At 74.1% G+C, this 41,773-nt stretch carries 35 protein-coding genes, 1 rRNA gene and 1 pseudogene; 10 read left to right on the top strand and 27 right to left on the bottom strand.

The window, feature by feature from the left end:
• Positions 1 to 125 precede the first annotated feature (125 nt).
• The 4 genes from der to ACFZCD_RS28050 all read right to left on the bottom strand — a co-directional run bounded on the left by der (position 126) and on the right by ACFZCD_RS28050 (position 4,305).
• On the bottom strand, positions 126 to 1,583 hold the full coding sequence (der, locus tag ACFZCD_RS28035) for a ribosome biogenesis GTPase Der (RefSeq protein ID WP_391835558.1): 1,458 nt from the start codon (positions 1,581 to 1,583) through the stop codon (positions 126 to 128).
• Between the two features lie 58 nt (positions 1,584 to 1,641).
• A complete protein-coding gene (locus tag ACFZCD_RS28040) occupies positions 1,642 to 2,229 on the bottom strand; it encodes a lysophospholipid acyltransferase family protein (RefSeq protein ID WP_391835669.1) in 588 nt (195 codons plus the stop codon).
• Positions 2,230 to 2,356: 127 nt separating this feature from the next.
• Positions 2,357 to 3,085 carry a (d)CMP kinase gene (gene cmk / locus ACFZCD_RS28045; protein WP_391835560.1) on the bottom strand — a complete coding sequence of 243 codons (729 nt, stop codon included), beginning with the start codon at positions 3,083 to 3,085 and terminating at the stop codon, positions 2,357 to 2,359.
• Between the two features lie 134 nt (positions 3,086 to 3,219).
• Complete coding sequence (locus ACFZCD_RS28050) at positions 3,220 to 4,305, bottom strand: prephenate dehydrogenase (protein ID WP_391835562.1); 1,086 nt, start codon at positions 4,303 to 4,305, stop codon at positions 3,220 to 3,222.
• A gap of 130 nt (positions 4,306 to 4,435) precedes the next feature.
• Here ACFZCD_RS28050 and ACFZCD_RS28055 point away from each other — a divergent pair, with 130 nt between their 5' ends.
• Together ACFZCD_RS28055 and ACFZCD_RS28060 are read left to right on the top strand one after the other, a co-directional pair.
• On the top strand, positions 4,436 to 4,798 hold the full coding sequence (locus ACFZCD_RS28055) for a DUF952 domain-containing protein (protein WP_391835564.1): 363 nt from the start codon (positions 4,436 to 4,438) through the stop codon (positions 4,796 to 4,798).
• Complete coding sequence (locus ACFZCD_RS28060; RefSeq protein ID WP_391835566.1) at positions 4,795 to 5,487, top strand: DNA polymerase beta superfamily protein; 693 nt, start codon at positions 4,795 to 4,797, stop codon at positions 5,485 to 5,487. Before ACFZCD_RS28055 ends, ACFZCD_RS28060 begins: the two co-directional genes overlap by 4 nt.
• A 54-nt stretch (positions 5,488 to 5,541) precedes the next feature.
• On the opposite strand, the gene ACFZCD_RS28065 is transcribed toward ACFZCD_RS28060, so the two are convergent.
• From ACFZCD_RS28065 to ACFZCD_RS28105, 9 genes are all read right to left on the bottom strand, one after another.
• Complete coding sequence (locus ACFZCD_RS28065; protein WP_391835568.1) at positions 5,542 to 6,762, bottom strand: pseudouridine synthase; 1,221 nt, start codon at positions 6,760 to 6,762, stop codon at positions 5,542 to 5,544.
• The gene (scpB, locus tag ACFZCD_RS28070; protein WP_391835570.1) at positions 6,762 to 7,421 is read right to left on the bottom strand and encodes an SMC-Scp complex subunit ScpB; all 660 of its coding nucleotides are present in this window, start codon (positions 7,419 to 7,421) and stop codon (positions 6,762 to 6,764) included. Before scpB ends, ACFZCD_RS28065 begins: the two co-directional genes overlap by 1 nt.
• Positions 7,418 to 8,455 carry a segregation/condensation protein A gene (locus ACFZCD_RS28075; RefSeq protein WP_391835572.1) on the bottom strand — a complete coding sequence of 346 codons (1,038 nt, stop codon included), beginning with the start codon at positions 8,453 to 8,455 and terminating at the stop codon, positions 7,418 to 7,420. The genes scpB and ACFZCD_RS28075 overlap by 4 nt, the downstream gene beginning before the upstream one ends.
• A 91-nt stretch (positions 8,456 to 8,546) precedes the next feature.
• Positions 8,547 to 9,119 (bottom strand): hypothetical protein, encoded by a 573-nt coding sequence (locus ACFZCD_RS28080; RefSeq protein WP_391835574.1) that lies wholly within the window; start codon positions 9,117 to 9,119, stop codon positions 8,547 to 8,549.
• Positions 9,104 to 10,231, bottom strand: coding sequence for a ParA family protein (locus ACFZCD_RS28085; RefSeq protein ID WP_391835576.1), 1,128 nt, complete (start codon positions 10,229 to 10,231; stop codon positions 9,104 to 9,106). Before ACFZCD_RS28085 ends, ACFZCD_RS28080 begins: the two co-directional genes overlap by 16 nt.
• A 354-nt stretch (positions 10,232 to 10,585) precedes the next feature.
• Entirely contained in the window at positions 10,586 to 11,701 is a 1,116-nt protein-coding gene (ald, locus tag ACFZCD_RS28090; RefSeq protein ID WP_391835671.1) for an alanine dehydrogenase, read from the bottom strand.
• Between the two features lie 238 nt (positions 11,702 to 11,939).
• Positions 11,940 to 14,105 carry a tetratricopeptide repeat protein gene (locus ACFZCD_RS28095; protein ID WP_391835578.1) on the bottom strand — a complete coding sequence of 722 codons (2,166 nt, stop codon included), beginning with the start codon at positions 14,103 to 14,105 and terminating at the stop codon, positions 11,940 to 11,942.
• Between the two features lie 296 nt (positions 14,106 to 14,401).
• Entirely contained in the window at positions 14,402 to 15,028 is a 627-nt protein-coding gene (locus ACFZCD_RS28100) for an NUDIX domain-containing protein (RefSeq protein WP_391835580.1), read from the bottom strand.
• A gap of 76 nt (positions 15,029 to 15,104) precedes the next feature.
• Positions 15,105 to 16,754 (bottom strand): CTP synthase, encoded by a 1,650-nt coding sequence (locus ACFZCD_RS28105; protein ID WP_391835582.1) that lies wholly within the window; start codon positions 16,752 to 16,754, stop codon positions 15,105 to 15,107.
• A gap of 453 nt (positions 16,755 to 17,207) precedes the next feature.
• Between ACFZCD_RS28105 and ACFZCD_RS28110 the strand changes: the two genes are divergently transcribed.
• Positions 17,208 to 19,010 (top strand): glycoside hydrolase family 15 protein, encoded by a 1,803-nt coding sequence (locus ACFZCD_RS28110; RefSeq protein WP_391835584.1) that lies wholly within the window; start codon positions 17,208 to 17,210, stop codon positions 19,008 to 19,010.
• Between the two features lie 262 nt (positions 19,011 to 19,272).
• On the opposite strand, the gene ACFZCD_RS28115 is transcribed toward ACFZCD_RS28110, so the two are convergent.
• Entirely contained in the window at positions 19,273 to 20,565 is a 1,293-nt protein-coding gene (locus ACFZCD_RS28115) for an MFS transporter (protein WP_391835586.1), read from the bottom strand.
• Positions 20,566 to 20,758: 193 nt separating this feature from the next.
• Between ACFZCD_RS28115 and ACFZCD_RS28120 the strand changes: the two genes are divergently transcribed.
• Positions 20,759 to 22,363 (top strand): PucR family transcriptional regulator, encoded by a 1,605-nt coding sequence (locus tag ACFZCD_RS28120; RefSeq protein ID WP_391835588.1) that lies wholly within the window; start codon positions 20,759 to 20,761, stop codon positions 22,361 to 22,363.
• A 32-nt stretch (positions 22,364 to 22,395) separates the two neighbouring features.
• A complete protein-coding gene (locus ACFZCD_RS28125; protein WP_391835590.1) occupies positions 22,396 to 23,253 on the top strand; it encodes a pentapeptide repeat-containing protein in 858 nt (285 codons plus the stop codon).
• Between the two features lie 40 nt (positions 23,254 to 23,293).
• Here the strand turns inward: ACFZCD_RS28125 and ACFZCD_RS28130 are convergent, their stop codons facing one another.
• The 3 genes from ACFZCD_RS28130 to recN all read right to left on the bottom strand — a co-directional run bounded on the left by ACFZCD_RS28130 (position 23,294) and on the right by recN (position 27,171).
• Positions 23,294 to 24,406: a glycosyltransferase family 4 protein gene (locus ACFZCD_RS28130; RefSeq protein ID WP_391835592.1), complete on the bottom strand. Its 1,113-nt coding sequence runs from the start codon at positions 24,404 to 24,406 to the stop codon at positions 23,294 to 23,296.
• A 141-nt stretch (positions 24,407 to 24,547) separates the two neighbouring features.
• Positions 24,548 to 25,309 carry a hypothetical protein gene (locus tag ACFZCD_RS28135; RefSeq protein WP_391835594.1) on the bottom strand — a complete coding sequence of 254 codons (762 nt, stop codon included), beginning with the start codon at positions 25,307 to 25,309 and terminating at the stop codon, positions 24,548 to 24,550.
• Between the two features lie 110 nt (positions 25,310 to 25,419).
• Entirely contained in the window at positions 25,420 to 27,171 is a 1,752-nt protein-coding gene (gene recN / locus ACFZCD_RS28140; RefSeq protein ID WP_391835596.1) for a DNA repair protein RecN, read from the bottom strand.
• A 156-nt stretch (positions 27,172 to 27,327) separates the two neighbouring features.
• Here recN and ACFZCD_RS28145 point away from each other — a divergent pair, with 156 nt between their 5' ends.
• Complete coding sequence (locus ACFZCD_RS28145; protein ID WP_391835598.1) at positions 27,328 to 28,794, top strand: S41 family peptidase; 1,467 nt, start codon at positions 27,328 to 27,330, stop codon at positions 28,792 to 28,794.
• A 159-nt stretch (positions 28,795 to 28,953) separates the two neighbouring features.
• On the opposite strand, the gene ACFZCD_RS28150 is transcribed toward ACFZCD_RS28145, so the two are convergent.
• The 3 genes from ACFZCD_RS28150 to ACFZCD_RS28160 are packed head-to-tail and all read right to left on the bottom strand — an operon-like array spanning position 28,954 to position 31,098.
• On the bottom strand, positions 28,954 to 29,925 hold the full coding sequence (locus ACFZCD_RS28150) for an NAD kinase (protein ID WP_391835600.1): 972 nt from the start codon (positions 29,923 to 29,925) through the stop codon (positions 28,954 to 28,956).
• Positions 29,922 to 30,737 (bottom strand): TlyA family RNA methyltransferase, encoded by an 816-nt coding sequence (locus ACFZCD_RS28155; protein WP_391835673.1) that lies wholly within the window; start codon positions 30,735 to 30,737, stop codon positions 29,922 to 29,924. Before ACFZCD_RS28155 ends, ACFZCD_RS28150 begins: the two co-directional genes overlap by 4 nt.
• Before the next feature lie 13 nt (positions 30,738 to 30,750).
• Positions 30,751 to 31,098, bottom strand: coding sequence for a hypothetical protein (locus ACFZCD_RS28160; protein ID WP_391835602.1), 348 nt, complete (start codon positions 31,096 to 31,098; stop codon positions 30,751 to 30,753).
• 68 nt (positions 31,099 to 31,166) lie between these two features.
• On the opposite strand from ACFZCD_RS28160, the gene ACFZCD_RS28165 reads away from it, so the two are divergent.
• On the top strand, positions 31,167 to 31,514 hold the full coding sequence (locus ACFZCD_RS28165; protein WP_391835604.1) for an SCP2 sterol-binding domain-containing protein: 348 nt from the start codon (positions 31,167 to 31,169) through the stop codon (positions 31,512 to 31,514).
• Here the strand turns inward: ACFZCD_RS28165 and ACFZCD_RS28170 are convergent.
• The 3 genes from ACFZCD_RS28170 to ACFZCD_RS28180 form a co-directional block, all read right to left on the bottom strand.
• Positions 31,503 to 32,327: an ABC transporter ATP-binding protein gene (locus ACFZCD_RS28170; protein ID WP_391835606.1), complete on the bottom strand. Its 825-nt coding sequence runs from the start codon at positions 32,325 to 32,327 to the stop codon at positions 31,503 to 31,505. The genes ACFZCD_RS28165 and ACFZCD_RS28170 overlap by 12 nt on opposite strands.
• A 95-nt stretch (positions 32,328 to 32,422) precedes the next feature.
• Positions 32,423 to 33,463, bottom strand: a complete 1,041-nt coding sequence (locus tag ACFZCD_RS28175) for a FecCD family ABC transporter permease (RefSeq protein ID WP_391835608.1) — start codon at positions 33,461 to 33,463, stop codon at positions 32,423 to 32,425.
• The gene (locus ACFZCD_RS28180; protein ID WP_391835609.1) at positions 33,460 to 34,527 is read right to left on the bottom strand and encodes a FecCD family ABC transporter permease; all 1,068 of its coding nucleotides are present in this window, start codon (positions 34,525 to 34,527) and stop codon (positions 33,460 to 33,462) included. The genes ACFZCD_RS28175 and ACFZCD_RS28180 overlap by 4 nt, the downstream gene beginning before the upstream one ends.
• A 67-nt stretch (positions 34,528 to 34,594) precedes the next feature.
• On the opposite strand from ACFZCD_RS28180, the gene ACFZCD_RS28185 reads away from it, so the two are divergent.
• Complete coding sequence (locus ACFZCD_RS28185) at positions 34,595 to 35,635, top strand: ABC transporter substrate-binding protein (protein WP_391835611.1); 1,041 nt, start codon at positions 34,595 to 34,597, stop codon at positions 35,633 to 35,635.
• A 31-nt stretch (positions 35,636 to 35,666) separates the two neighbouring features.
• Positions 35,667 to 36,524, top strand: coding sequence for a siderophore-interacting protein (locus ACFZCD_RS28190; RefSeq protein WP_391835613.1), 858 nt, complete (start codon positions 35,667 to 35,669; stop codon positions 36,522 to 36,524).
• Positions 36,525 to 36,678: 154 nt separating this feature from the next.
• Here the strand turns inward: ACFZCD_RS28190 and ACFZCD_RS28195 are convergent, their stop codons facing one another.
• Positions 36,679 to 37,707, bottom strand: a complete 1,029-nt coding sequence (locus ACFZCD_RS28195) for an HAD-IIA family hydrolase (protein WP_391835615.1) — start codon at positions 37,705 to 37,707, stop codon at positions 36,679 to 36,681.
• Positions 37,708 to 37,782: 75 nt separating this feature from the next.
• Here ACFZCD_RS28195 and ACFZCD_RS28200 point away from each other — a divergent pair, with 75 nt between their 5' ends.
• On the top strand, positions 37,783 to 39,072 hold the full coding sequence (locus tag ACFZCD_RS28200) for a DUF1015 family protein (protein WP_391835617.1): 1,290 nt from the start codon (positions 37,783 to 37,785) through the stop codon (positions 39,070 to 39,072).
• Positions 39,073 to 39,154: 82 nt separating this feature from the next.
• Here ACFZCD_RS28200 and ACFZCD_RS28205 read toward each other — a convergent pair whose 3' ends face one another.
• The 3 genes and pseudogenes from ACFZCD_RS28205 to rrf form a co-directional block, all read right to left on the bottom strand.
• Entirely contained in the window at positions 39,155 to 40,003 is an 849-nt protein-coding gene (locus tag ACFZCD_RS28205) for a hypothetical protein (RefSeq protein ID WP_391835675.1), read from the bottom strand.
• Between the two features lie 528 nt (positions 40,004 to 40,531).
• A pseudogene (locus ACFZCD_RS28210) lies at positions 40,532 to 41,323 on the bottom strand (hypothetical protein); the annotation flags it as partial.
• A gap of 164 nt (positions 41,324 to 41,487) precedes the next feature.
• Positions 41,488 to 41,604: ribosomal RNA gene (rrf, locus tag ACFZCD_RS28215) — 5S ribosomal RNA — on the bottom strand.
• Between the last annotated feature and the right edge of the window lie 169 nt (positions 41,605 to 41,773).

The following is a 41,773-nucleotide window of genomic DNA, read 5'->3' on the forward strand; positions in this document are numbered from 1 at the left end:
CCGGGGGGGGCCGCCGCCCCCCCGCCCCCCCCCCCCCCCCCCCGCGCGGCCGGCGGGGGGGGCCCCCCCCCGCGGGGGGGGGGGGGGGGGGCCCCCCCCCGCCCCCCCCCCACGGCTCGTTTCGCCTACTTCTTCTTGCCGCGCTTCTCCCGCACCCGCACCGAGATGTGGATCGGCGTCCCCTCGAAACCGAACTCCTCGCGCAGACGGCGCTCGACGAACCGCCGGTAGCCGGCCTCGATGAAGCCGGAGGCGAAGAGGACGAAGCGCGGGGGCTTCGTGCCCGCCTGGGTGCCGAAGAGGATGCGGGGCTGCTTGCCGCCGCGGATCGGGTGCGGGTGGGCCGCGACGAGCTCGCCGAGGAAGGCGTTCAGCCGACCGGTCGGCACGCGCGTCTCCCAGCCCTCCAGGGCCGTCTCGATCGCCGGAACGAGCTTCTCCATGTGCCGGCCGGTGCGCGCCGAGACGTTCACCCGCGGGGCCCAGGCGATCTGCTGGAGCTCGGTCTCGATCTCCCGCTCCAGGTAGTAGCGGCGCTCCTCGTCGAGGTTGTCCCACTTGTTGTACGCGATGACGATCGCGCGGCCGGCCTCGACGGCCATGGTGATGATGCGCTGGTCCTGGACCGAGATCGACTCGCTCGCGTCGATCAGGATGACCGCGACCTCCGCCTTCTCGACCGCGGCGGCGGTGCGCAGGGAGGCGTAGTAGTCGGCGCCCTCCTGGAGGTGGACGCGCTTGCGGATGCCCGCGGTGTCCACGAACTTCCAGGTCACCCCGCCGAGCTCGATCAGCTCGTCGACCGGGTCACGCGTGGTGCCGGCCATCTCGTTGACGACGACGCGCTCCTCGCCGGCCACCTTGTTCAGCAGGGAGGACTTGCCGACGTTCGGGCGGCCGATCAGGGCGATGCGGCGCGGCCCGCCGAGGGCGGTGCCGAAGCGCTGGGCCGGGGCCTCGGGCAGGGCCTTGAGGACCTCGTCCAGCATGTCGCCGGTGCCGCGGCCGTGCAGGGCGGAGACCGGCATCGGCTCGCCCAGGCCCAGCGACCACAGCATGGCGGCGTCGGCCTCGGCGGAGGGGCCGTCGACCTTGTTGGCGCACAGCACGACGGGCTTGCCGGCCCGGCGCAGCAGCTTGACGACGGCCTCGTCGGTGTCGGTGGCGCCGACGGTGGCGTCCACGACGAAGACGACCGCGTCGGCCGCCTCGATCGCGTACTCGGCCTGGGCCGCGACGGAGGCGTCGATGCCCAGGACGTCCTGCTCCCAGCCGCCGGTGTCGACGACCTTGAAGCGGCGGCCGGCCCACTCGGCCTCGTAGGTGACGCGGTCGCGGGTGACGCCCGGACGGTCCTCGACGACCGCCTCGCGGCGGCCGATGATGCGGTTCACGAGCGTCGACTTGCCGACGTTCGGGCGGCCGACGACGGCGAGCACCGGCAGCGGGCCGTGACCGGCCTCGCCGAGGGCGCCCTCGATCTCCTCGGCCTCGAAGCCCTCCTGCGCCGCGAGCTCCATGAACTCCGCGTACTCGGCGTCGCCAAGCTCACCGTGCTCGTCGCCGTGGATCTGGTCGTTCATGAAGTCCGTTCCTCGTTCGTATGGTCGGCGGACCCGCGGGCCCGCTACTAAGTCTCGTTCAGCGGCCGGTCAGCCGCTTGGCGTCCGCCAGGTGCGCGCCCAGCCGCTGCTGGATGCGGACGGTCGCCTCGTCCAGCGCCTTCCGCGTGCGCCGGCCGCTGCCGTCACCGGCCTCGAAGGCGTCCCCGAAGACGACGTCGACGCGGCTGCGCAGCGGCGGCAGACCGCGCACGAGGCGGCCCTTGCGCTCGGTGCTGCCGAGCACCGCCACCGGCACGATCGGCGCCCCGGCCCGCACCGCGAAGTAGGCGAGGCCGGCGCGCAGCGAGGCGAAGTCGCCCTCGCCGCGGGTGCCCTCGGGGAAGATCCCCAGCACCCCGCCGTGCTCCAGCACGCCCAGCGCCTCGGTGATCGCGGCGCGGTCGGCGCTCGCCCGGTCCACCTTCAGCTGTCCGATCCCTTCCAGGAACGGGCCGAGGGGGCCTACGAACGCCTCCTTCTTGATCAGGAAGTGCACCGGCCGGGGCGCGGTGCCCATGAGCATCGGGCCGTCGATGTTGTGGGAGTGGTTGACGGCCAGGATGACCGGCCCCGCGGCGGGCACCCGCCAGGCGCCCAGCACGCGCGGCTTCCACAGCCCGTACATCAGGCCTATGCCGATCCGCCGGCCGACGGCGGCACCCCCCGGGGAAGCGGTCACGCCGACCGCTTCCCGTGCTCTTGGTCGCGCTCCGCCTCGGCTCCGCTCCGGCCGAGTGCCCCTCGCTCGTTCCTCACTCGGAACCCTCAACCTGCGCTGCGCCTCGGCTGCGCCGCTCCTCGACGAGGGTCACCACGCACTCGATCACCTGATCCAAGGTGAGCTCCGTGGTGTCCACCTCGACCGCGTCGCCGGCCTTGGCCAGCGGCGAGGTCTTGCGGCCGGAGTCGGCGGCGTCCCGCTTGATCAGGGCGGCCTGGGTGGCGGCCAGGTCGGTGGCCTCCTTGCCCTTCAGCTCGCCGCTGCGGCGGGCGGCACGGGCCTCGGCGGAGGCCGTCAGGAAGATCTTGAGGTCGGCGTCGGGCAGCACGGTCGTGCCGATGTCACGGCCCTCGACGACGATGCCGGCCGGTGCCTCGGCGGCGATCGTCCGCTGCAGCTCGGTCAGGCGCGTGCGCACCTCCGGGACGGCGCTGACGGCGCTGACCGCGGAGGTGACCTCCTGGGTGCGGATGGGGCCCGCGGCGTCGGCGCCGTCGACCGTGATGGTCGGCGCGGACGGGTCGGTGCCCGAGATGATCTCGGGCTTGCCCGCGGCGGCGGCGACCGCGTCGGCGTCGTTGACGTCGATGCCGTTGCTCAGCATCCACCACGTGATCGCGCGGTACTGCGCGCCGGTGTCCAGGTAGCGCAGGCCGAGCTTGGCCGCGACGGCCTTGGACGTGCTGGACTTGCCCGTGCCGGAGGGGCCGTCGATGCCGACGATGACTGCTGCCGGAGCGGTCCGGGCGGCGGTTTCCACGGTGTCAGACACCTTCCTTGAGCACGGGAGGGGAATACGGGCGGCTCTTACCAGCCTCCGACAAGGTTACTGGCTCGCGGGAGCGCCCCGGGCACGCCCGGGGCGGCGGCCGCTCCCGACGGGTCTCCGCCGCGCTACTGCCTCAGCGACCAGCCCTGCTCGCGGAGGGCCGCGGTCAGGGACCCCACCGCGCCCGGTTCGACCATGAGCTGGATCAGGCCCGCCTGCTGGCCCGTCGCGTGCTCGATGCGGACGTCCTCGATGTTCACGCCGGCCCGGCCCGCGTCGGCGAAGATCCGGGCGAGCTCGCCCGGCTGGTCGCCGATGAGGACGGTGACCGTCTCGTACGCGGCCGGGGCCGCCCCGTGCTTGCCCGGCACCCGGCTGCGGCCCGCGTTGCCGCGCCGCAGGACGTCCTCCAGGCCGGCGGCGCCCTCGCCCCGCTTGTCGTCGTCGGCGGCCTCCAGCGCGCGCAGGGCCCGTACCGTCTCGTCCAGGTCGGAGGCGACCGCGGCGAGGATGTCGGCGACGGGTCCGGGGTTGGCGGAGAGGATCTCCACCCACAGCCGCGGGTCGGAGGCGGCGATCCGGGTCACGTCGCGGATGCCCTGCCCGCACAGCCGCACGGCCGTCTCGTCCGCGTCCTGCAGGCGGGCGGCGACCATGCTGGAGAGCAGGTGCGGGGTGTGCGAGACGAGGGCGACGGCCCGGTCGTGGTCGTCGGCGCCCATCACCACGGGGACCGCGCGGCACAGGGCGACGACCTCCAGGGCGAGGTTGAGGACCTCGGTGTCGGTGTCGCGGGTGGGGGTGAGCACCCACGGGCGGCCCTCGAAGAGGTCGGCGGTGGCGGCCATGGGGCCGGAGCGCTCGCGGCCGGCCATGGGATGCGTGCCGAGGTAGCAGGAGAGGTCGGCGCCGAGCGCCTCCAGCTCGCGGCGCGGGCCGCCCTTGACGCTCGCGACGTCGACGTAGCCCCGGCCGAGGCCGTCCCGGATCGCCCCGGCGAGCGTGGCCGCGACGTGTGCCGGCGGCACCGCGACGATCACCAGGTCGACGGGGCCCTCCGGCGCCTGATCGGTGCCGGCGCCCCGTGCCGCGGCCGTCCGCGCCGCGTCCGGGTCGTGGTCCCTGAGGTGGACGTGGACTCCGCGGCCCGCGAGGGCGAGCGCGGCCGAGGTGCCGATCAGTCCGGTGCCGATGACGAGGGCGGTTCTCACTGGGAGTCCTTGCGAGGTGCGTGGAGCGTGACGGAGAGCGGGCCCGGCCAGCCTATCCAGCCGCTCCGCCGGCCGTGCGGGGCGGGCGCCCTGCGGGACTGCCGGGCCCGCGTCCGGTACAACCGTGCACATGATCTACCACGTGGTGCCCCTGGACGACTGGCTGGCCGTGCCCGACCGCCCGTACTCCCCCGCCTCCCTCTCCGAGGACGGCTTCGTCCACTGCTCGCCCGACGAGGAGACGACGCTCGCCGTGGCCACGGCCTTCTACAAGGACGTGCGCGGCCCGCTGATGGTCCTCCTGATCGACGAGCACAAGCTGGACGTCCTGGTCCGCTGGGAGGCCGCCGACCCGGCGCCGCCGCCGGGCGTCGACCCGGGCACGCGCTTCCCGCACGTCTTCGGGCGCATCAACCGCGACGCGGTCGAGGGAATGATGGAGATCCAGCGCGACGAGGACGGCCGCGCCACGGGCCTGGCGGTGTGGTCGTGAACCCGGGCGCGCTGGTCGCCGGGCACACCGTCTACGCGTGCGTGATGGGCTCGCGGGCCTTCGGGCTGGCGACGGAGGCGAGCGACACGGACCGGCGCGGCGTGTACGTGGCGCCGACGCCCCTGTTCTGGGGCTTCGACAAGCCGCCGCCGCACGTGGAGGGGCCGGCCGAGGAGCAGTTCTCCTGGGAGCTGGAGCGGTTCTGCGAGCTCGCGCTCCGCGGCAACCCGAACATTCTGGAGTGCCTGCACTCCCCGCTGGTCGAGCACGCCGACGACACCGGGCGCGAGCTGCTGGCCCTGCGGGAGGCGTTCCTCTCCCGCAGGGTCCACAAGACGTACGCGGGTTACGCGGCGGACCAGCGCAAGAAGTTCGAGGCGGACGTGCGGGCGCACGGCACGCCACGGCGCTGGAAGCCCGTGATGCACGCGCTGCGGCTGCTGATGTGCGGCCGCGACCTGCTGCGCACGGGGTCGCTCGTGCTCGACGTCGGCGACCTGCGCGAGCCGCTGCTGGCCGTGCGGCGGGGCGAGGTGCCCTGGCCCGAGGCCGAGGCCTGGCTGAACCGCCTCGCCGAAGAGGCCGCCGAAGCGGCCCGCACCAGCCCCCTGCCCGCAGAACCGGACCACGCCCGCGTCGAGGACTTCCTCATACGCGTGCGCCGCGCTTCGGCGCTCCGGGCGGGCTGAGGCGCAGGCCGGGTACCGGCCGCGCGGGCGCCGCGCGGCCGGCACTCCCGCCGCTTAGAGGTCGACCTCGCGCATCAGCATGCCGACCTCGGTGTTCGTCAGGCGGCGCAGCCAGCCCGACTTCTGGTCGCCCAGGGCGATCGGGCCGAAGGCCGTGCGGACGAGCTTCTCGACGGGGAAGCCCGCCTCGGCCAGCATGCGCCGCACGATGTGCTTGCGGCCCTCGTGGAGGGTGACCTCGACCAGGTAGTTCTTGCCGGTCTGCTGGATGACGCGGAAGTTGTCCGCGCGGGCGTACCCGTCCTCCAGCTCGATGCCGTTCTTCAGCTGCTTGCCGATGTCGCGCGGCAGCGGCCCGGTGATCGCGGCGAGGTACGTCTTCTGCACGCCGTACCGCGGGTGCGTCAGCCGGTGGGCCAGCTCGCCGTGGTTGGTGAGCAGGATGATGCCCTCGGTCTCCGTGTCGAGGCGGCCGACGTGGAAGAGCCGGGTCTCGCGGTTGGTGACGTAGTCGCCGAGGCACTGGCGGCCGTCGGGGTCCTCCATGGTGGAGACGACGCCGGCCGGCTTGTTGAGGGCGAAGAAGAGGTAGGACTGGGTGGCGACGGTCAGGCCGTCGACCTTGATCTCGTCCTTCTCCGGGTCGACCCGCAGGCCCTGCTCGGTGACGATCTGCCCGTTGACCTCGACGCGGGCCTGCTCGATCAGCTCCTCGCAGGCGCGGCGGGAGCCCATGCCGGCCCGGGCCAGCACCTTCTGCAGGCGCTCGCCCTCCTGCTCGGCGCCGGGGAAGGTCTTGGGGGTCTTCACCTGCGGCTTGTTGTGCCGCTCGCGGTTCCGCTCCTCGATCTTGGCGTCGAGCTCGCGCGGACGGGCCGGCACGGACCGCTGCCCGCGGCCGGGCGCACCGCCGCGGCCGCCGGCCGCGCTGCTACGCCGGGGGCCGCCCTTGGCGCCGCCGCGGGCCGCCTCGCCCCGGCCGCTGGTGGGGCCGGTGGCACGGCCGCTGGTGGCACCGCCACGGGTGCGCTCGGCGTCGGGGCCGACGTCGTAACGGCGCTCCTCCGGGCGCGGACGGCGCGGGCGCTCCTGCTGCCGGTCGTCGCGCGGGGCTCCCGAGCGGCCGCCCTCGGGCCGTCCGCCCGAACGCCCGCCGCCCGAACGCGCACCGCCGGAACGGCCGCCGCCCGCGCGCCCGCCCCCGGACGCCGGACGTCCTCGACCGCCCCGGTCGTCCCGGTTGCCGCTTCCGCTGTTCCTGCCGCTGCTTCGCATCAAAGTTCCGTCTTGTCGTCCGCTTCGGTGTCCGGTGCGTCCGGATCGAACGACGGCACACCTTCCTGAGTGTCGCCCTCGATCGCCTCCGCCTCGGGGAGGAAGGGCGCGAGCTCCGGGAGCTCGTCCAGGCCGCGCAGGCCCATGCGCTCCAGAAAGTAGTTCGTCGTCCTGTACAGGATCGCACCTGTTTCGGGTTCCGTCCCCGCCTCCTCCACCAGACCCCGCTGGAGGAGGGTGCGCATCACGCCGTCGCAGTTCACGCCGCGCACCGCGGAGACCTTCGAACGGCTGACCGGTTGACGGTACGCGACGACGGCCAGCGTCTCCAGTGCGGCCTGCGTGAGCCGCGCCTGCTGGCCGTCGAGGACGAACGCCTCGACGGCGTCCGCGTAGGCCGGGCGGGTGAAGAAGCGCCAGCCCCCGGCGACCTGCCGCAGCTCGAAGCCGCGCCCCTGGGCGGTGTACTCCGCGGCCAGCCCGGCGAGGGCTTCGGCGATCGCGCGGCGGGGGCGCTCCAGGACCCTGGCGAGGTGCTCCTCGGTGGCGGGCTCGTCGACGACCATGAGGACGGCTTCCAGCGCGGGCCCGAGGTCGAGCCGGGCCACGGCGGAGGCCCCGGCCGGCGCCTCTTCGCCCTCGTACGTCTCTGCGCTCACTGTGCACTCTCCTCCGGCTCGGTCTCCGGCGCGCGGTCGAACTCGTCCGTCACCCGCGGGCTCGCCTCGTCCCCGCCCGTCCAGCACACCGTCAGCTCCCCCAGGGCCTCGTCCTGGTCCAGGGCGACCACGCGCTCGCGGTAGAGCTCCAGCAGGGCCAGGAAGCGGGCGACGACGGTCAGGGTGTCGGCGGCGTCGCCGGTCAGCTCCCCGAAGGTCGCCCGGCCCCCCTCGCGCAGCCGGGCCACCACGACCTCGGCCTGCTCGCGGACGCTGACGAGCGGTGCGTGGATGTGGTCGACGTAGACCTGCGGCGCCGGCCTGGGCCGCATGGCCTTGACGGCCAGCTCGGCGAGGCGTGCGGCACCGATACCGAGGACGACCTCGGGCAGCAGCTCCGCGTGGTGCGGCTCCAGGCCGACCGTACGGGGGAAGCGGCGCGCCTCGTCGTCCAGCCGCCCGCTGAAGATCTCCGCGACCCGCTTGTAGGCCCGGTACTGCAGCAGCCGGGCGAACAGCAGGTCACGGGCCTCCAGGAGGGCGAGGTCGGCCTCGTCCTCGACCTCGGCGGCCGGCAGCAGCCGGGCCGCCTTGAGGTCGAGCAGGGTCGCGGCGACGACGAGGAACTCGGTCGTCTGGTCGAGGTCGAAATCGGGGCCCATGGCGCGGATGTGCGCCATGAACTCGTCCGTGACCCGGGAGAGGGCGACCTCGGTGACGTCCAGCTTGTGCTTGGCGATCAGCTGCAGGAGGAGGTCGAAGGGCCCTTCGAAGTTGGCGAGCCGGACGGTGAACCGCGAGTCGTCTCCGGCGTGGGCGGGGGCGGTGGTCTCCGGCGCGGCGGCGCCCGGCCCGGGGGCCGGCTCCGCGACCGGGGCTCCGGCCCCGGAAGGCTCCGCCCCGGGAGCCGGCGACCCGGGCTCCGTGCTCCCGGCGGCCCCGGCCTCGCCCTCCACGGGCGGCTGCGGATGCGCCCGGCCGGCCGGGCCACGGCCGAGGGGACGGCGGGCCGGAGAGGAGGCGGCTGCGGGCATCGGTGATCCAGGTGGGGGCGGAACGGGCCGTACGACGGCGCTCGGGGCGTGGTCACGGCAGGGGCTAGCGAGGCTAGCGCAGCGGAACCGCTCAGCGGCCGCGCAGGCGCCGTACGAGGATGCTCGCGTCGCCCCGCGACTCCAGGTCGGCGAGGACGACCGCGACGGCCTCCCGCACGATCCTGCCGCGGTCGACCGCGAGGCCGTGCTCGCCGCGCAGCACCAGCCGGGCGTGCTCGAGGTCCATGAGCTCCTCGGCGGAGACGTAGACCGTGATCTTCTCGTCGTGGCGCTCCCGGCCGCTGGGCCTGCGGCCCGCTCCGCGCCCGCGGCGGCGGCCCTGGACGGGCGGGGCGGCCTCGCCCTGGCCCGCGGCCCGGCCGGCGCCCGCGGGGCGCTCCTGCGCGGCCCCGGAGCGGCGCTCGGCGGTGCCCTGGTCGGCCGTGGTCCCGGCCGCAGCCGCCCCGCGGCCGCCGTGCTCGCCCCGCTCGCCGGCGGCGCCCGCGCCGCCCTCGGGCGTGGTGTCGGAGTCACCGGCCGGGCCGGGCACCCGCGGGCCGCCCTCCCCGTTCGCCTGCCGGCGGGGGGAGGAGGACTGCAGCCCGGACCCCCCGGTCGTACGGAACAGTTCGTCGGCGCCGGGCAGACTCACTCGGCGTGACACCGGGCGAGCACCTCCCTGGCCAGCTGTCGGTAGGCGGCGGCGCCGACGGAGTTGGACGCGTACGTGGTGATGGGCTCGCCCGCGACCGTGGTCTCGGGGAAGCGGACCGTACGGCCGATGACCGTGTGGTAGACGTGGTCGTCGAAGGCCTCGACCACCCGTGCGAGGACCTCACGGCTGTGCACGGTCCGCGAGTCGTACATGGTGGCGAGGATGCCGTCGAGCTCCAGGTCGGGGTTGAGCCGCTCCTGGACCTTCTCGATCGTCTCGGTGAGCAGCGCCACGCCGCGCAGCGCGAAGAACTCGCACTCCAGCGGGACGATCACCTTGTGAGCGGCCGTCAGGGCGTTGACGGTGAGCAGGCCGAGCGAGGGCTGGCAGTCGATGACGATGTAGTCGTAGTCGGCGAGCAGCGGCTTGAGGGCGCGCTGCAGCGTCGATTCGCGGGCCACCTCGCTGACGAGCTGGACCTCGGCGGCTGACAAATCGATATTGCTGGGCAGCAGGTCCATGTTGGGCACGGCCGTCTTGAGGAGGACCTCGTCGGCCGACATGCCCCGCTCCATCAGGAGGTTGTAGACCGTCAGGTCCAGCTCCATCGGATTGACGCCGAGGCCGACGGAGAGCGCGCCCTGCGGGTCGAAGTCGACGAGCAGCACCCGGCGCCCGTACTCGGCCAGGGCGGCACCCAGATTGATGGTCGAGGTGGTCTTGCCGACCCCGCCCTTCTGGTTGCACATCGCGATGATCTTCGCGGGGCCGTGGTCGGTCAGCGGTCCGGGGATGGGGAAGTACGGCAGGGGACGCCCGGTCGGGCCGATGCGCTCGCGGCGCTGCCGGGCAGCGTCGGGCGCGAGGGTGGCCGCGTACTCGGGGTCGGGCTCGTACTCCGCGTCAGGGTCGTAGAAGTGCCCGTCGGGCACGTCCTCGTAGTCGGCGAGCCGCGCGGGATCGACCCCGCCCCGGTCGCCGGCCATGGCGTTCACGTGATGGCCGTCCATGCTCTGGTGGGCTGTCGGTGTGCTCTGGATGTTCTGGTGTGCCGCGAAGGTGTGGACAGCGACGGAGCCGACAGCTTGGAGCCCCGTGGGACTCTGGCCCTGCGCAGACATTCCTGGGTGACCACCCCCGGGAGCAAATGTCGACTCATTCACAAGTCGTCCTACCTCCTTGGTGACCAGGAAACATCTAGATAGGTCAGCGTTGCACCATGCCGACGGTTGGCGACTCTATGGCGTGTCGGCGGTTCGCAGCAACACAATCCGCCGGAGACGGCACGATGTGTCGGCAATCGAACGGGCTTCTGTCAAGGGTCTGCGGCCCACAACCCGGAAGTTTCGCGGGTGGGTGACCAGGCGTCGAAACCGCTCGCAAAGCGGGCACGAACTGGGCAAAAACATCACCGGCCGGACCTTGCTCAACAAGGCCCGGCCGGGTGTGCGCTCTTGGCGTGTCGTGTTGACGACTCAGCCGAGCAGGGTGCTCAGTTCGACGAACGGCAGGCCGTGCGCCTCGGCGACGGGACCGTAAACCACCTGTCCCTCGTGGGTGTTGAGGCCCTTGGCGAGGGCGGCGTCACGGCTGAGCGCCTCCTGCCAGCCGCGGTTGGCCAGCTCCACGATGTACGGCAGCGTGGCGTTGGTCAGCGCGTAGGTGGAGGTGTTCGGCACCGCGCCCGGCATGTTGGCGACGCAGTAGAACACCGAGTTGTGGACCTGGAAGGTCGGCTCGGCGTGGGTGGTCGGACGGGAGTCCTCGAAGCAGCCGCCCTGGTCGATCGCAATGTCGACAAGTACACTTCCGGGCTTCATCTTGGCGACGAGCTCGTTGGTGACCAGCTTCGGGGCCTTGGCGCCCGGGATGAGGACGGCACCGATGACGAGGTCGGCCTCGACGACGGCCTTCTCCAGCTCGAAGGCGTTGGAGACGATCGTCTGCACCTTGGTGCCGAAGACCTTGTCGGCCTCGCGGAGCTTGTTGATGTCCTTGTCGAGCAGGGTGACGTGGAAGCCCATGCCGACGGCGATCTGCGCGGCGTTCCAGCCGGAGACGCCGCCGCCGATGACGACGGCCTTGCCGGCCGCCGTGCCCGGGACGCCGCCCGGCAGGACGCCGCGGCCGCCGGCCGAGCGCATCAGGTGGTACGCGCCGACCTGCGGGGCCAGCCGGCCCGCGACCTCGGACATCGGGGCGAGCAGCGGCAGGGCGCGGTTGGCGAGCTCGACCGTCTCGTACGCGATCGCCGTGGTGCCGGACTGCAGCAGGGCGTCGGTGCACTCGCGGGAGGCGGCGAGGTGCAGGTAGGTGAAGAGGGTCTGCCCCTTGCGCAGGCGGTGGTACTCCTCCGCGATGGGCTCCTTGACCTTCAGCAGCAGGTCGGCGGTGGACCAGACCTCGTCGGCCGTGTCCAGGATCGCGGCACCGGCCGCGACGTACTCGGCGTCGGTGATGGACGAGCCGACACCGGCGTTCTTCTCGACGAAGACCTGGTGGCCGTTGCGCACGAGCTCATGCACGCCGGCGGGCGTGATGGCCACGCGGAACTCGTTGTTCTTGACCTCGCGGGGGATGCCGACCTTCACGTCGATCACGGTCCTTGAATCAGAGAAATACAGGCTATTCCGGAAATGCGGGGGCACACCAGAGCAGACCGCGGCGATCGCGGCCCAACCAGTCTAATGAAGGATCCTGCGCTGTCTAGCCTTGCAAAGAGCCTATTTTTTGGAAGACCACTACCGCTTTCGCAGGTAACAGTCGGTCTGTGCTCGGTCCACGCTCAGTCCGGACTCAGTCGGGGTTCAGTCCGGGCCCGGCCGGTCCTCAGTCCGTCCGGTTCCAGGGCACCTCGGTCTCGGCGAACGCGGGGCCGGGCGGGGGCCCCGGCGAGGGCAGGGGCACGGGCGGGGCCGCTATGGGGCCGCCGGGCGGTGCCGTCAGCAGCTCCCCGGCCTCGGACCGGTGCCCGGCCGCCCCCGCGGGGTCGCCGAGCCGCTCCAGGGTGTCGGCGAGGCGCAGCAGCATCGCGGCCCGGAGCCGGTCGTCGCCCGCCTGCCGCGCGCACTCCACGGCCTCCCGGCAGGTCCGCACGGCGTCCTGCGGCCGGCCCGCGTGCTCGTGCACGCGGGCGATCTCGCCGAGGGCCCGTGCGTGGCCGGGCAGGTCCCGCAGCCGGCGGCACGCGGCGGCCGCCGCCCGCCAGGCCCGGAGGGCTTCGTTCCACTGCCCGGCGTAGCTGCGTACGGCGCCCAGGCGGCCGTACAGCCGCGCCTCGTCGGCGAGTTCACCGCGCGTCAGGCGCAGCTCCAGGGCGCGCCCGTACCAGTCGACGGCCCGCTCCCAGTCGCCGAGCTCGTGGTACGAGGCGGCGATGGACTCCAGGGAGCGGCTGATCGCGTACGGGTCGGCCGCCCCGCGGGAGGCGTCGAGCGCCTCCCGGTAGCGGCCGAGGGCGGCGGCGGTGCGGCCGGCCCGGGCGTCCAGGTCGCCCAGGTTGAGCAGGGCCGCGGCCTTCTCCAGCGGCATCTCGCAGCGCCGGGCCACGTCCAGGACGAGCTGGTGGAGCCCGTAGAGCTCCGGGCCGGCCTCCTCGGCGCCGAAGTGCGCCGTCAGGGCACGGGTCAGGGCGGACATCAGGCGCCGGGCCAGGGTGTCCAGACGGCCGTCCTGCACGGCCAGCCGCGCGGCCGCCAGCAGGGCCGGGAGCCGGTGGGTCAGCCACTCCCCCGCGGCCTGCGGCGAGGAGAACCGCAGGGGTCTGGGCAGCTCCGCGAGGCGCTTGCGGGTCAGCGGGTCGCCGGTGCGGGTGGCGGCCCGGCACGAGTGCAGCTGGCGGACGGTGCGCTCCAGCATCCGCGCCCGCGCGAGTTCGACCTCGGCCGGCCGCTCCTGAGTCCGCATCAGCTCCTTCAGCATGCCCAGGAGACAGCCGGGCACCAGGTACTGCGGCGGCAGCGAGCCCACGGCGGGCTCGGCCCGCAGCAGGCCGCGGCCCTCGAAGTCCTCCAGGGCGGTCTGCGCGGCGGACACCGAGCAGCCCGCCAGCGCGGAGGTGGTGTGGGCGTCGGCGGCACCCGCCGGGGCCAGGGCGAGGAGCCGCAGGATGCGGGCGGAGGGTGCCGGCAGCGCTTCGTAGGCGAGCCGGAAGGCACGGGCCAGGGGGCGGGCCGCGATGTCGTGGCCGTCGCCGGGCGGCAGCTCCCGCAGCCGGGTGACCGCGTCCACCACGGACAGCTTGGACAGGGCCGCGAGCCAGCCGCCGACCAGGACCAGCGCCGCGGGCTGGCCGCCGCACTCCTCCACCACGGCGGTCGCCGCGGCCGGGTCGCAGGTGATGCGGGTGGGGCCGGCGTAGCGCTCCAGGAGCTCGATGCCGGACGCGGTGTCGAGGCCGCCCAGGGTGCAGGGCCGCACGTCGGGCACGCCGGTCAGCGGGCCGCGCGAGACGGCCACCACCAGGCACTCGGACTTGTCCGGGAGGAAGGGGTCCACCTGCTCGGCGCCCGCCGCGTCGTCGAGCAGCAGCAGCGCCCGGCGGCCCTTGAGGGCGGTGCGCACCGCCTGCGTCAGCTCGTCCTCCCCGGCGCCCGCGGGGACGGGCTCGCCGAGGGCGGTGAGCAGGGCGCGGGCCGTCCGCTCGGTGGGGACGGGCTCGCCGCCGGCCTCGGTGAGCCGGGCGCGCAGCACGCCGTCGGGGTACTGGCCCGCGAGCTGACCGGCGAGCTCCTCGGCCAGGGCGGTCCGGCCGGACCCGGGCCGCCCGGCGATGAGCAGGACCCGGCCGCGCCCGCTCTTGCGGCCGGCGAGGGTGTCGAGGCCCGCGCGGACGATGTCGGCGCGCAGCTCCTCCAGCTCCCGGCGGCGGCCGACGAAGCCGGGCAGCACCGGGGCCGCCGGGCGGGCCGGCACGCCCGCGACCGGGGCGGACAGCCGCCGCCCCGGCGGCGCCGCCGCCATCCCGTCGCCGGTCTCCACCGCCTGCTCCGCCACGGGGCACACTCCCGTCCACCTGCCACGCACGAGCCCGCCGCGGCCGCGGTCGAGCACGCGTCGAGCCTAGTTCACGGCCCGGCGTGCCCCGGTGAGTCCCGGCCGCCGCCGTAGAAGATCACCTATTCGGTTCTCGTGATGGTAGGACGACCGAGTGCGCCGGACCCCGGCAGAAAACCTCCCGCCGCAACGGCTGGGGGCACCTCCCAGCGGTAGCTGGGGGAGCAACCACGGCGGCGAGGGTCCGGCGGAATCCGCGACGGCCGGGGGCCGCCTACGGATCCGCCGGAAGGGCGTCACGCCTCGAAGGGCCGCGCGGGCCATTCCGCGTCCGCCGGGCGGAGGGCGTCCACGCCATCGCCGGCCAGCGCCGCGGCGAGCGAGAGGACGCCGACGACCAGGCAGTTGTTGTGCAGCTCGCCCGCGAGGGCGCCCCGCACCAGCTCCTGGAGCGGCACCCGGGCGAGCTCCATGTCGAGCTCCTCGTGCTCCACCTCGAAGCGGTCGCCCTCGACGTCGGAGATCTCCCGGGCCAGGAAGATCCGCACGGCCTCGTCGCAGCCGCCGGGCGTGGTGTAGACGTCGGTCAGCACCCGCCAGTCCTCGGCCTTGACGTGGGCCTCCTCGTACAGCTCGCGCTGCGCGGCGTGCAGCGGGTTCTCGCCGGGGACGTCGAGGAGGCCGGCGGGGATCTCCCACAGCCGCTGCCGGACCGGGTGGCGGTACTGGTTGATGACCAGGACGCGGCCCTCGGCGTCCAGGGCGAGGACGGCGACCGAGCCGGGGTGCACCTGGTAGTCGCGCGTGACGACCGTTCCGTCGGGCATCACCACCTCGTCCGTGCGGACGCTGGTCTTGTTGCCGACGAACGGGGTCGTGCTCGCGTTGACCTGCCACTCGGCGGCGGTGTCCTTGATGCCCATCTACGTTCCTCCAGAAAAGCGGAAACCGGGGTGAAGGCCTCCGTGCGGAAACCTTCACCCCGGTCAACCGTATCGGTCAGCCCTGCTGACGCTCGACGGCAGCCTTGACCAGGCCCGCGAAGAGCGGGTGCGGGCGGGTCGGGCGGGAGCGCAGCTCCGGGTGGGCCTGGGTGGCCACCAGGTAGGGGTGCACCTCGCGCGGGTACTCCACGTACTCCACGAGCTTGTTGTCCGGGGAGGTGCCCGAGAAGACCAGGCCGGCCTTCTCCAGCTCGGCGCGGTAGGAGTTGTTCACCTCGTAGCGGTGACGGTGGCGCTCCTCCACGTACTGCTCGTTGCCGTAGACCTCACGGACGATGGAGCCCTCGGCGAGCTTGGCCGGGTACATGCCCAGGCGCATCGTGCCGCCCATGTCGCCCTCGCCGGCGACGATGTCCAGCTGCTCGGCCATGGTGGAGACGACCGGGTTGGCGGTGGCGGGGTCGAACTCGGTGGAGTTGGCGCCCTCGATGCCGGCCAGGTTGCGGGCGGCCTCGATGACCACGCACTGCAGGCCCAGGCACAGGCCCAGCAGCGGCACCTTGTTCTCGCGGGCGTAGGTGATCGCGCCCACCTTGCCGTTCACGCCGCGGTCGCCGAAGCCGCCGGGGACGCAGATGGCGTCGACGTCACCGAGCTGGGCGGCGGCGCCGGCCGGGGTCTTGCACTCGTCGGAGGCGACCCACTTGACCTTGACCTTGGCACGGTTGGCGAAGCCGCCGGCGCGGATCGCCTCGGTGACCGAGAGGTAGGCGTCGGGCAGGTCGATGTACTTGCCGACCAGGGCGACGGTGACCTCGTGCGAGGGGTTGTGGACGCGGTCCAGCAGGTCCTCCCACTGGGTCCAGTTCACGTCGCGGAAGGGCAGGTCGAGCTTGCGGACGACGTAGGCGTCCAGGCCCTCGGTGTGCAGCACCTTCGGGATGTCGTAGATCGACGGGGCGTCGATCGCGGCCACGACCGCGGCCTCGTCGACGTCGCACATCAGGGAGATCTTGCGCTTGATGGCGGTGGGGACCTCGCGGTCGGCGCGCAGCACGATCGCGTCGGGCTGGATGCCGATGTTGCGCAGGGCCGCGACCGAGTGCTGGGTGGGCTTGGTCTTCAGCTCGCCCGAGGGACCGATGTAGGGCAGCAGCGAGATGTGCACCACGAAGACGTTGTCGCGGCCGACCTCGTGGCGGACCTGGCGGACGGTCTCCAGGAACGGCAGCGACTCGATGTCGCCGACCGTGCCGCCGACCTCGGTGATGACGACGTCGACGTCGTCGGTGGCCATGCGGCGGATGCGGTGCTTGATCTCGTTGGTGATGTGCGGGATGACCTGCACGGTGTCGCCCAGGTACTCGCCGCGCCGCTCCTTGGCGATCACCGAGGAGTACACCTGGCCGGTGGTGACGTTGGCCGAGCCGTCGAGGTCGACGTCCAGGAAGCGCTCGTAGTGGCCGATGTCCAGGTCGGTCTCGGCGCCGTCGTTGGTGACGAACACTTCACCGTGCTGGAACGGGTTCATGGTGCCCGGGTCTACGTTGAGGTAGGGGTCGAGCTTCTGCATCGTGACCCGCAGACCCCGCGCCTTGAGCAGCGCGCCCAGGCTGGAGGCGGTCAGACCCTTCCCGAGAGAGGAGGCGACACCCCCCGTGACGAAGAGGTGCTTGGTCGTCGTGGGCTTTGCGGCAATGGCCAAAGGGGGGCTCCCGTGGTCGCGAGTGGAGGGTGCGTACCGGCGCCCGCCCGGAGTTTTCGGGGGTGCCGTCGCTGCGGTTGGGGGGTCTTGCGCCCACCGGTCCACGGGGTACCAGGGTATCAGCGCCCCGGCCCGGCCGCTTCCGCCGACGCGTCCCGGCACCCTGTGTGGCCGTGCGTGGCGGCTGCGTCACAGGCCACCCATTCGGCTCAGATTCGTCCTCCAACCGTCGCGCGTCGCACCAACTCGGCGTCGTATCCTGCTCGGACACATGCAGCGAGCCGGCCGGCACGGCATCATCCCGCCCTCCCCCAGCCACCTCCCCCAGCCACCGCAGGGGGTACCGGTACCCGCAGGGAGAAGCAGCTTCCGGAACAGAGCTCGTCTAAAGATCGCTTGACCGCAAGAGGGACCCCGCACGGGGTCATGTGGCGCCGTTCGACTGGAGATGACGTGGCCGGGCGTATCGAGGATTACGCACTCATCGGTGATATGCAGACCGCCGCCCTTGTCTGCCGGGACGGCACGGCCGACTGGCTGTGCCTGCCCCGATTCGATTCGCATGCCGCGTTCGCCGGTCTGCTCGGCACGGAGGAACACGGCTTCTGGCGGGTCGGCCCCGCGCACCCCTCGGGGGCGGCGCCGCCGACCGCGGACCGCCGCCGGTACCGGGGGGACTCCCTCGTGCTCGAGTCCGAGTGGGACACCCCGCGCGGCACCGTCCGCGTCATCGACTTCATGCCGCCGCGCGACGGCGCCCCCCAGCTGATCCGCATCGTGGAGGGCGTCAGCGGGCGGGTGCAGATGCGCTCCGCGCTGCGGATGCGCTTCTCCTACGGCCGGGTCGTGCCCTGGGTGCACAAGGTCGGCGACCGCACGGTGGCCGTGGCCGGCCCGGACTCGGTGTGGCTCGACACCTCCGTCGACACCTTCGGCAAGGACCTCACCACCTACTCCGACTTCACCGTCTCCCCCGGCGAGCGCGTCGCCTTCGCCATCAGCTGGCAGCCCTCGCACCGGGAACCGCCCGCCCTGCCGGACCCGGAGGGCTCGCTGGCGGCCACGGAGGACTTCTGGCGGGAGTGGGTCGAGCACTGCACGTACCACGGGCCCTACCGGGACGCCGTGATCCGCTCGCTGATCACGCTCAAGGCGCTCACCTACGCCCCGACCGGCGGCATCGTGGCCGCCCCCACCACCTCCCTGCCCGAGGAGATCGGCGGCGTCCGCAACTGGGACTACCGCTACACATGGCTGCGCGACGCCGCCATCACCCTCTCCTCGCTGCTGCGCACCGGCTACCGCGAGGAGGCCCGCGCCTGGCGCGAGTGGCTGCTGCGCGCGGTCGCCGGCGACCCCGAGAACCTGCAGATCATGTACGGCATCGCCGGCGAGCGCGAGCTGGGCGAGGCCGAGCTGCCCTGGCTGCCCGGCTACGAGAACTCCTCGCCGGTCCGGGTCGGCAACGGCGCGGCCGACCAGCTCCAGCTGGACGTCTACGGCGAGGTCACCGAGGCCCTGCACCTGGCCCACATGACGGGCCTCGCCCGCAACGACTACGCGTCGGTGCTGCAGCTGCGCCTCATCACCTACCTGGAAGACCACTGGAACGAGCCCGACGAGGGCATCTGGGAGGTGCGCGGCCCGCGCCGCCACTTCGTGCACTCCAAGGTGATGGCCTGGGTGGCCGTCGACCGCACCATCAAGCTCATCGAGTCCGGTGACGTGGACGGGCCCCTGGAGCGGTGGCGCGAGCTGCGCGACGACATCCACCGGGACGTCTGCGAGAAGGGCTACGACAAGGAGCGCAACACCTTCACCCAGTCCTACGGGTCGAAGGAGCTGGACGCCTCCCTGCTGCTGATCCCGCAGATGGGCTTCCTGCCGCCCGACGACAAGCGCGTCATCGGCACGATCGAGGCCATCCAGCGCGAGCTCTCCACGCCGGACGGCTTCGTCCTGCGCTACCCGACGGCGGGCGAGGAGGCCGGGGTGGACGGCCTGGAGGGCGACGAGGGCGCGTTCCTGGCCTGCTCCTTCTGGCTCGCGGACGACCTGGCGATGATCGGCCGGGTCGACGAGGCGCGGCAGCTGTTCGAGAAGCTGCTGGGGCTGCGGAACGACCTGGGGCTGCTGGCGGAGGAGTGGGATCCGCGGCTGCAGCGGCAGGTGGGCAACTTCCCGCAGGCGTTCAGCCACGTGCCGCTGATCGACACGGCGCTCCGTCTGACGGCGTCCAGCGCGTTCGGGGGATAGCGGTACGTACGGGTTCCGGTGGCCTGCGATTCCGCCGGACTCTCGCCGCGGGGGCTGAGCGCCGTCGCGGCGGGATCAGTCTTCCTGCGCCGCGGCGGGCCATTTCCCCGCCGCGGGAACGCGGGCCGAAAGAGGCCGGGCGCCTGCTCTGCCGGGCGGCGCTCCGCCGGAGCCGGAAGGGGCCTTGCCCCTTTCTTCTCCGCCGCGACGGCGAGCAATCACGACGGCGCGGTCCGGCGGTGCCGAGCACGCCGGGGCCCGGCTACCGGCGCCGCAAGGCGAAGTAGAGCGCACAGCCGCTGACCGGCAGTACGAGAACCGCCGCCGCAGCGTTCAGGCCCCCGTACCCGCTGAAAGCGACGAACGCTCCGGAGAGCGCCCCGCCCGCCGCCCCGACGAGGTTCATCAGCGTGTCCGAGGCGCCCTGCACCTCGGGCCGGTGCCGGGCGTCGACCGATTCACTCAGCAGCGTCGAGCCGGCGACCGTCGCGCACGACCACGCGACACCCAGCAGGAACAGACCGGCCGCGACGGCCCACTGCCGGCTGCCCGCCGTGCCCGCGAGCAGCGTCGCGGCGACGAAGAGCACCTGACCGGCCAGGATCACCGGTACCCGCCCGATCCGGTCCGCGGCCTTGCCCACGAGGGGCGAGAGCGCGTACATGCCTGCGATGTGCAGGCTGATGGTGAGGCCGACGACGCTGAGCGAGGCCCCGTGGTGGGCGAGGTGGACGGGCGTCATCGTCATCACCGACACCATCACGGCATGCCCGAGGACCAGCGCGGTCAGCCCGGTCAGCGCGGAGGGTGATGCGGCCACGTGTCGCAGGGCGCCGCTCATTCGGGTAAGGAAGGGGGCCCGCCGGGCCGGCTCCGCGGCGGTCTCCAGGCGGGCGGCCAGCAGCAGCGGATCGGGCCGCAGGCGGGCCCGGATCACGGCCGCGCCGGCGAGGAAGGCGACGGCGGAGAAGACGAAGGTGCCCGCCTCGTCGGGCAGCCCGAGCGGGCGGGCGACGGCCGCTCCGGGCCCGCTGAGGTTGGGCCCGAGGACGGCGCCGGCCGTCGCCGCCCAGACCACGAGGGAGAGCGCGCGGGCCCGGCCCTCCTTCTCGGCGAGGTCGGTGGCGGCGTAGCGCGACTGCAGGTTGGCGGCGGTGCCGGAGCCGAGGAGGAGCATGCCGGCCAGGGCGAGGGGGGCCCAGCGGAGGGCGGCGCCGGCGAGCACGGTCAGCGCTCCCGCGGAGGCGACCAGCCAGCCCGTGCCGAGCCCGGCGCGGCGGCCGCGGGAGCGGGAGAGGGCGGCGAGCGGTACGGACAGCAGGGCGGCGCCGAGGGTGATGAGGGTGGTGGCGAAGCCGGCGGCGGCCTCGGAGCCGGTGAGGTGCTCGATGAGCAGACCGCCGGAGGAGAGCACTGCCCCCATGCCGATGCCGATGACGACCTGGGCGGACATGAGGACCCTGACCGTACGGCGCTGGACGGCGGCGCGGTCGGGCAGGGCGGGGCCCGGGGCACGGGATATGCCGGAGGGGACGGACTCGGGGGCTGCAGTCATGGGGGTCAGGGTAGGGGCGGCGCCGGGCCGTGTATAAGGCGTTTGCCGCGGAGCGCCGGGCCGTGACGGGGGCCTGCCGGGGCAGCCCTCCCGCCGCAACGGCGAGAAGCCCCCACCACGTGACCGGCGGTGCCGAACCGGCCTCAAGGCCGTACCTGACGACCCGGCTGGGCAGCCGGGTAGGTTCCGCCTCATGGAACCGCACATCCCCCAGGGCATTACCGTGGCCCAGGCCCTGGAACTGCCCACTCTGCGCAAGGGCCTTCCCGAAGTGCTCGCCGCAGGCGACCGGCTCGGCCGGTCCGTACGGTGGGTGCACGCGGGCGAGGCGCCGAACATCGCCGCCCTGCTGAAGGGCGGCGAGCTGCTGCTGACGACCGGTCTGGGCCTCGGCAGCCGCCCGGCGGAGCAGCGCGGCTTCGTGCGCGGGCTCGCCGAGCGGGGCATCGCGGCGCTGGTGGTCGAGCTGGGTGCGCGGTTCTCGACGCTGCCCGCGGCGGTGGTGGACACGGCGCGCTCGTACGGGCTGCCGCTCGTGCAGCTGCACCGGGAGGTGCCGTTCGTCGCGGTGACGGAGGAGATCCACACCGAGCTCGTCAACGAGCACTACGCCTTGCTGCGGCGCGCGGAGGAGGTGCACCGGCGCTGCACGGAGGTGCTGCTGGGCGGCGGCGGGGTGCCGGAGGTGCTGCGGCTGTTCGCGGGCTTCGCGGGCAATCCGGTGTTCCTGGAGACCCCGGACGGCCGGCTGCTGTACGCGGCGGGGCCGGAGGACGCGGCGGGAGGGACGGATCCGCTGCAGGTGTGGGAGGGGCTGCGGTCGGCTGGCCTGGCGGGGGCGGTCGTCACGGACATCCCCGGGAACGGCCCGGGGCCCGGTGCCGTACGGGCCCGGCTGGCCGTCCTGCCGGTGGACGCGCCGCTGGCGCCCGTGCACCGAATCGCGGCGGAGCGGGCGGCGGGGCTGCTGGCGATCGTGCTGCTGCAGGCCCGTCAGGAGGAGGAGCTGGCGGCGCGCGGGCGCGGTGACTTCCTGGCCGGCCTCGCCGAGGGCCGGGTGCCGGCGGGCGAGGCGGCGGCGCAGGCGCGGGTGCTGGGTTTCCGGCCGGGTCCCGGTCCGCTGCTGCCGCTGGTGATGCGGCCGGCCACGGATCTGGCTCCGCCGGACGCCCGGGCGGCGCTGGCCTGTGCGGTGCAGGAGGAGCTGGCCGGTGCGGGGGTGCCCGTGCTGCTGGGCGTCCGGCTGCCGGAGGGGCGGGTTCCGCTGCTGGTGGGCCTGCGGGACGCGGCGGAGCGGGCCGCGGTGGCCGACCGGGTGGCGGGGGCGCTGCGGGCGGGCGCGCTGCGGGCGGGGTTCCCGGCGCCGGTCGTGGTGGCCGGGGCGGCGGCGACGTGGGAGACGGCCGGGGCGGAGCTGCGGCACGCGGCCGAGGCGGCGACGGCGGCCCAGGGGCTGCCGGACCGGCCCTGGCACGACGTGCGGCGGCTCGACGTCGACGTCCTGCTGTGGCGGCTGCGTTCCCAGGGGGATCTGGCGGCGTTCGTCGACCGGGTGCTGGGCCCGCTGATCGCGCACGACGCCGCCGCGCGGCCCGCGCTGCTGCCCACGCTCGCCGCGTACCTCTCCCACGCGGGCCGCAAGGCGGAGACCGCGCGCGAGCTCCACCTCAACCGCCAGACGCTCTACGACCGGCTGGCCAGGATCGGACGGCTGCTGGGCGTGGACCTGGAAGACCCGGAGACGGTCCTGGCGCTGGGCCTGGCGCTGCGCGCCCGACGTCACACCGAATGGATTTGACCTGCGCAGATGCCCCGGGCTCTACTCGAACGGTGACGGGGACGAAGAAGAACGAGGCAGCGGCGGGCGCCGCCGTTGCGGACCGCGAGGATCTGCGGGCGGACTGCGGCAGCTGCTTCGCGCTGTGCTGCGTGGCGCTGCCGTTCGTGGCATCGGCGGACTTCGCCGTGAGCAAGGACGCCGGGAAGCCGTGCGGCAATCTGCAGCAGGACTTCCGCTGCGGCATCCACACGAGCCTGCGGAAGAAGGGCTTCTCGGGCTGCACCGTCTACGACTGCCAGGGCGCTGGGCAGAAGGTCTCCCAGATCACCTTCGGCGGCCGCGACTGGCGGCAGGATCCGGGGGCGGCCCGGCAGATGTTCGCGGTCTACCCGGTCGTGCGGCAGCTGCACGAGCTGCTCTGGTACCTGGCCGAGGCCCTCACCCTGCCGGCGGCCCGGCAGCTGCACGCCGAGATCCGCCGCGTGCACGACGACGTCGAGCGGGTGACCCACGAGAGCCCCGAGACGCTTCTCGCGGTGGACGTGCCGGCGCGCCGGCAGGAGGTCGGCGAACTGCTGCTGCGGGCCAGCGAGCTCGTCCGGGCGCAGGTCCCGGGCAAGAAGAAGAACCGGCGCGGTGCCGACCTCATGGGAGCCCGGCTCCGCGGGGCGAACCTGCGGGGCGCCAATCTGCGCGGGGCGTACCTGATCGCCGCCGACCTGAACGGCGCGGACCTGCGCACCGCCGACCTCCTGGGGACCGATCTGCGCGACGCGGACCTGGGCGGCGCCGACCTCACCGGCAGCGTCTTCCTCACCCAGGCCCAGCTCAACGCGGCGCGGGGCGATGCGCGGACGAAGCTGCCGGCGGGGCTGAGCCGGCCGGCGCACTGGGGTCCGGCGGCCTGAGCGGCGCGCCGGCCCGCGGAAGAAGACCGCCCGGCCGCCGCTAACCGCCCGGGGCGAGCTCGTCGTACACGCTCAGGACGTGGGCGACCGTGTCGTCCTCCGTGGGCCAGGTGGCCGCCTGGGCGCGGCCGGCGGCGGTGAGCTCGGCGCGGCGGGCCGGGTCCGCCAGCAGGCGGGTCACCGCTCCGGCGAGGGCGGTGGAATCCCCGTACGGAACGAGCTCGGCCGCGTCGCCGACGAGGTCCGGGACGCCGCCGACCGCCGTCGCGACCAGGGGGACTCCCGCGTGCAGCGCCTCCTGGGCGAGCAGGGAGCGGGCCTCCCAGCGGCTCGGCAGGATCGCGACGTCGGCGGTGGCGAGGAGCTCGGGGACGTCGTCCCGGCGGCCGACCAGGCGGACCGGCAGGCCTTCGTCCTCGATGCGGCGCTGCAGCAGCGGGCGTTCGGGCCCCTCGCCCGCGATGATCAGCAGCGGCTCGGGGTCCAGCTCGCGCCAGGCGCGGGCCGCGTCCAGCAGCGGGCCGTGCCCCTGGCCGGGCTCCAGACGGCCGACGGTGACGAGCAACGGGCGGGCGACCGCGCCCAGTTCGGCGCGGGTCTTGTCCTTCGGCTCGTCGTCCTCGGAGGCCGGGCGCGGGGCGGGCACGGCCGCGGGGGCCAGCCGGGCGTCCCGCGCGCCGCGCATCCGGGCCCGGTCGACCAGCTCCGCCGTCACGCCGAGGACGACGGCGGCGGCGCGGGCCGCGCGCCGCTCCATCAGCCGTACGAACCGGCCGCGGGGGCCTGCCGCGGACCGTGTCGTGTGCCAGGTGACCACCAGGGGGGTGCGGCGGCCGCGCAGCGCCAGGGCGGCGAGGACGGCGGAGCGGAGGCCGTGCGCGTGGACGACGTCGGCGCCGGCGCTCGCCGCGCGGATGCCGGCCACGGCCAGGGCGTCCGGCCCGGACCACAAGGGGGCGAACGCCGCGCCCGCGGCCGTGAATCCGTATCCTTCGCCCGTCCGCTGCGGCGCGCACACCGTCACCCGCACCCCGCGCGCCACCAGCCCCGCCGCCAGCGACCGCACGTGCGCGCCGCTGCCGGCTCCCCCGCTGCCCAGCACTTGCACCGCGTGCAGGGGCGGCCGCCCGTGGGGTGCGGGTGTACTGCTCACGCGGGGAGAACTCCTGATTCGGCGTCGGCATCGGAGAGGCGTACGGCGCAGTGCTGCCGCCCAGGATGCCAGCGTCCACCGGCATCACGGGACCACCGTCTCGCGGGTTGAGCGCCCTACCTCGCCCGCACATCCGCGGATTCACTCACATAGGTGATTTCTCGCGTCCATGGCGAGGGCCACGGCCACGAGCGCGGCAGCGTGCGCGGCGAGGGCGGCCCGTCCGCTCCCCGTCACGGCGGCGAGCCCGAGGCCCGCGCCGAGCGCGTGGGCGCCGGTGTCGCCGAGCATGGTCCGCTCGGCCAGATCGTCCGCGATCAGCGCGGCGGCGGTGCCCAACGGGGCGGCCGCGACGGCCGCGGCCGGGCGGTGTGCCGTGCCGGCCGCGGCCATGACGAGCACGGCCCCGGCGGCCCTTCCCGGCCGCACGTCCAGCAGGTTGACGAGGTGTGCGGAGCCGGCGATCACGACGGCGGCCAGTGCCTTGTCGAACGGCCGCTCCTTGACGACCGCCCCGGCGGCGCAGGCGGCCGCGCCTATGCCGATGAGCTTCACGGCGCCGCTGGTCACTTCGCCGCGGCGCAGCGCTCCCAGATGCGCCCGGAACCCGCGTCGCGGGTCGCCCGCCCCGGCGAAGTCGTCATAGGCGCCGCAGGCCCCTGCCGCGAGCACGGCCAGCGCTCCGGCCGCCCGGACCCGGGGCGGCAGCCCGGGGGCGGCGGCCAGGGCGAGGGCGGCGCCGGCGGCTGCGGCGGGGCCGGCGTGGAGGTCGACGGTGCGGCCGGCGTGATTGGTCCGCTCCCAGACGGCGGTGCGGACGGCCCGCCGCCGCCCCTCGTAAACCCCCCGAGCCACGGCAGCCCCGCAGAGCGCCACCTTCCCCACGACCCTCGGCATGATCATGCTCAGACCCTACGACGCCGCGCGGAGCCACTCGCTGAGGCCCCCGGCAGCTCGGCCCGGCGATGCCGGACCGGCCCGCGCTCGGGGACGCGTCCACCCGCCGGAGGCGCCTACACGCCCCCGCGGGCCGTGGCGAGGAGTTCCTCCGCGTGGGCGCGGGCCAGTTCCGAGTCCTCCTGGCCCGCCAGCATGCGGGAGAGTTCGCGGATGCGGTCCTCGCCCTCCATGGCCTGGACGCCGCTGCGCGTCACCGACCCCTCGTGGGTCTTCTCCACCACCAGGTGCCGGTCCGCGAAGGCCGCCACCTGCGGAAGGTGGGTGACCACCACGACCTGGGCCGTGCGGGCGAGCCGCGCGAGGCGGCGGCCGATCTCGACGGCCGCCTTGCCGCCGACGCCCGCGTCGACCTCGTCGAAGAGGTACGTCGGGACGGGCGCGGTGCCCGCGAAGACGACCTCGACGGCGAGCATGACGCGCGAGAGCTCGCCGCCGGACGCGCCCTTGGCGATGGGCCGGGGCAGCGCCCCGGGATGGGAGGCGAGGAGCAGCTCGACCTCGTCCGCGCCGTGCGGCCCGTACGCGACCGCCCGCCCGCCGACCTCGATGCCGGACTCCGCGTCCGCGACCTCGTTCTGGCGGACCGAGAAGGTGACGCGGGCGTGCGGCATGGCCAGCTCCGCGAGTTCGGCGGTGACCGCGTCGGCGAACCGCTCCGCCGCCTCCGCCCGCGCGTCGCTCACCGCCTGGGCGAGCCCGCCCAGCTCGGCGCGGAGCGCGTCCCGTTCGGCGGTCAGCTCCTCGATCCGCTCGTCGTCGCCGTCGAGCTCGCCGAGCCGCGCGGCCCCGCGCTCGGCCCAGGCGAGCACCTCGGCGATGTCCGGCCCGTACTTGCGCGTGAGCTGCGTGAGCGCGGCGCGCCGCTCCTCGACGGCCGCCAGCCGCAACGGGTCGGCGTCGAGGTCGGAGGCGTATCCGGCGAGCTCCCCGGCGACGTCGGACAGCAGGATGCCGATCTCGCCGATGCGGTCGGCCAGGGCGGCGAGCGCCGGGTCGTGCGCCCGTACGGCCTCGACCGCCCGGTGCGCGCCGGCGACGAGCGTCGCGGCGTCGATGCCCTCGGGGTCCTCGGGGTTGCCCGCGAGCGCGGCGTGCGCGGCGGTGGCGGCCGAGGCGAGGGCCTCGGCGTGCCCGAGCCGCTCCGCCTCGGCGGCGAGCTCGGCGTCCTCCCCGGGCAGCGGCTCGACGGCGGCGACCTCGTCCAGCCCGAAGCGCAGCAGATCGGCTTCCTGGGCGCGCTCGCGGGCCCGGGTCGTCAGCTCGGCGAGCTCGGCGGTGACGGCGCGCAGCCGGCGGTAGGCGTCGGCGTACTTGCCGAGGGGCACGGCCACCGCGTCCCCCGCGTACCGGTCGAGGGCGAGCCGCTGCCGGGCCGGCCGCAGCAGCCCCTGCTGGTCGGTCTGCCCGTGGACGGCCACGAGGTCGTCCGCGAGCTCCCCGAGCAGCCCGACGGGCACGCTGCGCCCGCCCACGTGCGCCCGGGACCGCCCCTCGGCGGAGAGGGTGCGGCTGATGAGCAGCGTGCCGTCGTCCAGCTCGGCGCCCGCCTCCTCCGCCCGCAGCGCCACGGACGACCGGGGGTCGACGGCGATCCGCCCCTCGACCACCGCGGACCGGGCTCCCATCCGCACCAGCGCGGGGTCGGCGCGGCCGCCCAGCAGCAGTCCGAGGCTGGTGACGACCATGGTCTTGCCCGCGCCGGTCTCGCCCGTCACCGCGGTGAAACCGGGCGACAGCTCGACCACCGCGTCATCAATGACGCCCAAGGACCGGATCCGCATCTCCTCCAACACGGATACGACCATACGAGGTTCCGGGGCCCCCTCGCGACGGCCACCCCCACCAACCCCCCTGAGGGAAACCCCACCACCGTTCCGGGTGACCACTCCATGGCTCCGGAAGGCCCCGGAACGGGAGGCTGGCGGCGACCGCAAAACCCCTTCCTGCCCCATGAGGTCGGTATGCCCGTTCGTCCCCGTTCACCCCGCGCCGCCGCATTCCTCCTCGCCGCCGCGGTCGCCGTGACCACCGCGGCCGGCAGCGCGACCGCCCTGGCCGGAACCCCCCGCGCCGCAGCGCCCGCCGCGCTCGACGGCGTGTGGCGCATGGACGGCTACGGCACGGTCGCCGTCGTCGAGGACGGCGGCCGCCGCCTGCACACGTACGAGACCACGGGGGTCAGCTGCCTGCCCGGCGCTCTCACCGCCACCCGCACGGGCCCCTCCGGCCCCTTCCGGCAGGAGGGCGAGGCCGACCTCACCGTGACGCCGCAGGGGCACGACGCGGCCCGGCTGGCGTTCGCCGACAACGTGGGCCACCGCACGCTCCACCGCCTGCCGGCCCTGCCGTCCGGCTGCCGGAACGCGCCCGCCCCCGGCCCGGCCGCGGACCCGCGGAAGGTCTTCGACACCTTCTGGCAGACCTACGCCGAGAACTACCCCTTCTTCGCCGCCCGGCACATCGACTGGAACGCCGTCCGCGACCGCTACCGGCCCCGCGTGACCGCCGCCACCGGCAAGGCCGAGCTGTTCCGCATCCTGTCGGAGATGATCGAGCCGCTGCACGACGGGCACACCGGCCTGGTCGACCCGGCCGACCCCGCCGGCTACTTCGCCGGGCACCGCCAGGACACCGTCCTCCCCGACGCGACGGCACGGGCCCGCATCGACAAGGCCGTCGCCGGCAGCGTCGCCGAGGCGGGCGCCGGGAGCACCGGCGTGCAGCGCTCCTGGGCCGGCGGGCAGATCACGTACGCGGAGCTCCCCGACCGGACGGGCTTCCTCCGCATCACCTCGTTCCTGCACTACGGAAAGGGCAACGACTATGAGGCCGACAAAGCCGCGCTGCGCGCCGCCCTCGACGAGGTCTTCACCGCCGCCCGCACGAGCGGCCCGGACGCCCTCCGCGGCCTCGTCCTGGACCTGCGCCTCAACGGCGGCGGCTCGGACCGCCTCGCCCTGGACGTGACCGAGCGGCTGACCGCCTGCCCCTGCACGGCCTATCTCAAGCACGCGCGCAACGACGCCCGTGACCCCCGCCGGTTCACCCCGGCCGAGCCGGTCCGGGTCACCCCGCACCACGGCCCGGTCTACACCGGCCCGCTGGCGGTCCTCACCGGCCGGCTCACCATGAGCGCGGGCGAGACGTTCACGCAGGCGCTCATGCAGCGCGGCCCGAAGCCCACGCTCATCGGCGAGAACACGCAGGGGCTCTTCTCCGACCGCCTCGAGCGCACGCTCCCGAACGGATGGCAGTTCTGGCTCCCGAACGAGGAGTTCCTGAGCGCGAAGGACGGCCGGACGACGTACGACGGGACGGGCATCGCCCCGGACGTCCGCGTACCCGTCTTCGCCGAGGAGGACCTGACGACCGGAAAGGACCCGGCCCTGACGAAGGCCCTGGAGCTGCTGCGGAGCGCCAAGCGCTGAGCCTCGTGGGGAAGCACTGAGCCTCACGGGGCCACCGGTCGGCCACGTCGTGGCTGCTCGCCGTTGCAGCGGACCCTTGTTTCCGCCGCAACGGCGAGCAACCCCCGTCACGGTGATCGGCGGTGCCGGGCCGCCCTTGGCCGAAAACGGCCGCGAAAATCAGTGGGGCGCCCCGCGCCACCCCGCCACCGGCAGGGCGAACTTCGCCACCAGCCGGTCCGTGAAGGACGCGTGGTGCAGCCGGGCCAGCCGCACCGGGACCGCCCCCCGCCGCACCTCCACCCGCGCGCCCGCCGGCAGCTCCACCGTCCGGCGGCCGTCGCACCACAGCACCCCGTTCGGGGTCTGCGGCTGCACCTCGACCGCGAGGACCGAGTCCGGGGCGGTGACGAGCGGCTTGGCGAACAGCGCGTGCGCACTGATCGGCACCATCAGCAGCGCCTCCACCTCCGGCCACACCACCGGCCCGCCCGCCGAGAAGGCGTAGGCCGTGGAGCCGGTCGGGGTGGCGCACACGACGCCGTCGCCGCCGAAGCGGGACACCGGCCGGCCGTCGACCTCGGTGACGACCTCCAGCAGCCGCTCCCGCGCCGCCTTCTCCACGGACGCCTCGTTGAGCGCCCAGTCGGTGTGCACCACGTGCCCGTCGGTCAGCACGGAGACGTCGAGCGTCATCCGCTCCTCGACCTCGTAGGCCCGGGTCACCACCCGGTCCACGACCTTGTCGAGGTCGTCCCGCTCGGCCTCGGCCAGGAAGCCGACGCGGCCGAGGTTGACGCCGAGCATCGGCACCCCGGAGGCGCGCGCGAACTCGGCGCCGCGCAGCAGCGTGCCGTCACCGCCGAGGACGACGAGGAGTTCGCAGCCCTCCAGGACGTCCGGCCGGTCCGGGCCGGCCCCGGTCAGCTCGACCTCGGCCGGCAGCGGCAGGTCGGCCGCCTCCTCGGCGAGGACCCGCACGCCGATCCCGCAGCGCAGCAGCCCCTGGACCACGAGTTCGGCACTGCGGATGGCCGCCGGGCGGCCCGTGTGCGCGAGCAGGAAGACGGTGCGTCTGCCCTCGGCAGCCTGCTCCCGCTCCCCCGCGCCTGCTGCTCCTGCTGTCTCTGATGCTGCTTCTGAAGTCGTCAACGCGGCCCCTCCGCCACTGCACGGTCAACGTCCGCCGGGTCCAGTTCGGGCGCTCCGGCGCGCAGCCACAGAAAGTACTCGACGTTGCCCGAGGGTCCGGGCAGCGGGCTGGCCGTGACCCCGAGTACGCCCAGCCCCAGCTCCGCGGCGCGGGCGGCGACCGCGCGCACCGCCTCGGCCCGCAGCTGCGTGCTGCGCACGACCCCGCCGCTGCCGAGCCGCTCCTTGCCGACCTCGAACTGCGGCTTGACCATGAGCACCAGGTCCGCGCCGGGCGCGGCGCAGCGCACGAGCGCGGGCAGCACGAGGCCGAGCGGGATGAACGACAGGTCGCCGACGATCAGGTCGACGGGGACGTCGTCGATCTGCTCCAGCGTCAGTTCGCGGACGTTCGTACGGTCCTTCACGGTGACCCGCTCGTCGCTCTGCAGCGACCACGCGAGCTGCCCGTAGCCGACGTCGACGGCGACGACGTGCGCGGCGCCGGCGCGCAGCAGCACGTCGGTGAACCCGCCGGTGGACGCCCCGGCGTCGAGGGCGCGGCGGCCCTCGACCTCCAGGCCGCGCGGCACGAAGGCGGCGAGCGCCCCGGCGAGCTTGTGGCCGCCGCGGGAGACGTAGTCGGGGTCGTTCTCGTCCTGCGTGACGACGATCGCCGCGCTGAGCTCGACCTGGGTCGCCGCCTTGGTCGCGACGGCGCCGCCGACGGTCACCCGGCCCGCCGCGATGAGCTGGCTCGCGTGCTCGCGGGAGCGGGCGAGTTTACGGCGCACGAGCTCGGCGTCGAGTCGGCTGCGTCGCGGGCGGGTCACTGCCACGGGTGGTTCAGCTCCTGTTGTCGTACGAAGCGGGGGCGCCCGGGGCGGCGGGTGCCCCGGACGGGCCGGGGCTCCGGTCGAGCGCGCTCAGCGCGTCCCGCAGGCCCCGGTGTACATCCTCGTACACCTCCAGGTGGCCGCTCACGGCGAGGTCGTCGGCGTCCGCCAGCCGGACGAGCTGCGCGTCGACGGCGGGGTCGCCGACCGGGGTGCGGGCGACGCCGAGCGGCAGCGGGCCGGGCGCGCCCGTTCCCGCGGTCCCGGCCCCGGCCTCGCCCGCCGCGGACCCGGGCTCAGGTTCCGGCTGCGGCTGCGGCTCCGGCTCCGGCTGCGCAGGACTCATCGCATCGCTCATGGCTCCGACGCTACCCCGGAACGGCGCCTGTGCGGCGTACGCGGTCGGCTGCGGTACCGTCCCTGGTGATGGCGACGATCGAGGAGTGCCGCGCCGCACTCGACAGACTGGCGGAGAGCCTCGCGGGAGCGAAGGGCGAGCTCCGTGACGCCGCCGCGCCCGACCGCTCGCTCAGCTGCCACATCACCGATCTCGACGTGACCTTCACCGGCCATCTCATGGGCGGCCGCATCCAGGACGTGGAGACGCAGCCGGGCACGCCCGAGCGGCGGGCCGAGATCGCCCTGACGATGTCGGGCGACGACCTGGTGTCCCTGGTGGACGGGCGGCTGAACTTCGCGAAGGCGTGGGCCGCGGGCCGGGTCAGGGTCCAGGCGAGCCTGCGCGACGTCCTGCGGCTGCGGTCACTTCTGTAGCGCGGTCGCGGCCGGCACCGCGCCGGCCCTGGACCGGCGCGCCGCCGGCACGACCAGCGGCGTCCCCGTCTCCGGGTCGTCGATGACCTGGCAGCGCAGCCCGAAGACGCGCTCGACGAGCCCGGCGGTCACGACGTCCCCCGGCGCCCCCTCGGCGACGACCTCGCCGTCGCGCATGGCGATCAGGTGGGTGGCGTAGCGCGCGGCGTGGTTGAGGTCGTGGAGGACGGCGACGAGGGTGCGTCCCTGTTCCTCGTGGAGCCGGGCGCACAGGTCGAGGACCTCGATCTGGTGCTGGATGTCCAGGTACGTGGTGGGCTCGTCCAGCAGGAGCAGCGGGGTCTGCTGGGCGAGGGCCATGGCGATCCAGACCCGCTGGCGCTGGCCGCCGGAGAGCTCGTCGACGTGCCGTCCGGCGAGGGCGTCGACGCCGGTCGCGGCCATGGACTCGTGGACGATGCGCTCGTCCTCGCGCGACCACTGCCGCAGCAGGCCCTGGTGCGGGTAGCGGCCGCGGGCGACGAGGTCGGCGACGGTGATGCCGTCGGGCGCTATGGAGGACTGCGGGAGCAGGCCGAGCGTGCGGGCGACCTGCTTGGCCGGGTACGAGCCGATGGCGGCGCCGTCCAGCAGGACGGATCCGGCGGCGGGCTTGAGCATCCGGGCGAGGGCGCGCAGCAGGGTGGACTTGCCGCAGGCGTTGGGTCCGACGATGACGGTGAAGGACCGGTCGGGGATCGCGACCGAGAGGTTCTCGGCGATGACGCGCTGGTCGTAGGCGAGCGTGACGGATTCGGCCGACAGTCGGCTCATGGTGCGGTCTCCTTGCTGAGGGTTCGTATCCGTCGTGCCGGTCGTGTCAGTCGCGCCGGTTGCGTCCGCCATGCCCGCCGCATCCGCTGCGCGGCTCATACCCGCCCCGCCTTGCGCTCCGTGAACAGCAGCCACAGCAGATAGCAGCCGCCGAGCATCCCCGTGAGCGCCCCGACGGGCAGCTTGTCGGCCCCGAAGAGCCGCTGCGAGGCCCAGTCGGCGCCGACGAGCAGGGCCGCGCCCATGGCCGCCGCGGCGAAGAGGTTGGGGCCGGCGGCGCGGGTCAGCCGGCGGGCGAGCTGCGGCGCGGCCAGGGCCACGAAGCCGACGGGCCCGGCCGCGGCCGTGGCGGCGGCGGTGAGCAGCACGGCGGCGGCCGTCACGACGAGCCGGGTCCGCTCGGGGCGGACCCCGAGGGCGTACGCGGCGTCGTCGCCCATCTCCAGCATGCGCAGCGCCCGCCCGTGCCCGAGGACGAGGGGGAACAGCACGGCGGCCGCGCACAGCAGGGGCCACACCTGGGCCCAGTCGCGGCCATTGAGGGAGCCGACCATCCAGATCATGGAGCGGGTGGCGTCGACGAGGTCGGCCTTGGTCATCAGGTAGTCGCGCAGGCCGGTGAGGACGGCGGCGGCGCCGATGCCGACGAGGACGAGCCGGTAGCCGTTGATGCCCTTCTTCCAGGCCAGCAGGTACACGGCGACGCCGGTGACGACACCGCCCGCTACGGCCCCGGCGGCGACCGCGAACGGGTCGCCGTGGAAGAGGACGATGACGACGAGGGCGCCGGCCGCGGAGCCCTGGCCGAAGCCGATGACGTCGGGGCTGCCCAGCGGGTTGCGGGAGACGGACTGGAAGACCGCTCCGGCCAGGCCGAGGCAGCCGCCGGCGAGCAGGCCCACGAGGACGCGCGGCAGCCGCAGGTCGTGGACGACGACATCCTGGGCGGGGGTGCCGCCGCCGGCGAGCGTGCGGACGACGTCGGCGGGTGCGATCGGGAAGTCGCCGGTGCCGATGAGGGCCACGGCCGCGGTCGCGGCGACGGCCAGGAGCAGCAGGACGACCAGGGCGGCGCGCGCGTCCACGCGCAGGGAGAGCCCGCCGCCGGTGCGGACGGTTCGTGTGGAGAGGCTCACTGCTGGGCCACCCTCCGGCGCCGTACGAGGTGGATGAAGACGGGTCCGCCGATGACGGCGGTCACGATGCCGGCCTGGAGCTCTCCGGGCCGGGTGACGACCCGTCCGATGACGTCCGCGCCGAGCAGCAGCACGGGTGACAGGACGGCCGCGTACGGCAGGATCCACCGCTGGTCGGGGCCGGTGAGGGCGCGTACGAGATGCGGCACGATCAGGCCGATGAAGACGATGGGCCCGCAGGCGGCGGTCGCGGCGCCGCACAGCAGGGTGACGGCGGTCATGGCGAGGGCGCGGGTCCTGGCGGGCCGGGTGCCGAGCGCGCGGGCGCCGTCGTCGCCGAGGGCCATGGCGTTCAGGGGCCGGGCGAGCGCGAGGGCGAGCAGGGTGCCGGCGGCGATGAAGGGCAGGACCTGCCGGATGACGCCGGTGTCGGCGGAGGCGAGCGAGCCGACGGTCCAGAACCGCATCCGGTCGAGCGCGGCGGAATCCATCAGCTGGACGGAGTTGACGTAGCCGTAGAGCGCGTAGGTGACGGCGGTGCCGGCGAGCGCGAGCCGGACGGGCGTGGCGCCCCGGCTGCCGCCGAGCACGTGGACGACGACGGTGACGACCGCGGCGCCGAGGAGGGCGAACCACACGTAGCCGCCGGCCGAGCTGACGCCGAGGAAGCTGATGGCGGACACGACGGCGGCCGCGGCCCCCGCGTTGACGCCGAGGATGCCCGGTTCGGCGAGCGGGTTGCGGGTGAGGGCCTGCATCACGGCGCCGGAGAGCCCGAGGGCGGCGCCGGCGAGCAGGCCGAGCAGCGTACGGGGCAGACGCACGTCGCGCACGATGACGTCGGCCTCGCCGTGCGCCGTGTGGAACAGCCCGTGCCAGACCTGGTCCAGCGGCAGCGGTTTGGCGCCGACGGCGATGCTCGCGACCGCGACGAGCAGCAGCAGGCCGGCCGCCGCGAGCAGACCGGCCGCCCGCGCGGCATTCCGCTTACGGCTTGCCGGGGGTGTCTGCGGGGGCGGCGGACCGGTGTCCGCGGGGGGCTCGGGGGGACTGTCAACCAACACGAGCCTTAGGTTAGCCTACCCTTAACTCCCTTGGTTCTTGCCTCGTTCTTGAGAGAAGCGCACCCCCATGAGCACCCCCTCTTCCCTGAGCACCTCCTTCCTGTCCCGCCGCGGACTGCTGGCCGCAGGCGGCGCCCTCGGCGCCGGCGCCCTCCTGACGGCCTGCGGCGGCGGCTCGGAGGGAGCCTCGGACGGAGACTCAGGTTCCGCTTCCGGTTCCGGCCCCTGGACATTCAAGGACGACCGCGGCGAGACCGCCAAGGCCCCCCGCACCCCCAAGAAGGTCGTCGCCTTCACCGGAACCGCCGCGGCCCTCCACGACTTCGGCGTCGAGTGCACCGCCGTCTTCGGCCCCACCCGCCTCAAGGACGGCAAGCCCGACCCCCAGGCCGGCGACCTCGACATCGGCAAGCTGACCGTCCTCGGCAACGCCTGGGGCGAGTTCAACGTCGAGAAGTACGCGGCCCTCTCCCCCGAGCTCCTCGTCACCAACATGCTCCAGGGCACCGAGCTGTGGTACGTGCCCGACGAGAGCAAGAAGAAGATCCTCAGCTTCGCGCCCGGCGTCGGCATCAACGTCACCAAGGTGACCCTGACCCGGGTCATCGCCCGCTACGCCGAACTCGCCGCCTCCCTCGGCGCCGACCTCCAGGCGAAGCGGGTCACCGACGCCAAGGCCCGCTTCGAGAAGGCCTCCGAGACCCTCCGCCGGGCCGCGCGGGCCAACAAGGGCCTCAAGGTCCTCGCCGCCTCCGGCTCCGCCGACCTGCTCTACGTCTCCGACCCCGGCGTCTACGCCGACCTGGCCTACTTCAAGTCCCTCGGCGTCGACTTCGTCGTCCCCGGCACGGTCACCGGCGGCTTCTTCGAGAGCCTCGGCTGGGAGAACGCCGGCAAGTACCCCGCGGACCTGATCCTCCTCGACAACCGCACCGCCGCCCTCCAGCCCAAGGACCTCGCCGCCAAGCCCACCTGGGCCGAGCTGCCCGCCGTCAAGGCCGGCCAGGTCGCCCCCTGGCTCAGCGAGCCGCGCTACTCGTACGCCGGGTGCGCACCGCTCGTCGAGGCCCTCGCCGAAGCCGTTCAGAAGGCCAAGAAGGTCGCCTGACCAGCGAAACCGACGAAAAGGAAGCACTCGCATGGCCGGCAGCACCACCCTCCCCTACCGCTTCTTCGACGTGAAGGTGCTCCGCACCGAGCGGATCAGTCCCGCCATGATGCGGGTCACCTTCGGCGGCGACGAGCTCCGCGACGTCGTCACCGGCGGCCGCGACCAGCGCTTCAAGCTGTTCCTCCCGCAGCCCGGCCAGGACGCACCGGTGCTGCCCGCGAGCCGCGACGAGACCTGGTTCACCGAATGGCGGGCCCAGGACCCGGCCGTACGGGCCGTCATGCGCACCTACACCGTGCGGGACCTGCGCCACGGGCCTGACGCGACGGACGCAACGGACGCTACGGATGAGATGGACGTCGACTTCGCCGTCCACGGCGACGCGAACGGGCACGGCGGCCCGGCCACCAACTGGGCCCAGGCCGCCCGCCCCGGCGACCGCGCCACCGTCCTCGCCCCCGTCGTCGAGGACAACGGCGGCGTCGACTTCCGGCCCCCCGCGGACACGGACTGGGTCCTGGTCGCCGCCGACGAGACCGCCCTGCCGGCCGTGGCCGGCATTCTCGCCTGGCTCCCGGCCGGCACACCGGCCAAGGTCTGGATCGAGGTCCCCCACGCGGACGACGTCCAGGACCTCCCCACCGACGCCGCCGCCGAGATCACCTGGCTCGTACGGGGCGCGGCCGAACCCGTCCTGAGCGCCGTCCGCACCGCCGCCCTCCCCGCCGGCAAGCCCTACGCCTGGCTCGCCGGCGAATCCGGCACGGTCCGCGCCCTCCGCCGCCACCTGGTCAACGACCGCGGCTACGACCGCCGGACGGTGACGTTCACGGGCTACTGGCGCCGCGGAGCCACGGAGGAAGACCTCCTGGCGGAGCTCGCCTAATCCTTCGGAGCCCAGGCATCTACCAGCCCGTCCGGCGTTTGAGGACGAGCGCGTTCAGCGCGATACGGGGCCCGGGGCGGAGCCCCGGTCACGGGAAGTGGGGGTGCCCCCTCTGGGGGAGGGTCAGGGGAAATCCCACCCGCCCCATCCACCGTCACAGCCCCAGCCGGCCCACCGCCTTGGCGGAGTCAAGCTCGCACACCCCGTCCCCCGCAGCCGTCCACGCCGCAGCGCACAAGGCCCGGAGCCCGTCCAACGGATCCCCCTCGCCCTCAAGAGCGAGCCCGTCACCGTCGGCACCGGCCGTCCACCCCCCGCACCGGAACCCGCCCTCCCCGGACACGACCTCCGGCTGCGGCACGAGCAGCCCCCGCAGATCCGCCGCCACATACGTGGGCCGGTGCTCCGGCCGCGCCGCAACCAGCTGCGCGGCCGTCGTCACACCGGTCAGCACCAGCAGCGAGTCCACCCCGCCCGCATGCGCCCCCTCGATGTCCGTGTCGAGCCGGTCACCGACGACCAGCGGCCGCTCCGCACCCGTCCGCAACACCGTCTCCCGGTGCATCGGCGGCAGCGGCTTGCCCGCCACCTGCGGCGACGCCCCCGTGGTGATCCGTACGACCTCCACGGCCGAGCCGTTGCCGGGGGCGATACCGCGCCCGCTGGGAATCGTCAGGTCCGTGTTGGACGCGAACCACGGCACGCCCCGCGCCACCGCGTACGACGCCTCCATCAGCCGTGACCACGGCATGTCCGGCCCGCCGTAGCCCTGCGCGACCGCCGCCGGGTCGTCGTCCGCCGAGTCCACCGGCACCAGCCCGCGCTCCCGCAGGGCCACCCGCAGCCCCTCGGCACCGATCACCAGCACCCGCGAACCGGCCGGCACCTGCTCGGAGATCAGCCGCGCCACCGCCTGCGCAGAGGTGATCACGTCGGAGGGCTCGGCGGGCACGCCCAGCCGCGTCAGGTGACCGGCCACCGTCTCCGGGGTGCGCGCGGCGTTGTTCGTCACGTACGCGAGGTGCATCCCGCCCTCGCGCGCCGTCTCCAGCGACTCGACGGCGTGCGCAATGGCCTCGCCGCCCGCGTACACCACGCCGTCGAGGTCGAGCAGCGCCGTGTCGTACGCGGCGCTGAGGGGCCGCTCGCTGCCGTCGGGCCGCGTCCGGGCGGTCTGATTCATCCTGTACTCGCTCCTTGTGCTGTACGTCTCTTCCACGATCATTGCTCAGAGGGCCATGAGACATAACATTTCCCAATGAGCACTCCAGGCCGAGCAGGGAAAGCAGGGCAAGGACTTCAACTCGCCCCCTTCCGAGGGCTGCGCTATGTCCCGGAGCGGGTCGGCAGCCTCGCCGCCGTCACCTCGCCACCGTACGACGTCGTCGTACGGCCCGACGGGTTGCGTCACCTGGAGACCGCCGACCCGCACAACATCGTCCGGCTGATCCTCCCGCAGGCCGCCGGCGCCGCCGACCGGCACCGGCTGGCCGCGGAGACGCTGCGCCGCTGGCAGGACGAGCGGGTCCTCGCCCCCGACCCGGAACCCGCGCTCTACGTCTACGAGCAGCGCGGCGGCGGCATACTGCAGCGCGGCCTCATCGGCGCCCTCCGCCTCAGCCCCCGCGAGGAGGGCGTCGTCCTCCCGCACGAGGACGTCATGCCGCACATCGTCGAGGACCGCGCGGCCCTCATGCGGGACACGGGAGCCAACCTCGAACCGCTGCTGTTCTCCTACCGGGGCAACGGCAGCACGACGGGCGCGGCGGCCGTCATCGACCGCGTCACCGCCACCGAACCGCTGCTCTCCACCACGACCGACGACGGCTACGCGCACCGCCTGTGGTCCGTCACCGACCCGGCCGACCTCGACCTGATCGGCAAGGACCTCTCCGGACAGCACGCGCTCATCGCCGACGGCCACCACCGCTGGGCCACGTACCTGCGGCTGCGCGCCGAGCAGCCCGCCCCGGGCCCCTGGGACTTCGGCCTCGTCCTGCTCGTGGACACCGCCCGCTACCCGCTGCGCGTACGGGCCATCCACCGCCTGCTGCACCGGCTGCCGGTCGCCCGCGCGCTGGCCGCCGTCGAGGGCGTCTTCCGGGTCCGCGCCATCGACGGCCCGCTGCCGGAGGCGCTCGACGCGCTGGCGGAGGCGTCCGAGGAGCCGGGCAACGCCTTCGTCCTGGCCGGCGACGGCCGCTTCCACCTCCTCGACCGCCCGGACCCGGAGCTGCTGGCCCGCGTGGTGCCCGCGGACCGCCCGGTGGCGTGGCGCACCCTGGACGCCACGGTCCTGCACTCCGTCCTGCTGGAGCACGTCTGGCGGGTGCCGGACGACCCCGAGCACATCGGCTACATCCACGAGACGGCCGCGGCGGTGAAGCAGGCCGAGCGGCACGGCGGCACGGCGGTGCTGATGCACCCGGTCACGGAGGACGTCGTACGGGAACTGGCCGAACAGGGCGTCACCATGCCGCGCAAGTCCACCTCGTTCGGCCCCAAGCCGGCGACGGGTCTGGTGCTGCGGAGCCTGGCCCTGAACTGAACCACCCCGGACGAACGAAGAGGGTGGCACCCGGGAACGGGTGCCACCCTCTTCGTCACTGCCTCATCGCTGCCCCGGGGGGTCAGCTCTTGTCGTCGTCAGCCTTGCCGGACTCGGCGGGCTTCTCGTCCTCGGCGGACTCCGCGGCCGGCTCGGTGACCTCCGCGTCGAACGCGGCCTCGTTGGCCTCGACGTCCTCGGCGGTCTCGATGACCTCGGCGACATCGGCAGCCTCGGCGGGCTCGACGGCCTCGACGGCCTCGATCGCGGCGTCCCCGGCCGTCTCGTCGTCGGACTCCACCAGGGCGTCCGTGAACTCGATGCCGTCCAGCTCCGCGAGGCGGTCCGAGGCGTCCGTCTGGCCGCCCTGGTCCGCTTCGAGGGCCTTGGCGAACCACTCGCGGGCCTCGGCCTCGCGGCCGACCTCCAGCAGCGCGTCGGCGTACGCGTAGCGCAGGCGCGCGGTCCACGGCTGAACCGAGTTGGAGGCGAGCTCGGGGCTCTGCAGCGTCACGACGGCGGCGTCGGCCTGGCCCATGTCCTTGCGGGCACCGGCGGCGACGAGGCGCATCTCGACCTGGCCGGCCTTGTCCAGCTTGTTGACCTCGGGCTCACCGGCCATGGCCAGCGCGCGCTCGGGACGGCCCATGCCGCGCTCGCAGTCGGCCATCACGGGCCAGAGCTCGACGGAACCGGTCATCCGGCGGGCCGCACGGAACTCGGCGAGCGCCTCGGAGTACTTGCCCGTCGCGTACGAGGCGAAGCCGGCGGCCTCGCGCACCGCGGCGACGCGCGAGGCGAGACGCAGCGCGATCCGGGAGTAGGCGTAGGCCTGCTCCGGGTCCTCGTCGAGCAGGTTGGCGACCATGACGAGGTTGCGGGCGACCTCCTCGGCAAGGCCCTTCGGCAGGCTCATGAGCTCCTGCCGCACGTCCTTGTCGATCTCCTCGCCGGTGACGTCGTCGGGGATCGGCAGGCGCTTCACCGGCTCGCGGTCGCCGCGGTCGCGGTCACGGTCGTCACGGCGCCCGTAGCCGCCGGAACGCTCGTCCCGCCCGCCGCGGTAGCCGCCGCCCTGCCGGTCGTCGCGGAACGAACGGCGGGGGCCGCCACGGTCGTCGCGGCCACCGCGGTAACCACCGCGGTCGTCATCGCGACGGGGGCCGCGGTCATCACGGCGATCATCACGGCGGTCATCGCGACGGAAGCCGCCACGGTCGTCGTCACGGCGCGGGCCGCGGTCGTCGCGACGGTCGTCACGGCGGAAGGACGGGCGGTCGTCGCGACGCTCGTCACGGCCACCGCGGAAACCACCGCGGTCGTCGTCACGGCGCGGGCCGCGGTCATCACGGCGCTCGTCACGGCGGAAGGACGGGCGGTCGTCGCGACGCTCGTCACGGCCACCGCGGAAACCACCGCGGTCGTCGTCACGACGGGGGCCGCGGTCGTCGCGACGGTCGTCACGGCGGAAGGAGGGGCGGTCGTCGCGGCGCGGGCCGAAGCCACCGCCGGCCGGACGGCCACCACGGTCGTCATCACGACGCGGAGCACGGTCGTCACGACGGAAGGCCGGACGGTCATCGCGACGCTCGTCACGGCCACCGCGGAAACCACCGCGGTCGTCATCGCGACGCGGGGCACGGTCGTCACGCGGGAACGAGGGACGGTCGTCACGACCGCCACGGAAGCCGCCACGGGGACGGTCGTAGCCACCGCGGTCGTCATCGCGACGCGGGCCGCGGTCGTCGCGGCGGAAGGAGGGGCGGTCGTCGCGACGCGGGCCGAAGCCGCCACCAGCCGGACGGCCACCACGGTCATCGTCACGACGCGGGCCACGGTCATCACGGCGCTCGTCGCGGCGGAAGGAGGGGCGGTCGTCGCGACGCTCGTCACGGCCGCCGCGGAAGCCACCGCGGTCGTCGTCACGACGGGGGCCGCGGTCGTCGCGACGGTCGTCACGGCGGAAGGAGGGGCGGTCGTCGCGGCGCGGGCCGAAGCCACCGCCGGCCGGACGGCCACCACGGTCGTCATCACGACGCGGGCCGCGGTCGTCACGACGGTCATCGCGACGGAAGCCGCCACGGTCGTCGTCACGACGGAAGGACGGACGGTCGTCGCGACGGCCGAAACCGCCGCCGGCGGGGCGGCCGCCGCGGTCGTCACGGCGAGGGGCGGAGCCCCGTCGGTCGTCGCCACGGTCGTCACGCCGGTACGCGGGCCGGTCGTCGCGGCGGGAACCGCCGCGGTCGCCACCCGAACGATCGTCGGGGTAGTTGGTGGGCATCGACGTGACTCCTGTCTTCAGGTACCGCAGTCATTCTCGCGCAACCGGGCCTCCGGCGCGCTTCGGCAGAAATACAAAAAAGGACCCTTGGTCCCAGCGTGAACGCTGGGACCAAGGGTCCTTGAAATATTGTTCGGCGGCGTCCTACTCTCCCACACGGTCCCCCATGCAGTACCATCGGCGCTGAAAGGCTTAGCTTCCGGGTTCGAAATGTTACCGGGCGTTTCCCTAACGCTATGACCACCGAAACCCTATCGGTTTCGAGCGAACAAGCACACTTTTCAATTAAGGTGGTTCTGCTCAAACCAGCAACTGTTCGTTGCTTCAGAACTAACACAGTGGACGCGAGCAACTGAGGACAAGCCCTCGGCCTATTAGTACCAGTCAGCTCCAACCGTTACCGGTCTTCCACACCTG

This window comes from Streptomyces sp. NPDC008001 (assembly GCF_042958085.1).
GTDB lineage: Bacteria > Actinomycetota > Actinomycetes > Streptomycetales > Streptomycetaceae > Streptomyces.

Bases quoted from the DNA above. Each gene is read 5' to 3' on its own strand.
- der (WP_391835558.1), bottom strand. From the start codon at position 1,583: ATGAACGACCAGATCCACGGCGACGAGCACGGTGAGCTTGGCGACGCC.
- ACFZCD_RS28040 (WP_391835669.1), bottom strand. From the start codon at position 2,229: ATGTACGGGCTGTGGAAGCCGCGCGTGCTGGGCGCCTGGCGGGTGCCC.
- ACFZCD_RS28055 (WP_391835564.1), top strand. From the start codon at position 4,436: ATGATCTACCACGTGGTGCCCCTGGACGACTGGCTGGCCGTGCCCGAC.
- ACFZCD_RS28065 (WP_391835568.1), bottom strand. From the start codon at position 6,762: ATGCGAAGCAGCGGCAGGAACAGCGGAAGCGGCAACCGGGACGACCGG.
- ACFZCD_RS28075 (WP_391835572.1), bottom strand. From the start codon at position 8,455: ATGCCCGCAGCCGCCTCCTCTCCGGCCCGCCGTCCCCTCGGCCGTGGC.
- ACFZCD_RS28085 (WP_391835576.1), bottom strand. From the start codon at position 10,231: ATGTCTGCGCAGGGCCAGAGTCCCACGGGGCTCCAAGCTGTCGGCTCC.
- ACFZCD_RS28100 (WP_391835580.1), bottom strand. From the start codon at position 15,028: ATGGGCATCAAGGACACCGCCGCCGAGTGGCAGGTCAACGCGAGCACG.
- ACFZCD_RS28115 (WP_391835586.1), bottom strand. From the start codon at position 20,565: ATGACTGCAGCCCCCGAGTCCGTCCCCTCCGGCATATCCCGTGCCCCG.
- ACFZCD_RS28120 (WP_391835588.1), top strand. From the start codon at position 20,759: ATGGAACCGCACATCCCCCAGGGCATTACCGTGGCCCAGGCCCTGGAA.
- ACFZCD_RS28135 (WP_391835594.1), bottom strand. From the start codon at position 25,309: ATGATCATGCCGAGGGTCGTGGGGAAGGTGGCGCTCTGCGGGGCTGCC.
- recN (WP_391835596.1), bottom strand. From the start codon at position 27,171: ATGGTCGTATCCGTGTTGGAGGAGATGCGGATCCGGTCCTTGGGCGTC.
- ACFZCD_RS28145 (WP_391835598.1), top strand. From the start codon at position 27,328: ATGCCCGTTCGTCCCCGTTCACCCCGCGCCGCCGCATTCCTCCTCGCC.
- ACFZCD_RS28160 (WP_391835602.1), bottom strand. From the start codon at position 31,098: ATGAGCGATGCGATGAGTCCTGCGCAGCCGGAGCCGGAGCCGCAGCCG.
- ACFZCD_RS28165 (WP_391835604.1), top strand. From the start codon at position 31,167: ATGGCGACGATCGAGGAGTGCCGCGCCGCACTCGACAGACTGGCGGAG.
- ACFZCD_RS28170 (WP_391835606.1), bottom strand. From the start codon at position 32,327: ATGAGCCGACTGTCGGCCGAATCCGTCACGCTCGCCTACGACCAGCGC.
- ACFZCD_RS28185 (WP_391835611.1), top strand. From the start codon at position 34,595: ATGAGCACCCCCTCTTCCCTGAGCACCTCCTTCCTGTCCCGCCGCGGA.
- ACFZCD_RS28190 (WP_391835613.1), top strand. From the start codon at position 35,667: ATGGCCGGCAGCACCACCCTCCCCTACCGCTTCTTCGACGTGAAGGTG.
- ACFZCD_RS28195 (WP_391835615.1), bottom strand. From the start codon at position 37,707: ATGAATCAGACCGCCCGGACGCGGCCCGACGGCAGCGAGCGGCCCCTC.
- ACFZCD_RS28200 (WP_391835617.1), top strand. From the start codon at position 37,783: ATGAGCACTCCAGGCCGAGCAGGGAAAGCAGGGCAAGGACTTCAACTC.